The sequence below is a fragment of the Gemmatimonas sp. genome, assembly GCF_036405635.1.
Lineage (GTDB): Bacteria > Gemmatimonadota > Gemmatimonadetes > Gemmatimonadales > Gemmatimonadaceae > Gemmatimonas.
The window spans coordinates 1-57,671 of record NZ_DASWXE010000038.1 but is presented as its reverse complement, the minus strand read 5'-3'; the positions used below and the strand labels follow the sequence as shown (position 1 = coordinate 57,671).

At 65.3% G+C, this 57,671-nt stretch carries 43 protein-coding genes and 1 tRNA gene; 18 read left to right on the top strand and 26 right to left on the bottom strand.

The genetic code is table 11. The features are described from left to right. Nucleotides 1–2 precede the first annotated feature (2 nt). Nucleotides 3–842, top strand: a complete 840-nt coding sequence (locus VGE27_RS02730; RefSeq protein ID WP_331048094.1) for an AraC family transcriptional regulator — start codon at nucleotides 3–5, stop codon at nucleotides 840–842. 47 nt (nucleotides 843–889) lie between these two features. Here the strand turns inward: VGE27_RS02730 and VGE27_RS02725 are convergent, their stop codons facing one another. Further along, nucleotides 890–1,624, bottom strand: a complete 735-nt coding sequence (locus VGE27_RS02725) for a class I SAM-dependent methyltransferase (protein WP_331048093.1) — start codon at nucleotides 1,622–1,624, stop codon at nucleotides 890–892. A gap of 263 nt (nucleotides 1,625–1,887) precedes the next feature. Here VGE27_RS02725 and VGE27_RS02720 point away from each other — a divergent pair, with 263 nt between their 5' ends. The 3 genes from VGE27_RS02720 (at nucleotide 1,888) to VGE27_RS02710 (ending at nucleotide 3,529) form a co-directional block, all read left to right on the top strand. Next, entirely contained in the window at nucleotides 1,888–2,493 is a 606-nt protein-coding gene (locus tag VGE27_RS02720) for a hypothetical protein (protein WP_331048092.1), read from the top strand. A 163-nt stretch (nucleotides 2,494–2,656) separates the two neighbouring features. Beyond that, nucleotides 2,657–3,379 carry a hypothetical protein gene (locus VGE27_RS02715; protein WP_331048091.1) on the top strand — a complete coding sequence of 241 codons (723 nt, stop codon included), beginning with the start codon at nucleotides 2,657–2,659 and terminating at the stop codon, nucleotides 3,377–3,379. 77 nt (nucleotides 3,380–3,456) lie between these two features. After that, nucleotides 3,457–3,529, top strand: a tRNA-Phe gene (locus VGE27_RS02710). A gap of 69 nt (nucleotides 3,530–3,598) precedes the next feature. On the opposite strand, the gene VGE27_RS02705 is transcribed toward VGE27_RS02710, so the two are convergent. The 6 genes from VGE27_RS02705 to VGE27_RS02680 all read right to left on the bottom strand — a co-directional run bounded on the left by VGE27_RS02705 (nucleotide 3,599) and on the right by VGE27_RS02680 (nucleotide 11,233). After that, a complete protein-coding gene (locus VGE27_RS02705; RefSeq protein WP_331048090.1) occupies nucleotides 3,599–6,706 on the bottom strand; it encodes a CusA/CzcA family heavy metal efflux RND transporter in 3,108 nt (1,035 codons plus the stop codon). Nucleotides 6,707–6,714: 8 nt separating this feature from the next. Further along, nucleotides 6,715–7,896, bottom strand: coding sequence for an efflux RND transporter periplasmic adaptor subunit (locus tag VGE27_RS02700; protein ID WP_331048089.1), 1,182 nt, complete (start codon nucleotides 7,894–7,896; stop codon nucleotides 6,715–6,717). Then, nucleotides 7,893–9,290, bottom strand: coding sequence for a TolC family protein (locus tag VGE27_RS02695; protein ID WP_331048088.1), 1,398 nt, complete (start codon nucleotides 9,288–9,290; stop codon nucleotides 7,893–7,895). The genes VGE27_RS02700 and VGE27_RS02695 overlap by 4 nt, the downstream gene beginning before the upstream one ends. A gap of 219 nt (nucleotides 9,291–9,509) precedes the next feature. Continuing rightward, the gene (locus tag VGE27_RS02690; protein WP_331048087.1) at nucleotides 9,510–9,848 is read right to left on the bottom strand and encodes a hypothetical protein; all 339 of its coding nucleotides are present in this window, start codon (nucleotides 9,846–9,848) and stop codon (nucleotides 9,510–9,512) included. 136 nt (nucleotides 9,849–9,984) lie between these two features. Then, a complete protein-coding gene (locus VGE27_RS02685) occupies nucleotides 9,985–10,848 on the bottom strand; it encodes an arsenite methyltransferase (RefSeq protein WP_331048086.1) in 864 nt (287 codons plus the stop codon). 61 nt (nucleotides 10,849–10,909) lie between these two features. Then, a complete protein-coding gene (locus VGE27_RS02680; protein ID WP_331048085.1) occupies nucleotides 10,910–11,233 on the bottom strand; it encodes a metalloregulator ArsR/SmtB family transcription factor in 324 nt (107 codons plus the stop codon). A 202-nt stretch (nucleotides 11,234–11,435) separates the two neighbouring features. Between VGE27_RS02680 and VGE27_RS02675 the strand changes: the two genes are divergently transcribed. The 6 genes from VGE27_RS02675 (at nucleotide 11,436) to VGE27_RS02650 (ending at nucleotide 19,004) form a co-directional block, all read left to right on the top strand. Continuing rightward, nucleotides 11,436–11,723, top strand: a complete 288-nt coding sequence (locus VGE27_RS02675) for a mersacidin/lichenicidin family type 2 lantibiotic (protein WP_331048084.1) — start codon at nucleotides 11,436–11,438, stop codon at nucleotides 11,721–11,723. A gap of 89 nt (nucleotides 11,724–11,812) precedes the next feature. Next, nucleotides 11,813–15,184: a type 2 lanthipeptide synthetase LanM family protein gene (locus VGE27_RS02670; protein ID WP_331048083.1), complete on the top strand. Its 3,372-nt coding sequence runs from the start codon at nucleotides 11,813–11,815 to the stop codon at nucleotides 15,182–15,184. Next, nucleotides 15,181–17,376, top strand: a complete 2,196-nt coding sequence (locus VGE27_RS02665) for a peptidase domain-containing ABC transporter (RefSeq protein WP_331048082.1) — start codon at nucleotides 15,181–15,183, stop codon at nucleotides 17,374–17,376. Before VGE27_RS02670 ends, VGE27_RS02665 begins: the two co-directional genes overlap by 4 nt. A 95-nt stretch (nucleotides 17,377–17,471) precedes the next feature. Next, nucleotides 17,472–17,753, top strand: a complete 282-nt coding sequence (locus VGE27_RS02660; RefSeq protein ID WP_331048081.1) for a mersacidin/lichenicidin family type 2 lantibiotic — start codon at nucleotides 17,472–17,474, stop codon at nucleotides 17,751–17,753. 184 nt (nucleotides 17,754–17,937) lie between these two features. Next, nucleotides 17,938–18,513 (top strand): hypothetical protein, encoded by a 576-nt coding sequence (locus tag VGE27_RS02655; protein ID WP_331048080.1) that lies wholly within the window; start codon nucleotides 17,938–17,940, stop codon nucleotides 18,511–18,513. Nucleotides 18,514–18,578: 65 nt separating this feature from the next. Beyond that, nucleotides 18,579–19,004 (top strand): hypothetical protein, encoded by a 426-nt coding sequence (locus VGE27_RS02650; RefSeq protein ID WP_331048079.1) that lies wholly within the window; start codon nucleotides 18,579–18,581, stop codon nucleotides 19,002–19,004. 11 nt (nucleotides 19,005–19,015) lie between these two features. Here the strand turns inward: VGE27_RS02650 and VGE27_RS02645 are convergent, their stop codons facing one another. Both VGE27_RS02645 and VGE27_RS02640 read right to left on the bottom strand, forming a co-directional pair. Next, nucleotides 19,016–19,945, bottom strand: coding sequence for a hypothetical protein (locus VGE27_RS02645; protein WP_331048078.1), 930 nt, complete (start codon nucleotides 19,943–19,945; stop codon nucleotides 19,016–19,018). Then, nucleotides 19,942–21,765, bottom strand: coding sequence for a hypothetical protein (locus VGE27_RS02640; protein WP_331048077.1), 1,824 nt, complete (start codon nucleotides 21,763–21,765; stop codon nucleotides 19,942–19,944). The genes VGE27_RS02645 and VGE27_RS02640 overlap by 4 nt, the downstream gene beginning before the upstream one ends. A gap of 92 nt (nucleotides 21,766–21,857) precedes the next feature. On the opposite strand from VGE27_RS02640, the gene queD reads away from it, so the two are divergent. Beyond that, nucleotides 21,858–22,229, top strand: coding sequence for a 6-carboxytetrahydropterin synthase QueD (gene queD / locus VGE27_RS02635; RefSeq protein ID WP_345787972.1), 372 nt, complete (start codon nucleotides 21,858–21,860; stop codon nucleotides 22,227–22,229). Between the two features lie 83 nt (nucleotides 22,230–22,312). Here the strand turns inward: queD and VGE27_RS02630 are convergent, their stop codons facing one another. The 12 genes from VGE27_RS02630 to tssB all read right to left on the bottom strand — a co-directional run bounded on the left by VGE27_RS02630 (nucleotide 22,313) and on the right by tssB (nucleotide 37,172). Then, nucleotides 22,313–22,612, bottom strand: coding sequence for a PAAR domain-containing protein (locus tag VGE27_RS02630; RefSeq protein ID WP_331048075.1), 300 nt, complete (start codon nucleotides 22,610–22,612; stop codon nucleotides 22,313–22,315). A 3-nt stretch (nucleotides 22,613–22,615) separates the two neighbouring features. Then, nucleotides 22,616–23,308, bottom strand: coding sequence for a DUF6931 family protein (locus VGE27_RS02625; RefSeq protein ID WP_331048074.1), 693 nt, complete (start codon nucleotides 23,306–23,308; stop codon nucleotides 22,616–22,618). 7 nt (nucleotides 23,309–23,315) lie between these two features. Then, nucleotides 23,316–25,544, bottom strand: coding sequence for a type VI secretion system Vgr family protein (locus tag VGE27_RS02620; RefSeq protein ID WP_331048073.1), 2,229 nt, complete (start codon nucleotides 25,542–25,544; stop codon nucleotides 23,316–23,318). A gap of 55 nt (nucleotides 25,545–25,599) precedes the next feature. Continuing rightward, complete coding sequence (gene tssH / locus VGE27_RS02615; RefSeq protein WP_331048072.1) at nucleotides 25,600–28,275, bottom strand: type VI secretion system ATPase TssH; 2,676 nt, start codon at nucleotides 28,273–28,275, stop codon at nucleotides 25,600–25,602. Nucleotides 28,276–28,383: 108 nt separating this feature from the next. Beyond that, entirely contained in the window at nucleotides 28,384–29,514 is a 1,131-nt protein-coding gene (gene tssG / locus VGE27_RS02610; protein ID WP_331048071.1) for a type VI secretion system baseplate subunit TssG, read from the bottom strand. Further along, nucleotides 29,511–31,364, bottom strand: a complete 1,854-nt coding sequence (gene tssF, locus VGE27_RS02605; protein WP_331048105.1) for a type VI secretion system baseplate subunit TssF — start codon at nucleotides 31,362–31,364, stop codon at nucleotides 29,511–29,513. Before tssF ends, tssG begins: the two co-directional genes overlap by 4 nt. 74 nt (nucleotides 31,365–31,438) lie before the next feature. Then, nucleotides 31,439–31,930, bottom strand: coding sequence for a type VI secretion system baseplate subunit TssE (gene tssE, locus VGE27_RS02600; RefSeq protein WP_331048070.1), 492 nt, complete (start codon nucleotides 31,928–31,930; stop codon nucleotides 31,439–31,441). A gap of 26 nt (nucleotides 31,931–31,956) precedes the next feature. Continuing rightward, the gene (gene tssA, locus VGE27_RS02595; RefSeq protein ID WP_331048069.1) at nucleotides 31,957–33,837 is read right to left on the bottom strand and encodes a type VI secretion system protein TssA; all 1,881 of its coding nucleotides are present in this window, start codon (nucleotides 33,835–33,837) and stop codon (nucleotides 31,957–31,959) included. A gap of 76 nt (nucleotides 33,838–33,913) precedes the next feature. Next, on the bottom strand, nucleotides 33,914–34,615 hold the full coding sequence (locus tag VGE27_RS02590; protein ID WP_331048068.1) for a type VI secretion system accessory protein TagJ: 702 nt from the start codon (nucleotides 34,613–34,615) through the stop codon (nucleotides 33,914–33,916). A gap of 14 nt (nucleotides 34,616–34,629) precedes the next feature. Then, nucleotides 34,630–35,121 carry a type VI secretion system tube protein Hcp gene (locus VGE27_RS02585; protein ID WP_331048067.1) on the bottom strand — a complete coding sequence of 164 codons (492 nt, stop codon included), beginning with the start codon at nucleotides 35,119–35,121 and terminating at the stop codon, nucleotides 34,630–34,632. A gap of 63 nt (nucleotides 35,122–35,184) precedes the next feature. After that, nucleotides 35,185–36,663, bottom strand: coding sequence for a type VI secretion system contractile sheath large subunit (gene tssC, locus VGE27_RS02580; protein WP_331048066.1), 1,479 nt, complete (start codon nucleotides 36,661–36,663; stop codon nucleotides 35,185–35,187). Nucleotides 36,664–36,665: 2 nt separating this feature from the next. Further along, a complete protein-coding gene (gene tssB / locus VGE27_RS02575) occupies nucleotides 36,666–37,172 on the bottom strand; it encodes a type VI secretion system contractile sheath small subunit (protein ID WP_331048065.1) in 507 nt (168 codons plus the stop codon). Nucleotides 37,173–37,475: 303 nt separating this feature from the next. Here tssB and tssK (VGE27_RS02570) point away from each other — a divergent pair, with 303 nt between their 5' ends. After that, a complete protein-coding gene (gene tssK, locus VGE27_RS02570) occupies nucleotides 37,476–38,822 on the top strand; it encodes a type VI secretion system baseplate subunit TssK (RefSeq protein WP_331048064.1) in 1,347 nt (448 codons plus the stop codon). A 105-nt stretch (nucleotides 38,823–38,927) separates the two neighbouring features. On the opposite strand, the gene VGE27_RS02565 is transcribed toward tssK (VGE27_RS02570), so the two are convergent. After that, complete coding sequence (locus VGE27_RS02565) at nucleotides 38,928–40,802, bottom strand: hypothetical protein (protein WP_331048063.1); 1,875 nt, start codon at nucleotides 40,800–40,802, stop codon at nucleotides 38,928–38,930. A 203-nt stretch (nucleotides 40,803–41,005) separates the two neighbouring features. Between VGE27_RS02565 and tssK (VGE27_RS02560) the strand changes: the two genes are divergently transcribed. From tssK (VGE27_RS02560) to VGE27_RS02550, 3 genes are all read left to right on the top strand, one after another. Continuing rightward, a complete protein-coding gene (tssK, locus tag VGE27_RS02560) occupies nucleotides 41,006–42,385 on the top strand; it encodes a type VI secretion system baseplate subunit TssK (RefSeq protein WP_331048062.1) in 1,380 nt (459 codons plus the stop codon). A gap of 76 nt (nucleotides 42,386–42,461) precedes the next feature. Beyond that, on the top strand, nucleotides 42,462–43,190 hold the full coding sequence (locus VGE27_RS02555; protein ID WP_331048061.1) for a DotU family type IV/VI secretion system protein: 729 nt from the start codon (nucleotides 42,462–42,464) through the stop codon (nucleotides 43,188–43,190). A 34-nt stretch (nucleotides 43,191–43,224) separates the two neighbouring features. After that, on the top strand, nucleotides 43,225–46,755 hold the full coding sequence (locus tag VGE27_RS02550; protein WP_331048060.1) for an ImcF-related family protein: 3,531 nt from the start codon (nucleotides 43,225–43,227) through the stop codon (nucleotides 46,753–46,755). 143 nt (nucleotides 46,756–46,898) lie between these two features. Here VGE27_RS02550 and VGE27_RS02545 read toward each other — a convergent pair whose 3' ends face one another. Next, nucleotides 46,899–48,734 carry a serine/threonine-protein kinase gene (locus tag VGE27_RS02545; RefSeq protein WP_331048059.1) on the bottom strand — a complete coding sequence of 612 codons (1,836 nt, stop codon included), beginning with the start codon at nucleotides 48,732–48,734 and terminating at the stop codon, nucleotides 46,899–46,901. A gap of 161 nt (nucleotides 48,735–48,895) precedes the next feature. Between VGE27_RS02545 and VGE27_RS02540 the strand changes: the two genes are divergently transcribed. After that, nucleotides 48,896–49,639, top strand: coding sequence for a CsgG/HfaB family protein (locus VGE27_RS02540; protein ID WP_331048058.1), 744 nt, complete (start codon nucleotides 48,896–48,898; stop codon nucleotides 49,637–49,639). An 81-nt stretch (nucleotides 49,640–49,720) separates the two neighbouring features. On the opposite strand, the gene VGE27_RS02535 is transcribed toward VGE27_RS02540, so the two are convergent. Genes VGE27_RS02535 through VGE27_RS02525 form a run of 3 tightly spaced genes read right to left on the bottom strand, consistent with a single transcriptional unit; the run spans nucleotide 49,721 to nucleotide 54,672 of the window. Then, nucleotides 49,721–52,408, bottom strand: coding sequence for an InlB B-repeat-containing protein (locus VGE27_RS02535; RefSeq protein ID WP_331048057.1), 2,688 nt, complete (start codon nucleotides 52,406–52,408; stop codon nucleotides 49,721–49,723). 6 nt (nucleotides 52,409–52,414) lie between these two features. Then, nucleotides 52,415–53,695, bottom strand: coding sequence for a hypothetical protein (locus VGE27_RS02530; RefSeq protein ID WP_331048056.1), 1,281 nt, complete (start codon nucleotides 53,693–53,695; stop codon nucleotides 52,415–52,417). Beyond that, the gene (locus VGE27_RS02525) at nucleotides 53,692–54,672 is read right to left on the bottom strand and encodes a CsgG/HfaB family protein (protein ID WP_331048055.1); all 981 of its coding nucleotides are present in this window, start codon (nucleotides 54,670–54,672) and stop codon (nucleotides 53,692–53,694) included. The genes VGE27_RS02530 and VGE27_RS02525 overlap by 4 nt, the downstream gene beginning before the upstream one ends. Before the next feature lie 209 nt (nucleotides 54,673–54,881). Here VGE27_RS02525 and VGE27_RS02520 point away from each other — a divergent pair, with 209 nt between their 5' ends. Together VGE27_RS02520 and VGE27_RS02515 are read left to right on the top strand one after the other, a co-directional pair. After that, on the top strand, nucleotides 54,882–56,327 hold the full coding sequence (locus VGE27_RS02520) for a M48 family metalloprotease (protein ID WP_331048054.1): 1,446 nt from the start codon (nucleotides 54,882–54,884) through the stop codon (nucleotides 56,325–56,327). Between the two features lie 36 nt (nucleotides 56,328–56,363). Then, on the top strand, nucleotides 56,364–57,671 hold a 1,308-nt coding region (locus VGE27_RS02515; protein WP_331048053.1), incomplete at its 3' end, for a phospholipase D-like domain-containing protein.

Sequence of the window (57,671 nt, the reverse complement as noted above, 5' to 3'; positions counted from 1 at the left end):
CAATGAACGACGCCGCGCGCGGGTTGCGATATGTCGAGACACCACCGGGTGCCGACGCGCAGCCCGTGGCGGCGGCATACTGGGGGTTCGATGTGTTCGAGCTCCCCACCAATCCGTTTGTGCACCGCGTGTGGCCGCATGGCTGCGTGACGCTGGTGTTCGTGTGCCAGGGCACCACGCTGATCACGGCGCGTGTGCATGCCGGCATGCTCGAGCCGTACGAAGTGCCGCTGCGGGAAGGCGTGCGCTCGCGTGGCGTACGGTTCCGTCCCGAGTGCGGCGCGGCGTTTCTGGATGTGGCCCCATCACTGCTGTGCGATCGCAATCTCGACGCACGGGATGTGCTGGGCGACGACGCGTACGCGCTGGGTGCGCAGGTGGCTGCGTGTGCCGATGAAGACGCGGTGCACCGTTGCTACGATGCATGGATCGCCGCGCGTCTCGCCGAACGGGCCACGCGCGCGCAGGACGTGTTGCGCTCGGCCATGGCGCAGGCGGTGCGTCAGGCAGTCGATTTGTTGGTGACGAGCAATGGGCAGCAGCGCATGTCGGAGGTGGCGGCGGCGGTGGGTGTGCATCCGCGCACGCTGCAGCGGCATTTCGTGACGCTGGTGGGAATCACGCCCAAACAGTTCGCGCAGGTGCGACGCGGACGTGGTATGCTGCGCCGCGTGGTCGAAGAGCAGCTCACCGAGCGCATGGGCTGGTCAGGCGTGGCCGCCGAATCGGGGTACAGTGACCAGGCCCACCTGTCACGCGAAGTGACACGACTGACGAAGTTCTCGCCCAAGCGCCTCAAGGATCGCCTGGACACCATCGAACACGGCGGGCTGGTCGACTGACGCGTGGTGCGACGAAACAGGTCGCACCACACGGCCCGCGATGGCGTTCAGTGCTTGATCACGAAGTAGCGGAAGTTGTTCTGCCGCCCTGAAGGACCGAACGATTTTGTGTCCACCAGTCGCGCACTGTTCGCCGCAATCGTGCGCTCCACTACGCAGCGTGGGATGTAGTGCATTTCGTAGGGCGGCTTGCCACGCACGATTTTCCACGCGCGCCGAAAATACTGACGGCGCAGTTTGTAGAACGTCTCCTGCCATGAGCCATCGCGTATCTCGCGGCCATTGGGCACCTGAAACACCGCCACGCCACCGGGACGCAGGATACGCAGGAACTCCTCGACATACCGCACGTTGGACGGCGGTGGCACATGCTGCAGCGTGATGCTGCTGTACACGAAGTCGAATGAGCGATCGTCGAGGAACCGCAGGTTGTCCACCGCGTTCGCGAAGTACTCCACCCGCCCACCATGCTGGTTCAACTCGCGCGCCTTGGCGGCCATTGATTCGGCGATGTCCACACCCGTCACGCGGTCAAAGCGCGTGGCCAGCGCCTGGGTGAGCCGACCCACGCCACAGCCAAAATCGAGCGCCCGGCCGCGCGGCACCACGAGCTCCGTCTGCCGGATGTACTCGAACACCTCGGCCACTTCCCGCTCTCCCGTCGCAAAAAACTCGGGCACATCCCAGCGATTGTGGCGGAAGCGCTCATCCGTCAGGACGGCATAGAACGGGTCTTCGCGACCCAGCTTCTCGTAGGTCTTTTGCGTGTGCTCGAGACTCAAAAATTGATCCGATCGTGGTCACTGAAGACCGATTGAGGCGCACTGTGCGAGCGGCGGGTCGCTCGACGCCGCTAAGTGGCCATGGATTCCGTATTTCGGCAAGAGCGAAAGGACCGCTTTCTGTCGCCGTCGGTGACCTGGACCGCCATTGTCGGATTTCTACAAGACGGAATTCGCGTCTCGAGCGAAGATGAGGCGTTGGCCGGCGCGCCTGGGTGTCATGACGCCGCTTGCCGTTCCCCTACCTCTGTCCTGGTCATTCCGTGCGCCTCTTTCAGTCCATTCTTCCGCGTTCGCGCCGAACCCTGATGCTGGCCGGCGGGCTGCTGGTGGCCGGTCTCGGGCTCTTTTCGTCCTCGTCAGCGGCCCAGACACCGGAGCAGCGGGCGGCTACCCTCCGCACAGCGCAGGAGGCCATGGCCCGGTTCGCGTGGCTCGAGGGCGAGTGGGAAGGGCCCGCCACCGCCATCAATGGTGGCCGCAGCTTCACGCTCACCCAGCGCGAAACCGTGCAGCGGGCGGCGATGAACACCGCGCTGATGATTCAGGGTCGCGGCTCCATGAAGACCGCCTCCGACCAGCCCGAGCGGCTGGTGTTCAATGCCGCCGGCATGTTCGCCTACGATGGCATCACCGGTCGCTACACATTCTTCTCGGCGTCCGGCTCTGGGCAGGCACAGTCGTTCACTGCCGAACTGGTAGGTGCGGACGGGTTCATCTGGGGGTATGCCGGAGCCGACGGACACCGCACCCGCTACACCATCACCAAGACACCGGCCGACGAGTGGCATGAGATCGGACACACGTCCACCGATGACGGCAAGACATGGACGCGGATGTTCGAGATGACCCTCAAGCGGAAGCCGTAGTCTGGCCAGCTCCATCCGGTAGCGTGGACTGGACAGGACCACCTGAAAATCGTCAGTTGAAGGGCGCGGTGTGCTCGGCCAGATCCGGGTGCCCAGCGCCCTTTGTGGTTATGCAGCCTGGCTTTCCAGGTTCTTCGCCGAGGAACGCGTCATGGAGTTTCGGATGAAAGGCATGCAGCCCGTGTTCGTCGCCGGGGTGCTGTCCGTCATGTGTGCCGTTTCGCTGGCCGCGCAGCAGGGTGCGCAATCGGGCACGCAGAAGTCTCAGCCGCAGCACCTCACGGGTGGTAACGAAGGGAAACGGCCCATCGGCTGGCAGGTGCGATATGACGGCGGCGCGGCGCACGCCGGCCATGGCGCCGGCGGAGCGGCGGGCGCCGACACGGTGGCCTTCGCGCAGATGACGCCGGGCTTTCACGTGACCACCGGTGGCGCGGCGGCGCTGCTCTGGCACCCCGACAGCAGTGCCCGCGGCAACTTCGTGGTGGAGAGCTCGATCTTTCTGTTTCCCACCAAGGGGCGCGACCACGAGGGGTACGGACTGGTCATGGGTGGCAGCGATCTGGGCGGGGCTGCGCAGCGCTACACGTATTTCCTGCTCCGCAACGACGGCCGGTTTCTGGTGAAGCAGCGACAGGGCGACAAGCTCACCACGCTCACCGACTGGACGGCCTCGCCGGCGATCAAACTGCAGGCCGGCGGCGACGCCATGAAGAACGATCTGCGTGTGGAAGTGCGAGGCGAGACCGTGCGGTTCCTCGTGAACGGCACGGCGGTGACGTCGCTGCCGCGCGCCCGCGTGAACCCGGACGGCGTGTTCGGGCTGCGCATCAACCACGGCGTGAATGCACACGTGGTGAGTGTGGGTCGGCCCAAGGCGGGTTGAGTGTGGGGGCGGTTCCCTTTGCGGCGCGCCCTGATATATTCGAAGGCTCCCGGTACATGGCGACCATGTACCGGTTTGGCTAGGTAGCTCAGTTGGTAGAGCAGCGGACTGAAAATCCGCGTGTCGGGGGTTCGATTCCCTCCCTAGCCACTACACAAACAGAACGGCCCGACGTGATCACTCACGCCGGGCCGTTTGTTTTGGCCACCTGCTTGTCCGTCAGGCGTCGTGTTGGTCGGCATGTCCTGCCGAAGACGGCCATCGGCCCTCAACCAGCAGGTACATCATCGGCAGCACCAGCAATGTGAGCATGGTGCTGGTGACCAGCCCGCCGATGACCACCGTGGCGAGCGGTCGCTGCACTTCGGCGCCGGCGCCGCTGGAGATGGCCATGGGAATGAATCCGAGGCTGGCCACCAGTGCGGTCATGAGCACGGGCCGCAGTCGCATCATGCCGCCTTCGCGAACCGCCACCGCAAGTGCCCGACCCTCCGTGCGCAGATCGTTCATGCACGACACCATCACCACGCCATTCAGCACGGCGATGCCGAACAGCGCGATGAAGCCCACGCCGGCGGAGATGCTGAACGGCATGCCGCGCAGGAACAGCGCAAGCACACCACCCACGGTGGCGAGCGGGATGCCCGTGAACACCAGCGCGGCCTGCCGCACCGACTGAAACGTGGCGAACAGCAGCACGAAGATCAGCAGCAACGAAAGTGGTACCACCAGCGCCAGGCGCGCCGACGCGCGCTCCAGATTCTCGAACTGCCCGCCGAACTCGGGGCGGTAGCCCGGTGGGAGGCGAATCGTGCCGTCATCAAAGAGCGCACGCACATCCGCCACAAATCCACCGATGTCACGTCCGCGCACATTGCCTTCGATGATCACCAGACGCGATCCGTTCTCGTGACTCACTTCGGCAGGTCCGTTCACGACTTCCACGCGGGCCAGTGTGGCGACCGGCACTCGCTCACCACCCGGCGCACTCACCAGCAGTGCCCCCACCGACGCAGGACTCACACGCGCAGACGCCGGAAAGCGTACCACCAGGTCGAATCGTCGCTGGCCCTCCAGCACCTGTGACACCGGCACACCACCGATCGCTTCCACGGACTGCATCACGTCCGCGGCGTTGATGCCATGTCGTGCGAGCTGTTCGGGAATGACCGCGATCTGCAGCTGCGGCAATCCGTCCAGTTGCTGGGCCTTGAAACCGGCGGCACCCGGAAGCTTCGAGACTGATGCGACGACACGATCGGCAATCTGACCCAGCTGCTGCAGATCGTCTCCGTAGATCTTGATGGCCAGGTCGGAGCGCACCCCGGCAATGAGCTCGTTCACCCGCAGTTCGATAGGCTGACTGAAGCTGAACACCAGACCGGGAATCTCGGACAGCGCAGCGCTCATCTTCGATTCCAGCTCTGCTTTGTTCTTCGCCGCCTTCCAGCGTTCCTCCGGGTGCAGCATCACGAAGATGTCGGAGATGTTCACGCCCATCGGATCGGTGGCGATCTCCGGACGGCCCGTCTTGGCCACGATGTCCTGCACCTCATCGGGGAACTGCTTGAGCAACACCTGTTCGAGTTGCGTGGTCTGTCGCACGGACTCCTCCAGCGACACACTGGGCAATCGCAACACCTGCAGCGCAAACGCACCTTCATCGAGACGCGGAATGAACTCGGCACCAAGGAACGGCGTGGCCGCCAGTGCCAGCAGCACGGCCACACCGGAACCCGCCAACACGCGCCGCTGTCGTGCGAGCGCCCACTCCAGCGCGGGTTCGTAAATCGCTTTCGCGCGGCGAATGAACCACACGTCTTTCTCTTCCACCTTGCCGCGCAACAGCGTCGACACCAGCACCGGTGTCACGAGAAAGGTGATGAGCAGAGAGCCGAGCAGCGCAAACACCACCGTCAGTGCCATCGGGCGGAACATCTTCCCCTCCACACCCTCCAGCGTGAGGATGGGCAAGTACACCACGATGATGATGCCGACGCCGAACAACACCGGGCGTCCCACTTCCACGCAGGCGTCGAGCACGGTGCGTGCAAAAGACTCACCCTCCTTGCGATGCCCGAGTCTTCGCATGGAGTTCTCCACCATCACCACCGACCCATCCACCACCAGGCCAAAGTCGATCGCGCCCAGGCTCATGAGACTGCCCGCGATGCCCATCTTCACCATGAGACTCACGGCAAAGAGCATCGAAAGCGGAATGGCCAGTGCGACAATGATGGCGGCCCGCAGATTCCCCAGCAGCAGGAACAACACCGCCACGACAAGCACGGCGCCTTCCACCAGGTTACGCTCCACCGTGCCGATGGTGCGCTCGATCAGCGCGGTGCGATCGTAGAACGGAATCAGTTCCACGCCACTCGGCAGGCTGCGGGCTGCTGCAGCGAAGCGCTCTTTCACATCTGCCACCACGGTGCGTGCGTTGGCGCCCATCCGCATCATGACGATGCCCGTCACCACTTCGCCGCCACCGTTCTTGGTCACCGCGCCCTGGCGGATGGCAGAGCCGATCTCCACGTCGGCGATGTCACCAATGCGGACAGGTGTACCATCGCGACTGGTGACCACGATGCCACGAATCTGGTCGAGACTCTGCACCTGTCCCACGCCGCGGATGACCAGCTGCTCGGCGCCCTGCGTGAGGTAGCCACCACCAGCGTTCTGGTTGTTGGCCGACACCGCATCGAGCACCTGCCGCAGTGTGAGTCCGTACTGCAGCAACGCTTCGGGGCGCACCAGCACCTCGTACTGTTTGGTGTAGCCACCGAAGCTGTTCACTTCCGCCACGCCGGGAACGCTGCGTAGCTGCGTGGCCACCACCCAGTCCTGTAAGGTGCGTAGCTCGATCGCGTCATGTTGCACACGGTCAGAGGCGACGATGGCGTACTGAAATACCTCGCCCAGCCCGCTGGAGATCGGACCCATCTCGGGTTGCCCGATCGTGGACGGAATGTCTTCGCGCGCCTGCTGCAGGCGTTCCTGCACCTGCTGGCGCGCAAAGTAGATGTCTGTGCCTTCCTGAAAGACGACCGTCACCTGCGAGAGGCCGAACTTGGAGATGGACCGGATCTCTTCGAGTGCCGGCAAGCCAAACATCGACAGCTCCACGGGCAGGGTGATCTGCCGCTCGACTTCGAGCGGAGACAGCGCCGCGGCGTTCGTGTTGATTTGCACCTGCACGTTGGTCACATCGGGCACCGCGTCGATCGGCAATCGCAGTGTGGACCACACCCCAACACCAACGAGCAACACGACGAGGAATGCCACCAGGAGCCGTTGCTTGAGCACGGCTGAAAGGAGTGTGCGCATGGAATCTCCTAGTGTCCGTGCTCGCCGATCTCGCCCTTGGCGAGTTCGGAGCGCAACACGAAGGCACCGCGCACCACTACGGGCGCCCCAGCAGCAAGACCACTGCGGATGATCACCCGGCCACCGTCCACGGTGTCGCCCACCTCGACCGGCTGCGGAACGAACTGACCGGCGCGCGCACCTGGCACGAACACCACCTTGCGGCCGTCCATGTCCTGCACCGCATCGACCGGCACCACCACCACCGGTGTGCCACCGGTGCCCACGAGGATATTGGCATCGGCAAACATGCCGGGCTTGAGTGCCCCATCGCGGTTGGGCAACTCGATGCGTGCCCGCACTGTGCGCCGCGTGACATCGAGTATGGGACCGACGTACACAATGCGCCCTTCGAACGTGCGATCGGGATATGCCGTGGTGCGCACGATGACACGTTGCGATTCGCGCACCCGGGCGAGGTCACGCTCGAAGATGTCGAGTTCGATCCACACGCGTCCAAGGTCGGCGATGGTGAATAGCGTGTCCTGCGGTGTGGCCATCTCGCCGAGGCTGGCATCGCGTGACACCACGACCCCGTCGAACGGCGCGGTCACCGCAAACTGTCCATCGCTGCCATGACCGGCGCCGAGCACGGTGAGCCGCGATTCCGCACTGCGCAGCCGCGCCTGCTGGCGACGCAGCTCGGCTTCAGCGTCGAGCAGTTCCTTGCGACTGGAGATGCCTTGCGCGGCGAGCCGCTGTTCACGCGCGAAGTTTTCGCCGGCGATCTTCACCAGCTCCTGCGCTTCAGTCTCCTCGGAACGGATCTGCCCCACTTCGGGGCTTTCAAGAATCGCCAATGCCTGGCCGCGACTCACGCGCGCGCCGAGGTCCACGCGCAACGTGACAACGCGGCCGCCGGTGCGTGAACCGACATGACTGACACGATTGGCGTCGTATCCGATCGCACCGGTGACGGGCAGCGAGCTCGCGGTGATCGACGGCGCTGGCTCCACCGCGATGCCGCCAAGGCGCACCTGTGTGGAGTCGAGTTGGACGCTCTCCGGTGCGGAGGCCTCTTCGGCCTCGGCGGTGGTGGAGTCAGTCGCAGAACTGTTTGAGCCACCGCACGACACGAGCAGTGCAAGCATCAATGCACTCGCGATGAGGGGCACGCCGAGTCGACGACGTGGCGAGGTGTATGACATCATCGACGTGGGTCCTGAGACGTAGTGGAAAGAGGCTGCACATCGGCGTCGTCGACCGGACGACCACCGAGTGCGGATTCGAGGTCGATGCGTGCGCGTTGACGCGTGAGCCACGCGTCCCAGTAACCCAGCTCGGCGTCGAGCAGTTGGTTGCGCAGCAACAGGAGCGTGGGCAGCGGCAGTTTGCCGGCGCGATAGGCGGTCTCGAGCAGCGCACTGTTGGTGCGGGCCGGCTGCAACACGGTGCGCGCGTACACGGCCACTTCGCTGGCCGCGCCGGCGTAGTTGTTGGCTGCCGCCACGATCTCAGCACGGGCACGCAGCACAGCAGCGCGTCGTTCCTGCTCCACCTGACGACGGCGTGCGGTGAGCATGTCGGTGGTGCCCTGGTTGCGATTCCAGAGCGGAATGCCAAACCCGATGGACGGACCGTAGCGCAGCCCGGCTTCACCGGGCATCTGCTCCACGTACAAGCCCAGTCGCAGATTGGGTAGCGCTTCGCGCCTGGCGAACTGGGCGCGTAGAACGGTCTCCCCAACCAATGCATCGAGCGCGCGGATATCAGCGCGCTGTACGATGGCTGCGCTCACCAGCGAATCGGGCAATGACGGTGCGATGGAATCGGCATCGGTTGTCGATGGCTCGATCATCACCACCGCATCGGGTGAAAGCCCGAGGGCGCGCTTGAGCTCCACCTGACGCGCGACGAGCAGTCGTTGCTCGCTGATGACGCGAGCCTGCGCACGACCCGCTTCGATTTCGGCGAGATTGGCTTCGAGCGCACTGATCTCCCCTTCACGCAGCTGCAGATGCACAGCCTCCAGCAACCGTCGCCCCAACTCGGCGCTGGCCCGCATGACATCGAGTCGGCGCGCCGAGGCTTCAGCGGCAAAAAAGCCGCCGGAGGCCTCGGCGAAACGCTCGCGGGCGGAATTGCCCACGGAGGCGCGTGCGCCGGTGAGTGCCGCGTTGGCGGCGCGACGCCGCAGGCCACGTTGGCCGGCCCATTCGATTTCCTGGCTGAGCGTGACTTCGAGAGGATTGCGGGGTGCTGTGGGCCCCGTGCCCGGTGCGGCGAGTGAGAGGTCGGGATTGAAGGGCAGGATGGACGCCTGCCTGAGGGCGCCACGGGCGATCGCGGTTTCCTCGCGCGCGGCGAGGTATCCTGGATCGCTGGTGAGCACGAGTTGGCGGACACGATCAAGCGTGAGCCGCACGGTGTCTGGCGCGGCAACGGCAAGGCCGGGTTGCGCCGAGGCGCGGGTGGCGCCCAGCAGCAGCAACAGGAGTGTGGCAACGGTGATGCGTACGGCGGGCAGCATGGCCGTGCACGGGATGACCGTGCGGGGCATGGCTGCGCGCCGTCGCATCGCCACGGAATGGCGAACGAACGACATGTGAGAACGGCAGGCCGGTCCCGTCGCTGGCGTGCGCCAGCGTACATGGCGGTGCGCGTGAGGCCATGCACGAAATCGTGCACGCGCACGCAGCACGCCAATGCATCAGGCGGGCTTCGACGAGTACCAGGTTGTGATGGAGTGCGCGGTGATCAGCACCGCGCGCGAGCAAGGCCCTGTGCGCTGCGGAGGCTCACGCAACGGACGGTTCGTCCAACGTCAGCCGACGATCGGCGGACGGAGCTGTGGCTCGAGACGGGTGCTCGCGGGAATCCGCGTCAGGCGGACGATGGGGGCGGTGGGGACGACCGCACCGGGTTCGATGTCTCCCAGCGGGAGAATGTCGGCGGCCCCATGGGCATGCTGACAGTGGCAGGCATGCTGTTCGTGCACCGGATCGTTCACCGGCACGGGCGCCGTGCTCCCCAGGGCGGACATCACCGCCACGCCGGCCGGCCGCGCATCGCCATCATGGGCGTCCGCAATGAGTCCCTCGCCGGAATACACGGCGAGGCAGCACATGACGAGAAACGCGATGAGACGGCGCCAGCGATTCAACTGAGTGTCGTTGAAGGGGATACTGGACCGTAGTGGTTACCGGAAGGTGTGGCAAGTGGAACCGCTCCTCCATGACGCAGGAAGATCGCGAAATCCTCGGGGAGCCCTGCGTTTCGGATCGTCTGCATGTCGGAGATCAGTGCATGGCGCATGCGATGTGCATCGGCTTGGACGCCCGCACGAAGGCGGCCATGATCTTGTCTTCCATCGCCGCGAGATTCGAGGTATCGAGTCCGGCCTCCACGAGAAACTGCTTCGCATCTTCGGTGCGATAGATGCGTGTGGGTTCGATATCGGTCTTCACGAAGCCCGCCGATTGCAGCAGTTGGTGGAATTCCGATTCCTCGAGCGCGCCCGCCACACAGCCCACCCACAGTTCCATGTTGCGCCGCACATCGTCGGGGACGGTGCCGCGCACCACCACATCACTCACCGCGAACCGTCCGCCGGGCTTGAGCACACGGAACGCTTCGGCGATCACGCGCTGTTTGTCGCCCGACAGGTTGATCACGCAGTTGGAGATGATGACATCCACCGAGGCATCGGGGAGTGGGATGGCTTCGATCTGCCCCTTCAGAAACTCGACATTCTGCACACCCGCTTCGGCGGCATTGCGTCGTGCGAGTTCGAGCATGTCGTCGGTCATGTCGAGTCCGTAGGCTTTACCGGTGGGCCCGACGCGCCGCGCTGACAGGATCACATCGATCCCGCCGCCGGAGCCGAGGTCGAGCACGGTCTGTCCGGCTTCGAGTGCAGCGAGGGCGGTGGGATTGCCGCAGCCGAGTGAGGCGAGAACGGCAGCGGAGGGGAGTTCGGCGGTTTCGCCGTTTACGTACAGGTTGGACGTGATGGGATCGACGCTGCCGTTGAAGGCAGCGGCTCCGCAGCATGAGCTGGTGGGGCCGCAGCTGGCGGCGTCCTCGGCGTTCAAGACGCGACGTGCGGCCTCGCCGTACTTCGCACGCACGATGCTGGTGAGGTTTTCAGCCGGAGCGGTCATAGGAACTCCATCAAAAAATGTTGATGTATAGAATGCGACGATACAGGACAGATGCGGCGGACTATCCGCAGCAGTTGGCGGACGGGAGTCGGCGGCCGAACGAGGGGCGCAGTGCGGTCACCGCATCGTGCAGTTCGGTGAGGGCGTCCGGCAGGATGCTGTAGTACGACCAGCGGCCTTCCTTGCGATCGGCGACCAGTCCGGCCTCGCGCAGCACGCGCAGATGGAACGAGAGGCGCGACTGGGCGGCGTCGAGTTCATCCTGGAGTTCGCACACACAGCGTTCCCCGTCTCGCAGCATCTCGAGGATGGCGAGCCGAGTGGGATCGGAGAGGGCGTGGAAGAGGGTGACCGCACGCGTGGCAGTAGGGGCCGTGAGGGGCATGTTCAATTATATCAACAAATGTTGATATGTAAAGACGACTGCGGCGGCGATGGGATGCTGGTGGTACTGCGCAAATGTGCGCCCTCGAATGACGGTCCAATGACACCGCGGCGACACCATGACGGCGCACCTCACCCGCCGCCGCGCCGCACCACATGGCCGCGAACGCCCGTGCACCTACCACACTCAATGGGAGCGCCCCATGACCGATATGCTCATTCGTGCCTGGAAAGATCAGCACTTCCGCGACAGCCTGCCCCACGATACCCTCGCCGCACTCCCAGCCAACCCGGCCGGTCACATCGAGAACGTCGACCCACAGGTCGGCGCAGCCGTCGGTGGCGAAGCACGCACCGAATACCTGCTCAGTCTCGGTTGCTGCCATGGATTCACCAATGCCTGTGGCGGGTTCACCGAGAGCGCGCCCATCTGCACCTCCGTGTGCATGAGCGTCTGGATGACCACCGACATGGTGTGCGCTCTGAAATAGTCGCGGACATCGATCCGAAGGTGCGGCCCGCGGCACCACCACCCCGGGCCCACCTCCGGAGATCCGTTCCTCTTCGACCAGGTCTCACGATGCTCACCGACAACGCCTTCCGGCGCGCCCTGACACTGCGCGAACGCGCGGCCGTCATGCATGGCCACCTGCGGCCCATGACCGATCACCCCGGTCTGATCTCCTCAACACCCGATGCGAAAGCGCTGACGTCCGAAACAAGCGCGGAGCCCACGCATGCCCAACGCCGCGCATCCCGCTGGCAACAACAGTGTGGCGCCGGCAATGCCGAACGCTTCGCCCAACGCCTGGCCGCCGAACAGCTCTCCCTCGACGACCTGCCGCTGCTGCTCGATCCGGACGCGCTACCATCGGACCAGACCGCAGCATCCACCACGCCGTCATGGTGGCGCGGCACATCCACGTCCGCGCTGCCTCCCCTGCCCGATCGCACCGCGCCGCCGCACCGCTCCCAACAGCAACGGGCGTTCTTCGGGTTTCTCGCAATCGCTGCGCCCCAACTGCGGCGCGCCCACGCCCAGCTCCTGCGCGCCCTCCGCGTGCTACCGGGACTACGCCCACTCTGCGCGTCCCCCGAGCATCTCACCGATCTCGCCACCTCGGCGCTCGCCTCCGACATCGCAGAATGCGTCGCCAAGGTCCTCGTCCTCGAGCTCAACGTTATGCGGCTGCGAGGAGGTCTCGTCGGCAACACCGGCGACGAACGTTTCCAGCACTTCTTGCGCACCCTCGACGACGATGCCACTCGGCAGGCGCTCTTCAACGAATACCCGGTCTTGCTGCGCACCATCGAGCTTCGTGTGCAACACTGGTATCGGCACACCATCGAGCTGCTTCAGAGACTCACCAACGATCGCCACGCCATCGAGACACGACTGCTCGATGGCGTCACACTCGGCAAGCTCACCGACATCGCCTACGGCGCCGGCGACAAGCACCGCGGTGGCCGCTGTGTCACCATCCTCACATTCGATAACGGTCAGCGCATCGTCTACAAACCACGATCACTTGCCGTCGATTTGGCGTTCCAGCAGCTCGTGGCCTGGTCCGCAACGGGCACCGGCGACAACACGCTCAGGCAGCCCGCGCACCTCCCTTGCGGCGCCTACGGCTGGAGCGCCTTCGTCGAACACCTCCCAGGCGCCGACACCGAAGCCATAAAGACGTTCTATCGACGGATGGGTGCACAGCTCGCGCTGCTCTTCATTCTGGATGCGACGGACATGCATCTCGAAAACGTCATCGCACACGGTGACACGCCGGTGCTCGTCGATCTCGAGGCTCTCTTCCACCCGCGACTCGACTCTGTCGTTCGCTCTGCAGACGCCCGCACCGCTGCTCCAGATGAAGGCTGGAGCGCGTACAACGAATCCGTCATGCGCGTCGGGCTCCTGCCAAGCTGGAGCTATCACAACGCCGACGGCGAAGGCATCGAGCTCAGCGGAATCGGAGGCGCTGCCGATCAGCTCCTCCCCGACGAACAGCAGATCTTCTCCGCCATCGGACAGGACACGATGTGCATCGTGCGCCAGCGTGTCCGACTGCCGAACGGCAAGAACCAGCCACATCTCGACAATCAACGCATCGATCCGGCGGCCTACGCCAATGCCATCGTCGACGGATTTCGCGCCACCTATCTGCATCTCGTCGAACATCGGGACTACCTGCTGAGCAACAGCGGGCCGCTGACGGCATTTCGAAACGCCGATGTGCGCGCGGTCTTTCGCCACACCAAGGCCTACGCCACACTGCTCCGCGATGCGCACCATCCTGACCTCCTGCGCGATGCCATCGATCGTGACATCCACTTCGATGCCCTCTGGCGCGCTGTGGAGACAAGGCCGTGGTTCGCGCAACTTGTTCCCCACGAACTGGAAGACCTGCAGGTTGGCGACGTGCCCCATTTCACGACCCGCCCAGCCAGTACTTCGGTCTGGACGGCCAATGGCACAGAATTGCCCAACTTCTTCTCGGAAGACGCATTCAGTCGTGTTCAGCATCGCATACAGGCCCTCGATCCGACTGACTGCGAACGCCAATGCTGGTTCATCCAGGCCGCACTTGCCGTACTGGCGACCGATACACACATCACTCCAACACCGGCCACCGACTCGGCACCGGCAACAGCGGACCAGGACACCCCGCGCAATATCGAACCCCGCGACATCGAAGTCCGCGCTCGCGACATGGCTCGGCAAGTTGCCGATCGCCTCGTCCATCTGGCCCTGCAGCGCAACGAAGCGGTCAACTGGCTTGGTGTGTCCCTCGTCAATGACAAACACTGGTCACTCCAGCCACTTGGCGATGATCTCTACAACGGCCGACTTGGCGTCGCACTGTTTCTATTGGAATGCGACCGCGTGCTTGGGCACCCGGAAGCCCGCGCCCTTGCCCGCAGGACACTGGACTCCTGCGTTGGGCGCCTCGCTTCGTTGGTCGATGGCAAGCCCGCCTCGGCCGAACACCGCTCGACCATGTTCCGCGGCAGCGCCTTCCACGGAAACGCGGGGGAAGCCTTCGTGCTCGCCCACGCAGCACGCACCTGGAACCTGCCACACTACGCGACCCTCGCGTGGTCGCTGCTCGAGCGTTCCGCTGAAGGCATCGCCTACGACGATCAACTCGATGTGATTGGTGGCGTGGCAGGCTGCGCCCTCGTTGCCGGCACCCTGATCGAGTTTGCGCCGCCACCAAAGAATGCGGCGAGTATCGCTGCACTGATCGAACAAGCCGGCCTACGCCTCCTCGCAAAAGCGGAACAGCATGGAGACGGGTTGGCCTGGACGACGCGCATCGATGCCGCACTGCCGCTCACGGGACTCTCGCATGGTGCATCCGGTATCGCGCTCGCCCTCCACAGAGCTGGGCGAGTGCTCGGACGCTCCGACTTTCTCGAGACCGCACGCCAGGCCGTCCTCTATGAACGCCACGCGCATGCCACTGCCGAAGGACGCTGGCCCGACTATCGGCGCATTGCGGTGCGGCCGCCAGAAGGGGGCTGGTCATCGATGAACGCCTGGTGCCATGGGGCTTCGGGCATCGGCCTCGTGCGTCTCGAAATGCTTGCCAGCCAGTCGAGCACGCATGCCATATCCGGATTGCAACGCGACCTCGAGTTCGCCGTCCGCGATACGCTGCTGCATGGATTCTCGGGCAATCATTCCCTCTGTCATGGCATGCTGGGCAACTACGCGCTGTTGCACGACGCTGCCCGCATCACCGACAGCACCGCCGCACGCCAGCAAAGCGATACCATCGCTCGAGGCATTCTCGACTCCATCGATCGGGTCGGCGTACAGTGTGGCATCCCCCGCGGCATCGAGACGCCAGGTCTCATGACTGGCCTGGCCGGCGTCGGCCTGGGGCTGCTCAAGATGGGCGGCGCCAATGTGGCCGATGTGCTCACGATGAAGCTGCCGAGCGTGGGATGAGCGACAGTCGACGCCTTGCGGTGATCAGGCAGCTTTCGGATACCGAGTGTGGTCCGGCGTGCCTTGCCATGCTGCTCACCTGGTTCGGTCGCAGCACATCGCTGCAACAGTTGCGGGATTACCTGCAAGCCGGCCGCGACGGACTCTCGATCGCCACCCTCGTGGAGTGCGCTCAGCAGGAAGGGTTGCTGACGAACGGACGGCGAGTCGCCGCGGACGACCTGGCCACTCTGAAAACACCCGCTCTGTTGCACTGGCGCGAACGCCATTTTGTACTGCTCGAGTCGGTCACGCCGACGCACGCGATCATCGTCGATCCCGCGCGCGGGCGCCAGCGTGTGGCGCTGAACACGATCAATGAAAATCTGTCGGGTCCTGCGGTGGAGTTCAGAGCCGGTCCGGACTTCCAGCAGAGAACGCCTGTCGATGCGCGCCCGGTGATACGCTATGTGCAATGGCTGTTCGAGCCCACCGTTGCAAGGCAGTACCTCGTTGTGGCGATCATCGTCTCGCTCGCGCTACAGCTCTTCGCGCTCCTGGTACCCGCTGCCACGGCCGTCCTGGTGGATTCCACGATACCATGGGCTAGCTATGGCGCCGGGCCGCTTGTGGCGGCGATCGCGTGCATGGTGATCGCCCGTGTCGGCGTTTCCTTGCTGCGTGGACAGGTCATCGCGCGGTTGCAGCGTGCGATAGACGGCCATGTCTCGGTGCAGTTCTTCGATCATCTGCTGCGATTGCCTCATCAATTCTTCCTGCAACGCACCACCGGCGACCTGCTGCAGCGCGTGAACGGCAATGCCGCCATTCGCGACCTCTTCACCACGCAGCTCATCGGCGCCAGTCTTGACGCACCCATGGCGGTGGGATTCCTCGCGATCCTGTTCGCCGTGTCACCGCTACTGGCCATCATCGCATTGGTGTCAGCTGCCGCACAGGTGGGGATTCTCCTGCTGGCCATGCAACGCCAGCGTGATCTGGCGGTACGCGTGCTCGCGGCACGGGCGGAAGAACAGGGACGTACTATCGAGACATTGGCCGGTATTGCCTTCGTGAAGGCCGTCGCCGCGGAATCACGCATGCACGCCAGGTGGCAGCAGGCGTTTCAGCGTCATCAGGCAACGCTTTTCGAAACCACTGTGCTGGCCACTGGCATCGAGGCGATGCTCGGGGGACTACGGCTGGCGACACCCTTGATCGGGCTCGTCGTGGGCATGATGGCGGTCAACAACGGCTCGCTCAGCCTCGGGCAGATGCTCGCCGGCACTACACTGGTCGCCTCGTTCATCCAGCCTGTCCTCGCGCTCATACAGGCCGCACAACAGCTGCAGACAGCCGGTGCCTACATCGAGCGTGTGGTCGATGTCCTCGACACCACACCGGAAACATCACCCCACGAGAGAAACGAGACGCATCCCGAACTGGCGTTCGCCACGACCACTGCGATGAGCCGACCAGGCAGGCGACTCACCTGCCACGCGCTGGAGTTTCGTTTCGGCAGTGGATCACCACCGACGTTCAGCGATGTGTCCATCGATATCGCTCCCGGACAGGCACTCGGCATCATCGGTCCGACTGGGTCCGGCAAGAGCACTCTGGCAAAGGTGCTGATGGGGTTGTGGCCCCCGACCGCAGGGCAGCTGCTGCACGACGGTGAGCACTTCGGCATGCACCGCCAACGTCTTCGGTCCCGGACTGGCGCCGTGCTTCAGGAGTTCGAGGTGTTCAGTGGAACCGTGATGGAAAACATCGCGCTGGGGATGCCCGATGCCAGCCTCGAGATGGTACGGCGCGCCGCAACGATGGCCTGCCTCGACGGTGACATCACAGGGATGCCAATGGGCTATCACACCCAAATCGGTGACCGCGGCATCGCCTTGTCTGGCGGGCAACGTCAACGGTTGGCGCTCGCACGCGCGCTGCTTCACACGCCGGACCTGCTGGTGCTCGACGAAGCCACCAGCCAGCTCGATGAACAGACGGAGCATGTCATCAACAACCGCGTAGCAACACTTGGCGCCACCCGCATCATCGTTTCTCACCGGCTGAGTGCCGTGCGGGACGTGAACTGGCTTCTGGTCTTGCAGGCCGGTCGCGTGGTGGCGGCTGGTGCGCCAGAAGATGTGTTGCGTGAGCTGAGGTCTCCAATGACAAGCGCATCGTTGGCGCACGTGCAACGCAAAGCGGGTTGAAAGGACCTGCAGCGCTGGGCGGGGGGAGCCGACACCCCGTTCTTCAACACGCCGCAGTCGGCAGATGTGTCGCGGCGTCAATCAATGGAGGTACGATGTCACCTGACTTTGCAGTGCGGGCCTGGAAGGATCCGCACTTTCGTGAAGGACTTTCGGACGATGCACGTGCAGAACTGCCTGATCATCCCGCCGGCTCAACGGAGAACGCCGACGCCGCACTGCGCGACCTCTCGGGTCGCGGTGGCGAAGCCTCGATCACCGGAGGGGCCTGTTGGGATCAGGTGACCAAGATGCTGAGCTGTGTCGGATGTGATCACACGCTCTGGCATGGCTCGTGTTGGGCGTCCACGCTGGGGTGCTGCCCCAACGCCACCTGAACGTCGTTGACTCTCGCGCCTGTCCCCCTCCATCAGGGACAGGCGCAGGAGTCTGCACCCAACCTGCGGATCAGGCGGAGGCCGCATGCAAGTCAGCGAACAGGCGGTGAGTGAACCAATCCATGTCACTGAGCGCCCACGCGTCACGGTCGCGCGAAGTGTGAGCGCAGTGATGGACATACTGGTGAGCCCGCGATCCGCGTTTGCGGAACTGACGATTGGCATTCATGTCTGGGTGCCGTTGCTGCTGATTTCGATCTACCGGGTGAGTTGGTTGGCGATTCAGTACCCAGCGGGTCGTCGTATGGATCGCGTGGTGCTCAACCTTGGTGTGCAGTCTTTCATGGTCGGCGCCGAGTATGCGCTGCTCCTGCTACCGCTGCTGCTACTGTTCTGGCTTCAAGGAGCACGATTCGCTGTGTGGTCATTGTTTGCATTGGTGTTGATGGCCGCATCTGTGTCGGAGCTCGGGTCCCTGCTGGCCGCACTCGTTGGCTGGGTGTTCTTCGACTTCAACACTGATCCCTCTACGCAGCTGCTCACCAATCTCGGGTGGATGGTGTCAGTCGATCGGCAACGCGCGCTGCATCATCTGCTCTCACATCTCGATGCGTTTGAACTGTACGCCACCATGCTGGTGGCGTGGGGTGCTGACGTCGTGGTGCAGGGGCTATCCCCCCAGCAGATCTGGCGAACGGTCGCCGTTGTGTGGGTCGGACTCGTGTTTGTCACCACGCTGCTCAAATGGTACGTCAGCTGAGCCAGTGAACGACGCGCGTTCGTGGTTGGTCATTGATGGACCATTCAACCTTCCGGGAGATCGTCATGCACAAGGAACGCCGGTATGTGCGCAGGACCGCCATTGCCACAGTGCTTTTCGGGCTCGGGCTCATGGTGTCCGCGTTGCATTCAATGGGAATCGGATACGTCGTGCCGGATGGCAACCTGACCCCACGCATTGTGTTCGTCGTGGCCATGCTGGCCATTGGCCGCTGGGCCCAGTTGCAATGGAGGCACGTGGCGCAGCGCGAGCTGTTCTTCCGGACGCCGTCGCAGGCGACGCGCCAGAAGTGCTTGATCGGAGGATTCTGGATCCTGCTCTTTGCTGGCAATCTCATCGCCGAACACATGCCTGGCGGCATCTCCGCCGCCGCCCTGATGGCGCTTGGCGTCTACACGATCTGGGTTGGTGCAGCAGAGGCCCTGCAAGACGGTGACCTACAGCAGGAGGCCACCGCCAACACCACCTGAACCACCGTGGTCTATCGCGTCGGTTGATGCTTCCACACCACGCGCGCACCCGTCGCCGGGTCCAGCCCCGGCGTCAGCTTGCTCGTGGCCGTTGTGGTGATCACCGTGACATCGCGCCCCAGCTCCGTGTAGTAGCGCGCCGATGCCAGGTCGGTCACCGCCGCCACACCGGGTTCCGCACTCGTAATGGTCACCGCCCCACGCGCCGGCAGCGCCACCTGCATCCACGTCTTCGTGCGGTCCATGGTCTGCTGTACGCCCGTGCCGCCAGCCGCCGCCACATAGGCGGCATCACCACCGATCACCATGCTGCCCGCCCGCGTGGCGCGCGGAATCACCCACGCCTCGTGTGCGCCGCTCGCCACCGTCACCGGCACCACCGTGAACGGACGCTTGAGCTTCGCCCACACAGGCGCGACCAGCTTGTTTGCATCACGCGCCAGCTTGGCACGCGACAGAATGGCTGCGGTATCGAGCAGGCCCGTGTACTTGGGGCGATCACCGTCCAATCGCACCGCCGACAGCTGACGGGCGGTCTTGAACGCGCTGTCCACATCGAACACCCCACCAATCGGCACACCCTCCGCGTCGCGCTCGCAGAAGATCACTCGCGGGGCACGCGCCGCCGCGCCGAATCGGGCCGACGAACGCAATCGCGCCACCGTGGGCACACACTGCTGGTAGAACGCGATCGCCCGCGCGCGCAGGTCAGCCGCCGCAAACGCTTCGGAGAACGCCGGTGTCATGCCGTCGTTCGAAACCGGCGTCTCGGGCTCGGGCGGTGCCATCTGCACCGGCGAAGACGGGACCTCAGCGGGTGGCTTGGGCGCCGATGCGCACGCCGACATCACCACCGCAGCACCCAACAGCAGCGGAAACACCAACGCCCGCCGTGTGCACGTGCGGGCGTGGGAGGCGTTCGGGGAAGTGCGGAAGATCACGGCTCTTTGCATAGCGTTTTCGCGGCGTTGTCGATGGCGGCCTTCATGGCCTCGTACGCCGATCCGATCTCGGTGGCGTTGGTGCCCTCGCCGAGCCCGCGGGTGATCGCGTCGGCGCTGAGCTTGAGCGTCTCCTCGGATGATCGCACACCGGCGCACTCACGGGAACGGCTGGCCGTCACCAATTGCGTGCGCGAGGCCTGCAGTGACGCCGCCGCCACGTAGGCGCGGGAGTCTTCCCGCGAGTCGATGCTGTCGGCCAGCACCAGCATGCGCACCGCGACCTGCTGTGTGGCCGGTGCGGTGTCGCCCGCCGTGCGCAGCAATGTCACACCACGGGCGATCACGTAGGTGCGCAGCATCTCGGCCTGCTCGCCACGCCGCGGTGCACGCAGCAGCGTGAACAGGGCGCTGTCGGCGCGTTGCTCGTCGAAGTAGCCATCGGCGAGTTGCAGGTATTGCGGGGTGAGTGATGAATCCTTGCGGATGGCCTCGCGCGTGGCGCGCATGGCTGCGCCGCGGTTGCCGGTGCGCCGCGCCGCGTTGGCAGCGAGCACGTTCAGTGTGGAGACATCTGGGAACCGTTCGAGCCCACGCTGCAACGCCACGGTGTTTTCGCTGCCCAGCAATTGCAGGTACTGCAGGTACAGGCGTGAATCGCCGGGAAAACGCCGCACATTGCGCACCGCCGTCTCCAGAGCGGCCAGCGAGTCACCCGAGAGACGCAGCGCCTCCACATGGCGGGTGGCGTAGTTGGAGTCGGCGCGGAAGATGCTGTCGGAGAGGGCGAGTGAGTCGCCAAGCAGCGCTGCCGCTTTCCACTGTGCCATGGCCAACTGCGAACGGAACGACAGGCGTTGCAGTTCGGCGTTGCTGCCAAAGTGCGCGATCAGGGCCTGGGCGTTGAACAGCGCGCTGTCGGGCTGCTGCAGCCGCAGGCGGGCTTCCACCACGATCGCCCCCAGCTCGAGCGAGTCGGTGTGTGCGGCGTAGACGCGCCCCCACTGCACGAGGGCATCGTTGCGGCGGTTCAGGGTTTCGAGCGCATTGGCGCGTGCCACACCGGCAAAGGTGTTGGTGCTGTCGATGCGCAGGGCGTCATTGGCCACGGTGAGCACGGAGTCGGCGCTGGTGTGTCCATCGAACAGCGCCGAGAGCAGGCAATCGCGCGCGATCACCGCCGTGGGATAGGCCTGAATGGCGCGTGTGGCCTCGCGAGCGGCAGTGGCTTTGTCGCGTGCCACCAGCGCGTTCTCGCAGCGCCTGAGTCCCGGCAACTGTGCGCGGGCCTTGGCCACCTCTTCTGCCAGGCGCTCGGCCAACTGCCCCACGTTGGGCGCGCGCACCACGGGCAGCGGCTGTTGCATGTCCCAGTTGCGCAGGCGGGCCACGCGACCCGCCACCACGTAGTTGGCCCCTTGGCGGGAGACGCGTCCGAACACGACTTCATCGGCGCGGATCTTCTTGGCCATCAGCCGCAGTTCGATGTCGCCGAGGATGGCGTTGCGGTCATAGCCCGACTCGAGGAGGACATTCTTGAGGCGGAATGTCTCGAGGAGCTGGGTTTCGCGTTTGTCGATGTGCCGGTCCAGCCGTCCGTTCAGGGCATCGGCCAGTTCACGCGACGCATTGGCGAGGGCGGGCGTGTTGGTGTCCGGGCGGAAGGGCGCCACCAGCAGCGCCTGCCGCACGAACTCGGGGCCGGCGGGGGCCACGCGCACCCCCGTGGGTGGCGCGGTCTGCGCAGTCGCGGAGGAGGCCAGGCCAGCCAGCAACAGGAGGCTAGCCGGGACTACACGAAGCAGCGTGGGGGCGAACACGGGCACGGACGGGTGGAGCGGGCAGTCGCGCCTGCGCGCGAGGATACCGGATGATACATGAAATCGGCTAGCTTTGACGGATGACGAACGTGGTGGAGATCCACAAACAGTTCACGGTCGAGGCCGCCCACCGGTTGCCGCATGTGCCGGAAGGGCACAAGTGCGCCCGTCTGCACGGGCATTCGTTCGGGATCGAACTGCGTGTGCGGGGGCCGCTCGACCCCACGCTGGGGTGGGTGATGGACTTTGCGGACATCAAGGCCGCATTCAAGCCGATCTACGACCGGTTGGATCATCACTACCTCAATGACATTCCGGGGCTCGAGAATCCCACCAGCGAGCGGTTGGCGGTGTGGATCTGGGAGCAGCTGACCCCGTCATTGCCCGCGCTGTCGGCGGTGATTGTGCGCGAGACGTGCACGTCGGGGTGCGAGTACCGCGGACCGGCGGCCGCAGGGGGCTGAAACGCCAGATGCCCGGTCCGATTGGGCCGGGCATCTACGAATGCTGTGCAGGTGCTGTTCGGGTTGTGGCGCTGACCTGCTGACTAGCCACCGATCATCACGGTGGGCGCTCCCATCGTGATGGTCCCACCGTGCGCGGTGTTGTCGCCGATGCGAGCCGCAGGCAAGCCGCTGAGCAGTACCGTGACTGAGCCCTTGATCACGGTCGATGGCGGTCCGACGCAGAAGCACATGCTGGTGACCGTGGCCGCCGGCATCATGAGGATCATGACCGTGGGCGCGCCCGGCACGAGGATGGGGCCACCCACGTGGGGAATGGGCGGCACGCCGGGTGTCATCATCGGACAGACGTGCAGGTCCATGATGCGTGAGGCAGGAGGCATGGTCTACCTCGCCGGCGGAGCGGGCGCTGTGGCACGGGTGTATTCGTGCTGCAGACGCTGGTGGGTGTCATAGGCGAGCTGCGCGGCGGGGTCCCATCCGCCGAGTCGCTTGACGATCTCGAGACCCTGCGCCGCGAAGGCGGACATGGTCGGCATGATCTGCTCGGCCTTCTGGTTGGACGCAGCGGACAACATGATGGCGCCGGCCACGAGCGGCATGGCCGCACCCGGTGGCGGCGGTACCGGTGGGACATGGGGGGGAGCCACCGAGTTGCCGCTGAGGAACACGGCCGCAGCGATCATGCCCACCGGCGTGTCCATGCCGGCCGCCGTACCGGCGTCCCACGCTGCGCGGCGCGCTTCGTCATCGGGGCGCACGATCCACTGCTCGATGCTGGTCAGCGTTTTGTGGACCTCGGCGCTGGCTGGCTTGCCGCCCGCCACCTGCGTGGCGTGCCGTGCGGACACCCAGGCCCACCACACGCTTTCGCGCGCGGGCAACACCGCGGCAATGAGCCGAAGTGCCGCAGGAAAAAGTTCTTTTGCGATCCAGGCGTTGTACAGCGCCTCGATCGGTTGACGCGCATCGAGCAAGGCGAGTGCGTCGTCATCAGGCGCACTGCGTTCCAGCAGCCAGCGCGCCGGAGGCGCGTAGGCGGCGAACGGGTCGGGGGCGATCACGGGAGGTGTCGTCATCGCATGCTCAATTGATCATGGTGATGCCGCCCTTCATCATGAGCATGCCATCGCCGTTGACCTGCGTCATCGGGGCCTTCACCTGCGCCATGGCCGTGCCTTCGACCTTCACCATGATGCCCTTGATGGTGACGCCCGCTGGACTGATCTGGATGGAATTGGGACCGACCTTGAGCTCGATCATCTGCAATGCTTCGAGCGTGATCTTTCCCAGCGACGCCTTGGTTTCGATGTTCCCGACGTCCGCCTTGGTGGCGATGTTGCCGAGATCGGCCTTCGTGCTGATGTTGCCGAGCTTCACCTGCAGCGACTGATCGCCCTGCTCGATGGTGATGGATTCGTTGCCGGTGATGCTGATGGTCTGCTTGCCAGTGACCGTCACTTCATCGTTGCCCGAGATGGCGTGTGACTGATTGCCCTTCACGGTGCCATCCCGATTGCCATCCACCGTGAAGGCCTCATTGCCCTTCACCTTGATGGTGTGGTCCTTGCCGACTTCGAGCGAGCGATTGTTGTCCTTGACGACGATGGTCTGTGTGCCTTTCTCGATGGTGGTGAGCTCGTTGCCCTCCGTCACCGACTTCGTTTCGTCGTTCTTGATCGTCGTGGTGCGGTCGTGATTCACTGTGCGCCGCTCGTCGTTCTTGACGAGCGTATGCAGATCCTTCTCTGCCTGCACGTTGATCAGTTCCGAGCCCTTCTTGTCTTCGAACTGCAACTCGTTGTAGTTGTCCGAGCCGCCATTGAGGGTGCTGTGGGTGCGCACACCGCTCTGGGTCTTGTTGTCGGGCAATTTCCACGGCGGCAGATTCGCGCTGTTGTAGAGACTGCCCACAATCACCGGATTGTCGGGATTGCCGTCGAGAAAATCGACGATCACTTCGTGTCCGATGCGTGGCAGGAACACCGCGCCGAAGCCCTGACCGGCAAAGGGCTGCGACACACGCACCCAGCATGAGCGCTCGAGCTTGGTGCTGTTGCCGACATCCCACTTGAACACCACCTGTACGCGCCCATGCTTGTCGGTGAAGATCTCTTCACCGGCCGGGCCCACCACTGTGCCGACATGCGATCCGGCGACGCGCGGCCACGGCGTGGTGCGCGGTGGACGGTAGTGGATGTTGTAGGGAATTGCCTCGAATGCGTTCTCGTAGGTTCCGGTCGGGCCGTCAGTTTCGTAGGACCCGTTGGAGCCACTGTGCTGCACCTTCGTGATGAACACGAACTGGTTGAGCACGTAGTTGTCCACCGACCCGGCAATCTTGGTCTTGGCGCCCGACTCCAGACCTACATACCGCGAGCGTCCGATCACGAGCTGCGCGCCGGCCTCCGAGCGCTCCTGACCCAAGCGCGAATACTGCTTGATGTCGGGCTGAAACTTGCTGACGTCCGCCGCCGTTTCGGCGCCACCGTGTCCAAAGCCTGAATGGTGCGAGGCGACCTGTTGGTCATACTCGTACCATTCCATCTCGGCTGGTGGGGTGGACACGCTCAACGCGCTGCCCGTTTCGCCGAGCAGGTTGTTGGAAGGCAGGAACTCCGTCGCGGTACGCACCAGCGTCTTGGCGAGGTGCGGAACGGTTTCGGTGTTGAGATCAAAAAGGCGGGGTGTCTGGAATGAGAGCCCCGACGCGTTGGGATCGTACAACATCTCCTTGACGCCCCAGGCTTCCGGGGCCGAGGTGGAGTTGTCACCCAGCACGAGTTTGGCTTCGCCGCCCTTGTGGTCGAAGCGGTACCACACGCCTTCCTGCTCGAGCAGGCGCGACATGCACGCCCAACGGCTCTCGCGATAGCGGAAGCAGTAGGGACGCGGGTCGAGCGTGCGCACCATCTTCCACTCATGCGGCACGCCCGTGAGCAGGCTGTCGCACACTTCGCGAGCCGTCTTGTTCTGATAAATGTCGAAACTGCTGTCCTGCGTGAGCACCCAGTGTGGTGGTGTGATCTCGAGGAGGTAGCTCGTGTACCCCGTTGTCGAGGTACCGCCGCGGGCAAACCGCCGCACCACCCCATGGATGGTGCGGTAGCTGCCCGGGTCGATCTCCAACTCCAATGTCACGGCCTTCAGCAGCAGGTCGACGGGCTTGATATCGCTCCGCGGGCTCGCCACCACCACCTTGAAGTGGAAGAGTGAGGACACCGACTCCTCACCCTCCCATGACACCAGGAGCAGGACATCCTCACCCAGTGGGCTCTTGATACGGAACGGCCGGTTGGCCTGTGACCATGCCATTCAGCATGTCCTCGGTGAAGGTCCGTGCTGGTGATCGTGCATCACGACGTGAGGATCACGCCGTGGCAGCGACCACCGCTTCATACGTGAAGTCACCGTCTTCGCCAACGCCCACCTTGAGCGCGCTCGGACGCTGGCCTTCGGCCATCGACGCGAGCAGCATGCGCGAAATTTCCGGCAACAGCGTGTTGCTGAGGATGTTGTCCACGTTGCGTGCGCCGCTCTCCACTTCCGTGCAGCGCGCTGCCACCTGGCTGATGAGTGTCTCGTCGTGCTGCAGCGCGAGCTTGTGCACTTCGCGCAGGCGGCGGGCGATCTTGCCGATCTTGAGACGCACGATCTGCTTGAGGTTTTCGTCACGCACCGGGTAATACGGCACGATGACCATGCGGCCGAGGAAGGCCGGCTTGAACACCGCGTCGAGTTCCGGCTTGAGCGCCTTGGCCATCGCATCCGGGAACGGCAGTGTTTCCGGGTCGGCCGTCAGCTTCATGATCGTGTCGGTGCCGGCGTTCGTCGTGAGGATGATGATCGTGTTCTTGAAATCGATCTGACGGCCTTCGCCGTCTTCCATCACGCCCTTGTCGAACACCTGGAAGAACAGTTCGAGCACGTCCGGGTGTGCCTTCTCGACTTCGTCGAGCAGCACCACACTGTACGGACGACGACGCACGGCTTCTGTCAGCACACCACCTTCGCCGTAACCCACGTAGCCCGGGGGCGAACCCTTGAGCGTGGACACGGTGTGTGCTTCCTGGAACTCCGACATGTTGATGGTGATGATGTTGCGCTCACCACCGAAGAGCATGTCGGACAGCGCCAGCGCCGTTTCCGTCTTGCCCACACCGGACGGGCCGACGAGCATGAACACGCCCTTCGGCTTGTTCGGATCTTCGATGCCGGCCTTGCTCGTGCGCACGCGGCGCGAGATGTCCACCAGCGCATGGTCCTGACCGATGACGCGCGCACCGAGGTGCTTCTCGAGCTCGAGCATGGTGCCGAGTTCGTCGCTCATCATCTTGCCGACCGGAATGCCGGTCCAGCCGGAGATCACTTCACCAACGATCGACGCGTCGACGAACGGACGCACCAGCGGATCTTCACCCTGCAGCGTCTCGAGATCGCCCATCGCCTGCGTGTATTCACCACGCAGCGCATCGGCGGCCGTCTGATCGGCGTTGCCGCCTTCGGCCACCAGCTTGGCGCGCACGTCGAGGATCTTCGCGACGATGTCCTTTTCCTTGAGCCAGCGTCCCTCGAGATCGGCCAGCTGCGCTTCCACCTGCGTGCGTCGCTCGGCGATACCGGCCAGACGCTCACGGTGATCGGCACCGGCGGTCTGTTCGCGATTGAGCACGCGATCCTGCAGCGCGAGGTCATCGAGAATGCGCTTGCAATCTTCGACCGGGCCCGGCGTGGCGCTCTGACCCAGTGCGAGACGGGCGCACGCGGTATCGAGCACGCTGACGGCCTTGTCGGGCAGCTGACGATCGGCGAGGTAGCGATGCGAGAGACGCACCGCCGCTTCCATGCCGCTGTCGAGGATATGCACGGTGTGGTGCTTCTCGAGCGACGGCACGACGGCGCGCATCATGATGCAGCACACGTCTTCCGTGGGCTCTTCCACCTTCACGAGCTGGAAGCGACGCGACAGCGCCGGGTCCTTTTCGAAGAACTTCTTGTATTCGCTCCACGTGGTGGCGGCGATGGTGCGCAGCTCGCCGCGCGCGAGGGCCGGCTTGAGCAGATTGGCCGCGTCGTTCTGGCCTGCGGCGCCGCCGGCTCCGATCATCGTGTGTGCTTCGTCGATGAACAGAATGATCGGCGTCGGCGAGTTCTTCACTTCCTCGATGAGACCCTTGAGGCGGTTCTCGAACTCACCCTTCACGCCTGCGCCGGCCTGCAGCATGGCCAGGTCGAGCGAGAGCAGGCGCACGTTGCGCAGCGGGGGCGGCACGTCTCCGTCCACGATGCGGCGCGCAAAGCCTTCCACGACGGCCGTCTTACCCACGCCCGCTTCACCAACCAGGATGGGGTTGTTCTGGCGACGACGCGTGAGGATGTCGACCACCTGACGCACTTCGAAGTCGCGGCCGAGCACCTGATCGATCTTGCCGCTCTTGGCGTTCGCCGTGAGATCGACCGTGTAGGAATCGAGATTCGGCGTGCGGCCGCCGGCCTTGGGAGCGCCACCGGCGCTACCCGACGCGCTCGCGCCCGCTGCCACCGAGTCGATGCTGCCGATTTCCGCCGTGGCTTCCGCCGACGAAGCGGTGATCGTCACGAAATCCTTCTTGAGTACATCCGCCGGAATCTTCTCGAATTCCTTCGTGAAGTCGGCCGTCATGCGCTGCAGCTCCACCACCGAGAGCAGGGCGAGCATGACATGACCCGAACGCACGCGGGGCGCGCCGTATTCCACCGAGCCCAACACCCACGCCTCGCGCAGCACGTTTACCACGGACGGGCTGATGGACGGCGTGCGGGCGTTGCCGGTCTTGAGCTTGTCGAGCGCGCGCGCGAGATCATCGGCCAGGCGCGAGCGGTTGACGCCGAAGTGCTTGAGGATGGCCGCCAGGTCACTGTCGGTGGCATCGAGCAGCTTCACGAGCAGGTGCTCGATTTCGACGTCGTAATTGGTGCGCGAGAGGCACAGTCCCGCGGCCGCTTCGACGGCACTGCGGGTAGGCGCGTTGAGCTTGGCAATCAGGCCACGAAGATTCACCGACATGACGACTCCATCAGCAGAAGGTCGGGGAGAGGGTGCAACCGGGGGAGGAGGAGCAACAGGAAAATCAATTCATGCGATGTGATGGACGGCACGTCGGCCAGACCACCATCAACACAGGCGCAGCACTACATCGTCAGGGTCGCGCACGGGAGCGCGGGAACGCAGCCAGGTACCAAACCCGAGACGCGGAGAGGACGCCGTGCCCAGTGCGGCAGCGGGCACCTCGTCGCGGGCCAGCACCAACTGCACATCCACGCCCACTTCATCGTCGGCATAGAACTTCGCCAGGGACTTCAGCACCTTGTGATTGTGGCCCTGCGGAAGAAACGTGTCGAACTGTGTGCGTGAGAGCGGACCGAGGCGCAGCATGACACGGGAATGCGGATCGTACACGGCGCCGCCGATGACCGCCTGTCCAAGCATGCCATCGGCGTCATCGTCACCCAGGCACACCTGACCGCCATCCGGTAACGCACGCCATTCGCCGACAAACTGCTCGACCGTGGCCGCCACGTCGAAATAGTCCGAGACCAGCTGCGCGAGCCCGAGCGCCGGGCGCGAGCGGATTGAGAGCAGACCGGCATAGAACGCCAGAGTATCGGGCGGCAGGACACTCCGTTGCTGACCGAGCGGATTGCCGGCGCCCACCAGGTCGAGCAGGTGCGCATGAATCCGGTCCTCGTCGCCACGCTCTCTGGCCACCGCCGTGTGATGGCGTTCCCAGGCACGGTAGAAAAGCGACAGGGCCCGGTGGTGGAACAGATCGAGGAAGTCCCGCAGGCCCGTGTCGCGCACACGCGTCCGCGCGGCAGCGTATTCGGTATAGCCGTGTGGCAGGACACCCTGTGGTCCGGTGAGACCGAAGAACCGCACGCCGATGCGCGCCGGGTCATTCGCGTTGCGCTTGCGCCGCGGCCCGGACTCGGTGATTTCGACGCTGGAAATCTCGCTGGGCGGAAAGGCGAGCGTCGGCACCACATGCATGCGCGCCACTTCGCTGCGGGGATCCGTCCACCCACCCACGGGATCGCGATCCGGGTGCATGCGCTGCAACATCCGCATGATCTGCACGAACTCGAAGCCGGTGCCCTCGCGCTCGAGAACCGCTTCCAGTCGACGGCGTGCCTGTTCGCGCGCCGGTGTTTCGAGAAAGGTCGTCGTGAATCCCGACGACCTTCCCGACTCATCCGACAGAGTGGCCGGTCCCTCGGCCAGCGGCATCTCTGGCGACTCGGTCACAGCAAAGCTCGCCAGCCAGCACGTGGAGGCCACTCCACCACTTGGCGCCGCCGCTGCTTGGATCGCACCGCGACGCGCGTGAAGCTGTTCATTGAGGCATACAGCGCAAAGAACCGTTCCAGCACGCTGGCGAGCAGATACATGCCACCGCCCGGAAACAGATCTTCGTCGAAGTCGAGTTCGATGCGGCGACCGCGGGCGAACGTCATCCCATGCGCCGCTGTGACGCGCGCAAAGGACGGCTCCGTCCGCACCCCGATGATGCCATCGATCTGTCGTTCGAAACTCAGGCTGTTGGTGACATTGTGCAGGCGCAACAGCTCCCGCAGCGAGTCTCCGCCTTCATCGGCGAGCGAGAGATGATTGAGCGACAGGGAGGAGATGAGGCGCCACAGCAGCGACTTGCCCAGTTTGGGCTGAATGGCGCGGGTCGGGTTCACGATGGCCGAAATCCGCTGGATCGGTCCACCGCTCACCAGTTCGAAGTCGCCGCGCTCATCCGTGCCAAAGGGCAGGCGACTGGGCATGTCGCCATTCGAGCAGGTGACATGCACGGAGGCCACGTCCTGATCGGGCATCCGCAGTTGCCCGGACAGATCTGAAAAGCTCAGATGCACATCGGTGCCGCGATCGGTGCGCCATCCCGATGTGCGCCGTATGCTCTGCCAGAAGAGCTCACCGCCTTCGGCGCTGTCCGGTCCGAGGCCGTGGCGATGCGAATAGAGCGGGGCCACCTGCCGGGTCTGGCGGGCCGTGTGCTCGATGATCTGCACGCTGTCCACCGACCAGACTTCCACCTCGAGACGCCGCCGCGCATCGGGGACCACCAGATGCTCGTAGCTGCGCTCACTCAGCAGAATCGGCTCGGCCGATTGTGAGAACAGGTTCACGACCGGGGTGCAGCCCAAGCGGAACGTGCGCGCCGAGACGCCGAGTTCGAGTGCCTGACGCCGTTCGGTACGTTCGAAGCTGCCGATCAGCAGTCCGATTTCGGCGCGTTCCGTGGCGCCCAGTCTGCGCAGCGCATCACCCACTCCCACAATGTCGAGGAAGTGAAATTTCTCGGGAAACGTGAACAGCTCCTGCAGCAACGAGTAGCCGGCAAAGCTGCGATTGGCCTGTGGCAGCATGGCCTCGTCGGGTCCAAATCCCACGGGCTGAATCGACCGCGAACCCAGCACAATCGGAGGTGCGCTGGGGCGGTCCGGATTGCGAACCACGACCTGCACGCAGTTGTTGGCCAGCAGTTCGTACAGCGTGTCTGCGACACTGCTGTCGGCGGAGATGTGCACGCGCAGGGCGTCCATCTTCAGCGATTCGAGCGTGACGCCGTTGAAGGCCTGCAGGTTCAGGCGGACGGCGGCGACGGCCTCGCGGCCATGCGCCCCGGCGCCGGCGCGATCGGGTGTCGTCCATTCCGCGCCCGCGATGCGGAGTGGGTAGAGCGTCGTGTCGTAGTTCGTGCGGAAGACGCACGGCACGCCGTTGACCGGCTTCGTGTGCAACACACTGCCGCGTGGGACCTGAAACCCTTCGGGTGCGCGACCCTGCGCCGGATCGAGGGCGATCTCGACGATGGCCATCGACGGCAACGGCCGCACGAGTTGCGGGTGCAGCATCTCGAGCAGGCTTTCGCTGATTTCAGGGAAATCGTCGTCGAGCCGCCGGTGGATACGGGCTGCGAGGAAGGCGAAGCCCTCGAGCAAACGCTCGACATGGGGATCTTCGCACCGGTTGGCCTCGAGTTGCAGGCGCGAGGCCACCTTGGGGTACTGCTGTGCGAATTCCGCTCCGAGTTTGCGGAGATACGTGAGTTCGCGCTCGTAGTACAACAGCAGGTCGTCCTGCATCACCGTCCGTCCTTCACAGGACCCTCACCACAGACATGATCGATGCGCGCGATGGGCAAGCCAGGGCGCGGCACCTACGGCTTGTCCTGCACGTCGATCGCACCGGTCGACATGTCGAGCACGGTGTCGAACACGATCTGCTCGGGCGTCGGGTCCATGCGCAATGTTGCAGACACGACGAAGCGCACCTGCGGGGTCTTGATGCGATCACTCTCGCCGAGTTTCACGACCACATTGGCGAGTCGGGGTTCGAAGCGCAGGATGGTGTCCCGGACGTCATCAGTGAGTCGCTGCCGTCCCTCAGGCGTGCCCGGAGAAATGCCCGTGGTATCCGGCAGTCCGAATTCGTGCACGGAGTGACGCACTTCCCTGAACATGCTGTCGACCGGAACGATCGAACGCCGGGTGTTCAGCAGCAGCTCCACATCGCGTTGTACGGAGATGCGGAAGAGTCGGGCCGATTCTTCGTGGGTTTTTGGCGCGTCGGCACCATCGAGCGGCGACTCGTCGATGAGACGGTCGAGCAGCGAGGGCTGTACGTTGCGATCGAGTTCTGTGCGGGCCATGGCGTACGGCGGGCGTGCGGCGCCCGTCAGGGCGCCTGGAGCGACATGGCCTGCAGCGGATCGAGACGGCAGATGCGCAGGTACAGCTGATACCGTTCGCCGCCGTCACCGTCGGTGTGAACGAGCACACGATAGAGCAGGGCCATCGGCTGCGCCACGAGAGGACCGGACTCCCACTGCTCCAGGGAACGCTCGTCGATGATCTCCACCAGCTTCTGGAGGAGGGGCTGCGCGACGGCATACAGCCCCGCTTCGACCATCACATAGGCGATCTGGGTCTGCCGGACGAAGCGGCCACGCGGCGACGGATCCCGCGCCAGTTCGGCGGTCAGGAGCTCGATGGCGCGATTGGGACGCCCGGCGGCGAGCTCGCTGCGCGCGACGTCGAACGGATCGCGCGCACGGACGGGTCGTGCCCGGCGCACCTGACGGGCAAAGCCCCCTTGATGCGACGTGCTCTGATCATCCTCGATGGCGTCCTGCGTGACGTCTGCCCCGTCGGTCAGCTCGGTGTCGGCGCCTTCCTCGACTTCCGTGGAGACGTCTTCCTCGCTCGCTGTCGGTTCCTCGGCCAACGCGTCGCCCTCGAGCCATTCGCGGGTTTCGTCGTTGGCGGTCGGCGTGTCGTCCATGAGCGTCATCCGGGGAAGCGTCGGTACCGCCTTGAGGAGCGTGCGCAGTTCACTGCGGATCGTCGCCGCGACCGCATCGTGACTGGTCCCGAGATTGGCGCACGCCGTGAGCACGTAGCGCTGCAGGTCGAGCCATCCGCGACCGGAGGGCGTGGCCATGAGCGCTTCCGAGGCTTCCAGCAGTTCGGGCCACTTGGCGTCGAGCAGGAGCGTCTTGAGCCGGGACCGGATCGCGGTTGCCGGGGCTTCCAGCAGTTTCGGATCGATATCCGGTGCCGTAGCCCGCAGTTCTCCCCACCGGAAGCCACGGACCAGCGCATACGGGGCCGGATTAGTGGGGTCCTGCTGGCGGAACCAGCGCGCCACCACGGCGATGCGCTGTGAGGCATCCTGCCGATTGACGGGTTCAGGCGTCTGGGGCCCATCGGCATCCACTGCGGCACTCGCTTCCCCTTCCTCGGCCATGACATCGACCGGATCGGGATCGGCTTCGAGCTTGCGGGCGAGCGTGGTGGCCACCAGGCGACGCACTTCCTCGACGATGTTGCGCAGGCCGTTGAAGGACGGCGCGTCGCGTCCGAACCGTTCGTCGGCCAGCTTGTCGAGGGCGTTGATCGAGGCCAGTGTTGCATCGATGTCGGCGAGCAGCGGCTTGTAGAACACCTTGGTGGTGTTCTCGAAGGCCGTGTCCACTTCTTCCGGCATCCGCTTGCCGAACGACTCCGCTTCGGAGCGCGTGTTGCGCATGCCCGGCTGATCGTCGTACGGCGCTTCGTTGATCGCGCTTTCGAGCGGGATGATGCGCGACTGGGTGTAGTCGAGGAACGACACGCCGCCCGATGCCACCACCACCTGCTGGACGCCGTAGGTCAGCTTGCTGCCGACCCATTCCAACGGGCCGACGCGCAGCTCGAGGTCGTCGTCCTCAATTTCCGGGTACAGCGTGTCCCAGTACTGCTCCAGCAAGCCCCGCAGTGTTTCGATACCGGTATTCAGCCCGGAGAAACCGTTGCGGCGCAGCAGCGCCTCGGTCATCCAGGCGCCGAGCTGCAGGTCCTTGGTCTGCTTGCCCAGCAAGTCCGTGCCCAGCGCGACCACGCGATTCCAGTCGGCGGTCTTGCGATCGCCGTCGTCACTGCCCGGAATGACCACGTCTTCACGACGCTCTTCCTTGAACGCGTCATACGCCGGGTCATAGCGCAGGTCGCGACCCGAGGGATTGTCTCCCTCGATGGGTGTGAGCAGCGTAGCTAGCAGTTCGGAATTGACAGGCATGCCGGAGAGAAATGAGGCGAGACCGCGCGACAGCACTCGCCACCCACCCTGCGATCAGGGCGGACGGCGAGCGGGGTCACGAGTTGATCAGGAGTTCCCGAATGTCGACGAGCGGAATGAGGCGCTCGTCCACACGGAGCATCTTCTGACCGATGGGCGCGAAATCGCCTGACGGCAGCTCTTCCCAGTCCGCAGCACGACCGAGTCGCAGCTCATCGTCATCGAGACGTCCGGCACCGGGCGAGAGCGCCGGCAGCAGGACTTCTCCGAGTTCGAGATCGCGAACGGAGGGACCGGTGCGCAGATGGGCAGAAGGCCAGTGCAGATCACGCAGGCGCGTCGGCGCCTGCATCCCGATGCTGGCGATGTGCGCGAAGGGGATCCAGAGGTAGCGGCCCCCGGCGATCACTTCCAGTCGTGCTCCGACCCGGGGATCGGCATCCTCGATCGAGGAGAACGCTTCGCCGTTGAGCGTGCCGCTCACCGGGGAAGGCGCCGCATCCGTGGGGAAGTCACCACTTTCGAACATGTGTTCACGGACTCGCTCAGCCTCGATGGCCGAGCGGTAGAGCATCGTGCCCGCTTCGGCCATGTGGCCGTTCTTGGCGAGCACGTCGAGCTGCTTCTCGGCCCGGACCCAGTCGCCGGTGAACGTGAGCAGTTCAAAAAGGAACGTACGCCGCTGGGCGTCGGCCGGATTGCTCCGGAGTTCGACGCCCAGCGTTTCGATTGCCGCGCCAAGCTGGCCGGCCGCGTAAAGGGTTTGCGCAGTAGCCATGGCGCGGCCCGTACTCAGCTCGCGACCTTCGTGAGATCCCAGGACGCCTGGCCGGCGACCTTCATGCCGCCCTTATCGTCCTGCGTCTTGTATTCGACTTCGACCTTCGCGAAGGCGATCGAGACCGATTCCGTCGGCGTGTCGTCGCCGCCTGACGAGCCGGACCACTGCACGCTTTCGATCATCACATCCGTGAACGTGTACTTCAGGAAATCCTGCTGGCCACCCTTGCCGGTCGCCTTGCGCATGGTGACGACCGCGTTCGCGAAGTGCGAGCCGTTGCAGCACGCCTGGAACAGCTTGGTCGACGAGGCCTCGGTCTTCTTCATGATGTTGAACGACGAGATCGAGACCTTACCGGCCGAGAGGCCGTCCTTGCCCGAGCTCACGGTCGTCGGGTTCGACGCACCCCAGCTGAACGAGAAGATTTCAATGGCCTTCTCCATGCCCGTTGCAGTTGATTCGCCATCGACCGTCGCGATCTTGATAAAAGTATCAAACGCCATCTGTGCGGTTCTCCAGTGAGAAATTGTGTGATTGACGAAACTACGGGACTGCGAGGCGAGACTTTACTTGGCCGGCTGCGGAAGTTCCGCCACGAGGCGCATGGACACGGCGAGTTCGTCGAGCTGGTAGTGCGGCTTCATGAACGCCACCGCACGATAGGCTCCCGGCTTGCCGGGGATTTCCACGACGTCGACGCGGGCTTCGGACAGCGGCTTCTTCGCCTTGATCGAGGCTCCGGCATCTTCGAGCGCGATGTAGTTCTGGATCCAGCGATTCAGGAACGTCGAGATCTCGTCGCGCGACGTGTAACCACCGATCTTGTCGCGCATCATCACCTTGAGGTAATGCGCGAACCGCGAGGTGGCGAAGATGTACGGCAACTGAGCCGAGAGACGCGCGGCTGCCGACGCCTTCGGGTCGTCGTACGTCTTGGGCTTCTGCGCCGACTGCACTGAGAAGAAGGCGGCATTGGCCGTGCCCTTCTGGTGGACCAGCGGGGCGAAGCCGAGATCGGCGAGTTCCTTTTCGCGACGATCGGTAATCTGTACTTCAGTCGGACACTTCATGGCGATTTCACCCGACTCGGTGCGGAAGTTGTGCACCGGCAGGCCTTCCACGAGTCCACCGCTCTCGACGCCACGGATGGATGCGCACCAGCCGTACATGGCGAAGGCCTTGTTGATGTTCGCCGCCATGGCGAACGCCGCATTGCCCCAGCAGTAGTGGCCGTGGTTCGTGCCATCGACGCGCTCTTCGTAGTTGAACGCCTCGACCGGCACCGTGGAGGCACCGTAGGGCTCACGCACGAGGATGCGCGGCGCGGTCAGCGCCACGTAACGGGCGTCTTCACTGTTGCGGAAGGTCTTCCAGCGGGCGTACTCGGTGCTGTCGAACACCTTCGCCAGATCGCGCGGCGTGTCGAGGTCGGCCCAACTTTCGAGGTTGAACATGTCGTTCGACGCGGCGCTGATGAACGGCGCATGCGCGGCGGCGGCCACGTTCGAGACCTTCTCGAGCAATTCGATGTCCTGACCGCTCTTGTCGAAGTAGTAGTCACCGACCAGCGCGCCAAAGGGCGTGCCACCGAAGACACCATACTCTTCCTCGTAGACCTTCTTGAACAAGGCGCTCTGGTCGAACTCAGGCGCACGCTGCAGATCGCGCAGCAGGTCCTTCTTGGAGACGTTGAGCACCTTCACCTTCAACATCGTGCCCGTCTCGGAGTTCTTGATGAGATACTGCAGCCCGCGCCACGACGCCTCGAGGCGCTGGAACTCGGGGTGGTGCAGGATCTCGTTGAGCTGCAGCGACAGGAGATGATCGATCTGCGCGATACGCGCATTGATCATCGTTTCGGTGTCGCGATTGATGGTGATGGAACCTTCGAGCACTTCGCTGACGAAGCGCTTGACGAGGTCCTTGCCCTTGCTCTTGGCGTCGGCGTCCTTGCCGAGACGACCCTGCTCGACGATCTGGTCGAGGAGCGAGAGTTCCGCATCGGTGGTGACGGATTGCGCGGCGGCTTGTGTCGGATCGGCCATGATCAGCTCTCCAGACCGAGTTCGGACTTCAGCTTGGCCATCTTGTCGGCGTCGCCCAAGGTGTTCTGCAGGACTTCGTCGAGCTTCTCGTTGGTCTGCAGATTCGCGCGGAGATTGGAGAGTTCCGTGCGCAGCTCGAGCAGCTCACGGAGCGGCTTCACCTGCTTTGCCACGTTCTCCGGGTTGAAGTCGTCCATGCTGCGGAAGTTCAGCTCGACGCCGAGCTTCGGCGCATTCTCGTCGTCGGAGAGCTTGTTCTCGACGGCGATCTGCAGACGCGGCTTCATGCTGGCAAGCGTGTCGTCGAAATTGTCGGGATTGATTTCGACAAACTTGCGGTCCTTGAGTCGCGGCAGCGGCTCGGAAGGGTTGCCGCTGAAATCGCCCATGACGCCCATGAGGAACGGGAGCTCCTTCATTTCAATGGCGCCACCCGTTTCAACCTCGTACGAGATCTGAATCCGGGGGGGACGAACGCGCTCCAGTTTCTTCTGGGTACTGTCGGCCATGCGATACTCCGGCGCGATGAGCCAATGGTGGAACTACAGGGAGGAATAAGGGGCTGCCAAGTGTTCTCCGCGCGCGACACAATGTCAAGCGGAAGCAACGTGCCAGTGACGCCACAGTCGTCTGCTGTTACAGCATCGTCGGTGGGGGCAACGGCAGGAGTGTGCTTCAGGCACGCGGATGAGGTCGTTCACGCGTGCAATGCCGTCCAGGGGCAGGCCATCGTCGGCGCATGAGCAATCTATCCTCGTAGACAGAAGCTGCACTGCCCTGACGACCAACTCGCCGCGCGGATACGTTAGGGCATGCGCCACTTGCCACCAGTTCTCTGGACGAAGGGTGTCCTGCTCACGCCGCAGCATCTGCAGGCGCAGGATCGTCACCATGAAGAAGCGCTCGCGTTCCAGGTGAGTGCTCTGTCGTTCTGCCCATGGGGTGTCTCGCAGGTTGCGTTCGACCAAGCAGCCCTCGCCGGCGGCACGCTGGTCGTGAATGCGGTCTCCGGGCGTTTCCCGGATGGGCTGCTGTTCGACGCACCACTCACGGGCCCCACGCCACCTCCCAAAGTGGTTTCCTCGGCCTTCGGCCCTGATCAGCGCTCACTGCTGGTCTATCTCGCGGTGCCGGAATACCGGCCTGGTGCCCGCAACGTGGCGCGGCTGGGCGATGCGGTGCTCACCCGCTGGCACTCCGACGAGCAACTCACCCGCGATGAGACCACGGGGCTCACCGAGCGCCCGATCCAGGTAGCGCCGCCCACCCTGCGCCTGCTGCTGGAGGGCGAAAGTCTCGAGGGCTACACGGCGTTGCCGATCGCCCGCCTGTTGCAGGGGCAGGCTGGAGACATCGGATTCGATCATGCGTTCGTGCCGCCGCTGCTGGATGTGGCAGCCAGCGACACGATCACGGCCATGATGCGGCGCCTCGTGGAGCGGCTGTCGGCCCGCAGTGCGTCGCTCGCCGGCAGCCGTCGGCAGCGCAACACCGACCTCGCGGACTTCTCGGTGGCCGACGTCGGCAGTTTCTGGTTGCTGTATACCGTGAACACGCACCTGCCCGCCCTGCGCCATCTGCAGGAAGTGCGTCGAGGGCATCCTTCGACACTCTGGGAGAGCATGCTGGCGCTGGTGGGCGCGTTGTCCGCGTTCGCCACCACGGCCGATGCGCGCACGTTGCCGGCGTATGATCACCTGCGACTTGGTGAGTGCTTCGCGGAGCTGGAACGTCGGCTCTTCGAACTGCTGGATGGAGCGGTGGTGGACTCCGCCGTATCGCTGCCGCTCAAGGCGGTGCGTCCGACGCTGCACGCCGTGGCGGTGGAGCAGGCGGCCTGGCTCGATGCGCCGCAATGGTTCCTGGCGGTGAGCGCGCCGCTGCGTCAGCAGGACCTCATCACGAAGGTCATGCAGGGGTGCAAGGTGGGTTCGGCGGACGTGGTCGACACGCTGATCCGTCAGGCGCTGCCCGGTATCGAGCTGGCGCACGTGTCGGCGCCGCCACCGGCGGTGCCGGTGAAGCTCGACTTCCAGTACTTCGCGATCCGAAAGGCGGGTGGCGCGTGGGACGCGATATCCCGTGCCCGGAATCTGGCGGTGTATGTGCCGGCCGAGCTGGTGGACGCGCGCTTCGAGCTGGTGATCGTACTCAAATAGAGAGGCGGTCAGGATCGGGATGTCCGCACAACACAAACGCCCGCCGCATTGCTGCGTCGGGCGTTTGTTGTGTTTGGTGACGCCGGGATCGGCGACCCGGTCTGTTCAGCGTACGGCGGGTGGCGTCACGGTTGGTGCGGTGACGGCGGGCGCGGTCACCTTGGGTGCGGTGACGGTTGGTACGGTGGGGCGGCGCATGACGACAAAGCCGATCAGTCCGAGCGCGATGAGGATGACCACGTTGATCACCACGATGAGTCCCGTCGGGATGGACTTCTTCTTGGCGGCGGCCGGTGTCGCGGCCGGGGCGGGAGTTGCCGGTGCGGGAGGCGCGGCCACGACGGGCGCCGGCGCCTTGCTGATCATGCGGGTGAAATCGCTCGGGCCCGATGAAGCACCGGCGTGGGGGGACTGTGCGCCGCCCAACGGCGAGAGCGGGGTGCTGCCACCGGCTGCAAAGATGGGCGGCGGCAGGATGCCGGGCGCGCCACCCAATGGAGCGCCACCGCCGAGTGGGGATGGGGCGGCCGCGGGTGTCGGAGCGCCCGCCGTGGGGAACGGCGGCGCGATGGGGGCTGGCGGCACAAAGGGTGATGCGGGCGAGGACTGGGCCTGCGGCTGGGCGCCAAACGCGGATGGTGCGCTACCGAACAATGGGGTTGAGCCCATCGATGGGGGTGGCGCGGATGGGGTCGCGGCGACGGGCGGCCAGGCTGGCGGGGGCGCTGCCGGTGCCACCGGAGAAGCCGGAGTGACCTGGGGGAGTGGAGCGGCGGTGGCCGGCGCCGAGAACATCCGCGTGAAATCGCCAGGGCCCTGCTTGGCAGGAGCAGGAGAAACTGGATGTTGTGACCCGAAAATGCTCTGATTCTGGTTTTGTTGTGGCGCAGAAGCAGGTGCCGCTTGTGGGGGTGGTGTCGGCGGCACGCTGGGCGCGCTGAACATCTGCGTGAACGCGCCAGGCGCCTTGGGTGGCTCGGCGATCGGGGCCGGCTGGGCAGCTGGTGCGGACGGCGCGGCGACCTCCAGTGGCGTCATCATCGGCGGTTCCAGCACCGGTGGCATGGCGGCGGGTGCGCTGATGACCGGAGGGGGCGCCTGGGGCTGCGGTGGTCCCGCGGGCGGGGCGACCGGCGCTGCGACAACAGGCGCCGCGGCCTGGGGTGCCACCGGAACACTGGGGGCACTGAACATCTGTGTGAACGCGCCCGGCGTCTTGGCCGGTTCGGGCGGCGGCGTGACGGGGGCCGGGACTGGAGCCGCCGCTACAGGCGTCGCCACCACAGGCGCTGATGGCGCCGGTGCGGCGACTGGAGTGGCTGCTGGTGCCGCCACAGGCGGTGCGGCCGGCATGCTGGGCGCTCCAAACATCTGCGTGAACGCGCCTGGTGCCTTGGCCGGTTCGGGCGGCGCCACCGGCGCAGGAACAGGTTCCGGAGCAACCGGAGGAGGCGCGACGGGTGCCGGGGGGGGAGCCATCGTCTCGGCAGTGGCCGGCGACACGATCGGCTCGGCCGGCGGCGCCATCGATGCCACGAAGGCGTCGGTTGACATCACCTGCGTCAGCGGCGCTTCCGGCTCCGAGGGGAGTGCCGCGTGCGTGGGTCCACCAGATGCCGCGTCACCGACCAACGTGGCAATGGTGTCTCCGGTGGGAGCTGTCGGAGCGGCTGCCGGTGCGCTGGCCGCGGCACGCTGGGCGAGCCACACCGGGAACGAACCCAGGCCGGTCAGGAATTCGGAGACAATCGCAAAACCCGACGGCAGTGTGGCCGTCTCGAGAATGCGATTCTTGTCGCCGCCGACGAGACGGCCGATCAGGCCGCGCAGGCGATCGACCTCTTCAGGTCCCGCCGCATCGGCGAGGTGCACCATGACCACGCGCCCGGTGGCCAGTTCCTGCGCGTTGTGGGTGCGGATGCCGTCGTCCACCGCCACGCACTTGAGCAGGCGGTAGCGGGAGTTGAAGTCGTCGCTCATGTCACGAAGTGCCAGATGTGGTGCGCACGGTACTGCCGCAGCTCGCCACAGGACGACGCGACATCCGGAACGCCGGTGTATTCTTCAATTGTTCACGCGCTGCCGTTCATCCGCAATCGCGCCGCTCCTACCTGCGCAGCCTCGACTCCGTTTCGATCTCGCATGCGATTCACCCGCCTTTCCAGTCTGCAGAGGTCGCACCCGTGCACCTGACGTCGCCGCCGTCACGCCGCGTGGTGTGGGAAGACGGCATGCACCTGACACCGCAACACTTCCAGGCGCAGCGCCGCTATCACGAAGAACAGACGGCCCGCACGCTCGGCTTCATGATGCCGTTTGCGTTCGGCCTGTCCGCCATCACGGTGGACGAGGACGGTCTGCGCAATGGCACGTTTGCCCTGGTGCAGGCGCGTGGTGTGCTGCCTGATGGTACGGTGTTTCACCTGCCCGATGCGGACGAGGCACCGGATCCGATCGCTGTGGCGGAGCGGTTCTCGCCCACCCGCGACGCCCACGTCGTGTATCTCGCGTTGGCACCGTGGCGACCGGACGCGGCCAACGTACAGACCTCGCCACTCGATGCGCCAGCGCGATTTCGCGCGCGCGAAGAAGTGGTCAGCGACGAATCCACCGGGTCGGACCCGTTGGCCATCCAGTTTGCGGCGCGCAACCTGCGCTTGCTGTTTGACGAGGAGATCAGCGACGATCTCGTGGCGATGCCGGTCGCGCGCATCCGCCGCGATGGGCGCGGACAGTTCCAGATCGACCAGGACTTCGTCCCGCCGTGCGTGCAGTTGGCAGCCAGTGAACGGCTGCTGACCCTTACGCGCGAAATCGTGGGGTTGCTCGAAGCCAAGGGCAGCGCGCTCGTCGCCACGCTGTCGCAGGCGCCGGGTGCGGCAGCCGGTGGCAGCGCGGCGTACATGGGTAACGAGCTCGCCACTCGTTGGCTGCTGCATGCGGTGCGCTCGGCCGATGCGCCGCTGCGCCACCTGCTGCTGACGCGACGCGCGCACCCGGAACGACTGTATGGTGAGCTGGCTCGTCTTGCCGGTGCGTTGTGCACGTTCTCGATGACCAGCCATCCGCGGGATGTGCCGCTCTATGATCATCTCGCGCCAACGGATACTTTCGACGCGCTCGAGCGTCTGTTGCGGGCACATCTCGACGTGGTGATCTCGGCCCGGGCACTGGTCATTGCCCTGCAACAGAGCAATGAGCTGCTGCATGTGGGCGTGATCAGTGATCCGCGGTGCTTCGAGCCGGGCGTGCGCTGGTTCCTCGGCGTGCGGGCCGACCTCGGACAGGCCGATCTCATCGATCGCATGCAGCGATTGACGAAGACCTGCGCGAGCAGGTTTGTCCTCGAGCTGGTGCGGCGTGCGTTCAATGGATTGGCCACGGAGCACATTCCGTCGCCGCCATCGGGCTTGGCGCCGAAGCCCGATCTTACGTATTTCGAACTGACGATGGCCGGACCGTGTGCGGTGTCGTTGCAGGAGGGCCGCGAAATCGGGGTGTATGTGCCCGAAGCGTTGCCCGGTGCGTACATCGAACTCGCGGTGTTGTTGCCTCCTTCCTGATGTTTGTGCGGTGGCCGATGTCGGCAGGCCGGGTCTTCTGCCGAAGGGGTCACCGAATTCCTTCCGAGGATCTGCTGTGACCGTATCGACGACCACCGCGCCGGGGCGGCTGGCGACTTCCCTGCAGGAAGCACTCACCGCGGTGGTGCGCCTGCGTGCCGACCGGCAACCGGTGCCTGATGCCGCGGCCTTTCGTGCCCAGATCGTGCAAATGCTGGCGCGCGCCGAGCAGGAAGCGCTGCAGATGGGATACAGCACGCAGGATGCACGACTCGCGATCTTCGCGATCGTGGCGTTCCTCGACGAGTCGGTGCTGAACACGCGCGTACCGGCGCTGGCCGAGTGGGCGCGGCGTCCGTTGCAGGATGAACTGTTCGGCGGCCACATGGGCGGCGAATGGTTCTTCCAGCACATCGATCAGCTGCTGGCCCGTCCCGACAGTGTGGAGCTCGCTGAATTGCTCGAAGTGTACCAGTTGTGTCTGTTGCTGGGCTTCCGCGGCAAGTTCGGTGCGGGTGACAACGGCCAGCTGCATGCGACGACCACGAAGGTGGCCGAGCGTTTGAGCCGCCTGCGTCGTGTGGGCGGTGATCTCGCCCCGCACTGGCAGCCGCCAGCGGACAAGGTTGATGCGCGCGACCCGTGGCTGCGTCCCCTGGCCATTGGGGCGATCGGTACGGTGATCCTGCTGTTCGTGTTGTGGGGCACGTATGCGTTCACGCTGCGCGGCGATACCGACGCTGTGCGCGCGCTGGCCCCTGCCTCTTCCTCGACGACGGCTGCGACGACTTCGGTCGCCCGCTGAGTCCCGCTCTCACCGTCACCCCTCCGCGCGTCCCATGGCGTCTCGCAAGCCTATCATCCGGTGGCTGATCGCTGCTGCGGTCCTGCTGCTGTTCATCGTCATTCTCGTCGTGCTCGAACGCACGATGACCCTCGACACCGTGGCCCTCTGGGTGCTGCGGGTAGGCCTGGTGCTGCTTGGCCTTATCGCGGCCGGCGCCATTCTCTGGTTCCTGCGGCCACAGGATCAGGAGCCGGTGCTCGATACGGGTGACGACGTGCTGCTGGCCATCGGTGCCGCCCGCGGGCGCCTGCCCCGTGGCAGTTTTGCTTCGCGGGCACTCGTGTTGCTGCTTGGCCCCGAGGGCAGCGCCAAGACCACGCTGGTCTCACGCTCCGGTGGTGATCCGCAGTTGCTGGCGGGTGACGCTCCGTCGGGTGCGAACGATGTGCCACCGTCCACGAAGACGGCCAATGTGTGGGCGATGCAGAACGCGGTGGTGGCCGAACTCGCCAGCGGACTGCTCACCGATGCACCGCGCTTTGCGAAGGTGGTGCGTGCGCTGCGGGCGCCGCGTGTTGCGGCAGCCATGGGGCAGGGGGAAGCGGCGCCGCGTGCGGCGGTGATCTGCGTGCCGTCGGATCTGTTTTATGCCGGTGGCAACGGCGAGCAGCTGCAGCAGCTTGCCCAGTCGATGCGCCAGCGTCTGGCCGAAGCGGCCCGTGAGCTTGGGCTCGCGCTGCCGGTGTACGTGATGTTCACGAAGATGGACCGCGTGCCGCATTTCGAGCCGTGGGTGAGCGTTTTCACGAAGGATGAACTGCGCGCGCCTCTCGGTGCCACGCTGGCCTTCGATGCGGCGTCCAACACGGGCAACTACGCGGAGCGTCTGGCGCCGCGTCTCGATGCGGCATTCGCCGAGATCGCGCAGTCGGTGGGTTCGCGTCGCGTGGACCTGCTGGGCCGCGAGACGCAGCTCGATCGTCGGTATGCCTCGTACGAACTGCCGCGTGAATTGCGCAAGCTGCAGGCGTCCGCCACGCAGTTCCTCGTGGAGCTGTGCCGCCCCACACAGTTGGGGTCGAGCCCGCAGCTGCGCGGCTTCTACTTCACGGGCGCGCGTCCAGTGGTGGTGACCGATGTGGGGGCCGCCGTAGCCGCATCGACACCGGAGCATGCCGCTGGTGCAACCGGTGTGTTCCGTCGGCCGGAGATGCCAACGGCGGCGGCTGCGGCCGTGCCGGTGACGCGCAAGGTGCCGGAGTGGGTGTTCCTCGATCGCTTCCTGCGTGAAGTGGTTGTTGCCGATACCGGCGCCGCGTCGGTGGCGCGTGGTGGTGTGAGCGTGCAGCGCACGCGACGCGTGCTGTTGGGCACGGCGATCGCCGCCACCATGTTGGTGCTGCTTGGCGTGACCGCGTCGTGGCTGGGCAATCGCTCGCTGCAGGGACGGGTGGCCAGCGCCGCGAGTGCGGTGGCTGCACTGCCCGTGGTGCAGGCGTCGCCGGGTACGATCGCATTCCCGAGTGCCGAGGCGCTCACGCGTCTCGATGCGCTGCGCGCGCAGCTGGATACGCTGCAGCAGTACGAACAGGACGGTCCGCCGCTGCGCATGCGTTTTGGACTGTGGCGCGGCACGGCACTGCTCGAAGCGGCGCGGCCGGTGTGGTTCGATGGGTTCCGCAAGCAGTTGTTCGCCGATGCCTGGGGTGCGCTCAATGATTCGCTCAAGACGCTGCCCGACATCCCGACGGTGTCGAACGACTACGGTGTCACGTATGGCTGGCTCAAGGGCTACCTGATCACGACGACCACGCCGGACAGCAGCACGTCGGAGTTCCTGACGCCGGTGCTGCTCACCAGCTGGCAGCGTGGCATGCAGACCGATGCCGACATCACGGCGCTCGCCCGTCGGCAGTTCGAGTACTACGCGACGGTGCTGCCGAAGACGAATCCTTATCCGCGCGCGGCGGATGCGGCGGTCGTGAGCCATGCCCGCGATTTCCTGTCGCGCTTCACGGGTGCCGAGCAGATCTATCTCAACATGATCGGCGCGGCCAACAAGCAGGCACCGCCGGTGGCCATCCCGCAGGCGCCGGGCATTCTCACGGCCACGCAGGAAGTGCAGGGCGCCTTCAGTACGAAGGGCGCCTCGTTCATGAGCGACGCGTTCCGCAATGCCGACCGCTACTTCCAGGGCGAGACGTGGGTGGTGGGTGATGCCACCGCATCCAAGTCGGTGAATCGCGATTCGGTGGTGACGGCACTGCGTGGCCGCTATGCCGATGACTATGTGCGCACGTGGCGTCAGGTGGTGCAGAGTGCCACGGTGGTGCGCCCGTCCACGGTGAAGGACGCAGCGGACAAGCTCGACAAGCTGGCCGGTGTGCAGTCGCCACTGCTGCAGGTGCTGCGCACGGTGGCGGTGAACACCGCCGTCGACTCGGCGATGCGCATGGCGTTCCAGCCGGTGCACGCGGTGACGCCGCCGGAGATCACCGACAAGTTTGTCTCCGAAAAGAATCAGCCGTACATGGATGGTCTGCTTGGTCTGCAGGGTGCGTTGTTGCAGGTGTCGAACATGCCACCCGCGGTGGATACGCCGAGCACACAAGCGCTGGTGATGGCGGCGCAGATGGCGGCCGGTGATGTGACGAAGGCGCGTGTGTCGGCCAAGCGGGTGTCGCAGGGTTTCGATGTGAGCAACGTGGGTGGTGCGCTGGCCTCGCCGGTGGAGCAGTTGCTGTTGGCGCCGATCACCGGTGCGGAAGCGGTGCTCAAGACGGCCGCGTCACAGCGTCCGCCGGCCCGTCGTGTGGTGGCTGCGGCACCAGCAGCGCCTGCCGCACCAGCCGGCGGTGGTGGTGGTGCGCCGAGCAACGCGCCGGAAATCGCGGCGCTCAACGAGCGTGGTCGTGCGCTGTGCACGCGCATCGATCAACTCACGTCACGCTTCCCGTTCAATCCCGATGCCACGGCCGATGCGAGCGTGGCCGACGTGAAGGCGATTCTCGCGCCGAACACGGGCGAGTTGTGGGTGTTCCAGCAGGAACGTCTCGCTGCGTATCTCGAGAAGAGCGGCAACACCTGGGCGATCAAGCCGGGCGGCAAGATCGAGTTGTCGAAGAGCTTTGTGGACTTCTTCAATCGTGCGGCCGAAGTATCAGGCGCGCTCTTTGCTGAAGATCCCACCACGCCGATGGTGCGTTGGCTCGCCAGTGGTGTGATCACGCCCAACGTGCCGCTGCTGACGCTCAAGAACAACGGCAAGGAAGCGCGCTTCGATCAGCGCTCGTTCAAGAACGAAGTGATCTGGCCGGCCACGAACGGTCGCGAAGCCGAGCTGCTGGCGCAGTTCAAGAAGAACAAGCCGCTCACGGTGCGAAAGGCAAACGGTGACTGGGCGATCTTCCGCCTGGTGGCGACGGCCGATGCGTTCGAAGGTCAGAACGTGACGTGGAACGCGACGGGCAAGGACGCCGAGCCGGTGATGGTGAAGTTCGAAGCGCTGCGCCGTGAAGCCTCGTCGGTGCTGACGCGCGGCTGGCTGGGTCGCATGAGCTGCGTGGCACAGGTGACGAAGTAGCGGTTGCGGGTCGCGAGGGCGCGGGTTTCGGGGTGAACCGCCGGGTTACGAGAAACGGGTCATGAGCTGCGAGTTACTCGCCACTCATGACCCGTTTCTCTGTTGTTCACGCCAAACCCGCGCCCTCGCGACCGGCAACCGCCTTACTGTCCACAGCCCAACTGGCCCGTGTAGCGATTGATGACTTCGGCCTGTGCCATGGAGCGCGCCACGGTTCGCGCAGAGCGCAGCGCAGTGCATGCCGGCTTCACTTCGTCCATGAGCAGGTGTGCTTCCGCGATGCGGATGTAGGCCCAGGTGCTGTCAGTGCCTGTTGGCAGTCGTGCAATGATCGATTGCAGCATCGGCACAGCGGCGCGTGCCGCGGCTTCGTCGGCGGACGACGGATCGAGCGCCTTGGTGATGCTGTCGAGCGTGTTGAGCGCGTGCGTGGCCATCGGTGAGCGTGCACCAGGCTCCGCGCTCGGCGCTGCCGGTGCTGGGCGCGTACCTGTCGTCGCACCAGCGCCGGCGGGAGGCGTGGTGGTGGATGGCGTGTTGGCTGACGGCAGGTTGCTCGTGGCGTTCTGCGCCGCATTGGCGGCACTCTGTGCAGCCCCTTGAGCGCCATCAACCAGGCGACCGGCCGTGTTGGTGGCCGAGTTCACCAATCGATCAATATCCCGGACATTCGGCGCGCGCTGCTTGGTGTACCACCACCAGCCGCCAGCGAGCACGATGATGAGCGAGAGGCTGGGCAACGGCAGACGGAAACGCGGTACGCGACGCGTGGCGGTCTGCCGATCGATGGTGGCGTTCGACTGCGATGGGGTCGGCGCTGGTGCCTGCGCGCGCTGCGGCGGTGGCGTGGGAATGCGCGGCTTGGCGCCCGACTTGCTGAGCTCCCGCTTGAGCGCCTCCTTGTCCACCGTCGTGATGACGCGGGCGGCACCTGGTGTATCCACCTGCGTGGCAGCGGGTGCTGCGGCCGGCGGACCACTGGGCGCCGGCGCGACCGGTGCCGGTGCAGGAACCGGGCGTGGCGCGGGTGCCTTGAGTGCGGCCTCGAACGCCTTCGCAAATGCGCCAGCCGAAGCCGTACGCTTGGTGGGGTCGCGATCGAGTGCCTGATCGAACACTGATTGCAGCGCAGCGGGCCACTGCATGTCGGCGCGCACCACGCTGAGCTTGCGCGGTTCGGCAACCAGACGCGCGGTCATGCCGCGGTCGGGCGTGTTGCCGTCAAACGGCAGGTCGAGCGTGAGACACTGGTACGCGACCAACGCGAGGGCGTACACGTCGCTGCGATGATCGATCACGGCGCCCAGCAACTGCTCGGGACTCATGAACTCCGGCGTGCCGACCACGAAGCCGGTGCGGGTCAGGCCCGATTCCTTTTCGTTGCTGCCGATCGCTTTGGCGATGCCGAAGTCCACGACCTTGCACTTGTCACCACCCTCGTCGTCTTTCTGCACGAGGATGTTGTCGGGCTTGAGGTCGCGGTGCACGATACCCATGCGATGCGCGGCGTCGAGACCGTCGGCGACCTGACGCACGATGACCGACGTGCGCTGTGCGTTGAGCGGTCCTTCCTGCGCCAACAGGCTCTTGAGCGTGGGCCCGTTGACGTACTCCATCGCGAGATACACGAGTCCGTCGGCTGTCTCGCCGAAGTCGAAGACACGTGCGACACGCTCGTGTTCAATGCTGCTGGCGTTGGCCGCTTCGCGATTGAAGCGTGCGACCGATGCCGGATCGCGCAGCAATTCGGGACGCAGCACCTTGATGGCGGCCTGCAGTGGCAGGCGCACGTGCCGGGCGAGATACACCTTGCCCATGCCGCCCTCACCCAGCAGGTCCGTCACCAGGTAACGGTCTGCGACTACCGAGCCGATCAGGTCACCGTCAGCATCGGCTGCCCGCAGCGTGGAGCCGTCCGCGGGGCAGAAGATGTTCGTGTCAGCGTAATTGGTGCCGCAGACGGGACAGACTTTGGGCATCAGCTCAGAACAGGGAACCGGGGGCGGTGCGGGAGTGCCCGATTGGGGATGTCCCCCTCTGGGCGCAGCAAGCGAGACGGGTGGTGCCAACCACGACACTGAACGAATACGCCATTTGGCGGTATGTTCTCCCCGAAACTTACACTTGGGAGAATACCCGCATGTCTGCCGCTTCGCTCGTTCGACGTTCCCGCCGTGCCCTCGCCGTCACACTGGCCGGCGCGGCCGCCCTGACCGGCATGGGGACCACTGCCGGTGCTCAGGGGGCCGCCTCCAAGCCGACCGTGGCGGTCATGTACTTCACCAATGGCGCCATCGGCAACAACGCCGAATACGCCCCCTTGAGCAAAGGGTTGGCCGAAATGCTGATCACCGAGATGGCCGGCAACGAGAACATCCGGGTCGTAGAACGCGACCGGCTCCAGAGCCTGCTCGATGAACAGAACCTCGGCGCCAGCGGCCGGGTGGAGAAGGAAACGGCCGCCAAGATCGGCAAGACCCTCGGCGCCCTGCACATGCTGATGGGGAGCTTCGTGATTGATCCGAAGGGCACCATGCGCATGGATGTCCGGGCCATCAACACGGAGACGTCGGAGCTCGAATACGCCACCTCGGTCACCGGGAAGGCGGACCGGATGCTGGAGTTGCTCGGCCAGATCGGTACCAAGCTGAATGCGGGACTCAAGCTGCCCAGCGTCCAGCGCGGGTTCGAAGAGGGCAAGACGGTCGGCGCCAAGGGCCCCAACCAGCTCAAGTCGATGATGCTCCTGAGCCGGGCGCTCGAGCAGCAGGATCGGAAGAACAACACCCAGGCGGTGGCGCTCTACAAGGAATCGATCCAGGCCAACCCCGACAATCAGCGCGCCAAGACGTTGCTGGCCTCCCTGGAGACGGGGACGAAGTAAGGTTTCGCGGTTCTCGGGGAGAAAAACCAAAGGGGGCGCGATCCACTGGATCGCGCCCCCTTTGTCGTACCGGTCGTCAGATCACTTCTTCCGTGAAGCGGAGTAGGGGAAGAAGTAGGCGCTGACACTGCTATTGCTCGAGATACCCATGGGCACAGAGCAGACGCTGCTGGCGTCCTCGCACAGCTCACCGGAGCTGCTGGTCCAGGTGCCGACACCGCTCATGGAGATGGAGAACGGCTGGCCGATCGGAATGAGCCACGAGCAGGTGGTGGGCGCGTTGCTGCCCGCCGACTGGCTGCAGTTGCGGTTCCAGCTGCTGCCGGATGCCGTGAGGCCGCCGGCGCCGGTTCCGCTGAGGGTGACCGACAAGGTGACCGACGGCGCCGGCACGAACAGCGCGGTCACGTCGATGTTGCCAACGGGGCTCGTGATCACGCAGGTCGGCGACGTACCGGCCGAAGCGCAGGCACCACCCCAGCCGCCGAACGTGGACGTGCCGTCTGACGTGGCATAGAGCGTCAGCGAGCCGTTCAGATCGCTGATCTTGGCCGTGGTCCGGCAGTACGCCGGGTTCGGCGAGGAGGCGCCAACCAGCTCGCAATCGAGGTCCGTATTCATGGCCTGCACCATGCCGGCACCCAGTGCACCGCTGGGCGCGGTGACGTTGATCGTCACGGTGGGCTCGCCAAACGAGGCGCTCACCGAGGCCGGGCTGTTGGCGAGGAACGTGCACGTGTTGGAGCTGGAGAGGCAGGCTCCGCCGAAGGCGCCGAAGCTCTGCTCGAGACCCGGCGACGCGGTCAGCGTCACGTTGCGGTTCAGGTCGACGAAGGTCTGGCACTCCTTCTGGCTCTCACCTTCTGCGAGCGTGCAGGTGTATCCGTCGTTCACGCGCACCGAGCCGAAGCCCGGGCCCGTCAGCGTCAGCGTCAGCGAGACCTGGCGACGATTGAAGATTGCACCGACCGACTTCGGCTGGTCCATGGTGATGAGGCAGGCGCCGTTGCCGGTGCAGGCGCCGGTCCAGCCCACGAAGGTGCTGAAGCCGTCAGGGAGCGCCGTCAACGTGATCTGCGAACCGTTGGCCAGCGTGTTGATGCAGCGGCCGGTGTTCTGGCCGTTGATGCGCGAGCAGGCGATCGCCGTGCCACCGAACACCTGACCGTCACCCGTGCCACTCGGCACCACCGACAGCGTGGCCGGCGGGTCGAACTGGACGGTGATCGTCTTGCTCGGGCCGTTCACCACGAACGTGCAGGTGTTGCCTGTGGTTGTGGTGCATCCCGTGAAGCCGCGGAAGCTGCTCTGGCTGGCCGCGATGGCGGTCAGCGTGACGGTCGTGCCTTCGGCGAAGAGTCCCGAGCAGGCACCCAGTCCGGCCGCGCCCTGGAGCGTGCAGGAGATGCCGATCGGGATGGAAGACACCGTACCGTTGCCATTGCCGTTGCCCGTGATGGTCACCGGAACGGGGGCATCGAAGCGGGCGTTCACCGTGCGGGCCGCGTTCATCGTGACCTGACAGGTCGGCTGGGTCACGCCGGCGCAGTCACCGGTCCAGCCACCGAACGTGCTGTTGCCGCCCGGAATAGCCTGCAGGGTGACAACCGTGCCTTCGAAGAACGTATTGGCGCAGGTACCGGACACCGTGCCGAGCGAGGCGAAGCAGGAAATGCCGCCGAGGTCGGAGTTGACTGTGCCGATGCCCGTGCCGGATGCCGTGATGTTGAGCGAGCGGAGCGCGCGGAACACGACACCCACGTTGCGCGCCTGGTTCATGTTGACCGTGCAGGCCGCGCCCTGGGTGCCGCTGCAGTCACCTGCCCAGCCAATCAATTCGGAGCCGACGGCGGGCTGCGCGGTGATGACCACCTGGGCATCACCCGGCAGGGTGGTGGTGCAGGTGCCCGTGGCAGCCGTACCGTTGATCGCGCAGCTGATGCCTTCCGGCACCGACGTGACCGTGCCCGTGCCACTCAGACCCGCTGACTGGATGCGCAGGAGGGCCGGCGGCGGTACGACGCGCACATCGGCGACGGCCTGGCGGCCACCCACATCGGCGGTGATGCGCGTGGTGCCGACCGCCACCCCGGTGACCACACCGGCAGCGTTCACCGTGGCGACACTCGGGTTGCTGGTGGACCACACCGGTGTGCGTCCCGTGACGGGACGCTGCTGCCGGTCGAGGACCGACGCCGTGAGGGCCATGGTGCGGGCCGTCTCGAGACGCAGCGGCTGCCCGACGCCGACGACATTCTCAGTGGGCGCGGTGAGGCGCACATCGGCGATGTCGTTGAGCTGCAGCGTGTTGGGGATGGTGGTCGTCAGGCCGGGACGCAGTGACAGCGGTCCCACCTGATGGCGGTCGACGGGCAGCCCATCGAGGATGAGCTGGACGTCGATCTGGACGACGCACTCGTCAGCGCCCGGGGATGTTCCGTTGAGGCCGGCCCGCTGCGCGTCCCGCAGACAGTTGGAGAGATCGATACCGACCGGCACCGTCTGCGAGGAGCCGGTGAGGTTGATCGACTGTGAAGTCAGAGGCGTGGTGCCCCCGCCGACCATCAGGTAGCTGGTGGCGATGCGGATCTCTTCGGTCGCTGCGGCAGTCTGCTGCAGCGAAGCCGAGAGCATCAGGCGCGCCTGCTGGCCAGCACCGGCGCCAGGGCCAGTGCTGCCGTCGTCCGCGCACGCTCCGAGCAGCGCCGTGGCGAACAGCGCGGTCGCGATCGTGGTGACGCGTGTGAACTTGATAGGCATGATCGACATGGGCGATTAGAAGCGCGTCACGATAACGAGACCCGCCGAGGCGCTGAAGAAGCCCGTGCGGGGAGCAGTGCCGACAATGCGCGGGCGAAGCTGGCCACCATGGCCGCGCAGATAGGGCTGGAACGTCAGGGCGCCGGCGCGGCGCACGAGGCCGATGGTGCCGCCACCGCTGACCACACCGGAGGTGGCCAGACCCTGATTGATGGCGAGACCACTGTGCACTCGGCCTTCGCCGGTGAGCAGCAAGTCGGTTGTGGCCGACATGGGGATGCTGGTGCGCAGGCCGCCGTCGAGATAGTTGCCGCTGGTGCCGGCCACTTCGATGCCGTCCTTCTCATAACGGGTGCGGTAGCGGTTCACGCCCCACAGCACGAATTCGCGCACACGCGGTACGGCGAACTGGATCTGCGCGTCGGTGGTGATGATCGGACCGAGCTTGATCGTGGAGAGCGCCGGCGCCGTTTCCGGCAGGCCTGCGTTGCGGAGGACGTCGTCCGAATAGATGTCGACGGCGCCCGTCACGCTGAAACGATGTCCGCCGATGAGGCGATCGAGACCAAGCGAGCCGCGGACGACGTTGCCGGGCTGGAAGTCCGTGGAAGGTGCGCCGGCCGTGATCGCCGCGATGGGCTGGTACTTGCCGCGCATTTCATACGAACCACCAACCGCGACGGCCCAGCCGAGCACCTGCTTGGCCAGCACGAGGCCGGCAGTGCCGCTCGGACCGGCACCCACTGGCGGCGCGCCGAGGCCCAGCGCCGGTGCTGCAATGCCGCGCAGCACCATGAGGTCACTGGCACCGAGTTCGGTCTGACCCGTCGGGGCGTTGGCACCGAGCGTGAGGACTACGGCATCACCCAGCAGACGGCCGGTGGCACGCACGCGGACGTCGGTCGGACCGTACAGCGTGGCTGTCTGTTCGGTGGTCGACGACAGCTCCTTGGGCGAGTACGTGAGACGGGAATACGTGAAGGCCGACTGCAGGTCGACGGTCCAGGCGGCGCCGATAGGCAGCGCGAGCGAAACCGGCACCGAGAACTGGTCGATGCGCTTGAGTCGGATGGAGTCGCGGCCCATGGCACCGGGCTGCTGATAGCCGACTCCACCGAAGCTGACCATGTCGGCCGTGCCGCCAACCGCGAGCACGCCGGTGCCGATCAGACGGTCCTGGGCGGAGGCGAGCGACGGGACCGCGAGGCCTGCAGCGAGCAGAGTGGAAGCCCGGAGGGCCGAGGCCGCGCGCCGGAAGGGCCGCACCGAGGCGGCGAGGGAAGGCGTCGAGGTCATGGACGGGTGATCGTGATGATGACGGTCGCCTGCGACGCCGGGAACGTCGGGTCGAGCGCAGTGCTCGCGGTGCGGGACACGTTGGTGACGAGGTCGAGCGGGCGGTTCAGGCGGTCGACCGCACTGGAGATCGCGCCGTCGAGCGGCCGCACGCCGGGGATGGCGATCGGGTTTGCGGTGCCCATGGCGCCGTAGGAGCGCACTTCCTGCTCCATGCGACGGGCTTCGCGGAAGTTCGGGTCGAGGCGGGCTGCGCGGCTGAATTCCGCCGCGGCGCCACGGTAATCGCCCTCGTAGTAGCGCTGCACACCGCGGCCGTAGGCCAGCAGCGCGCCGATGTTCTTGGTGGGCTGCGCCTCGAGGGAGGCCCGTTCGGCCGGCGTCAGGGTGATTCCCAGCGACGTGAACAGGCGGAACACCAACTCCTTCTCGGCGGCCAGGATCTCAGCCAGCGGAGCGCGAGCGTCCACCGCATTGGTGACCGTGGCCCGTTCGACGTCGCCGATGCGGGCCCCGAGACGCAGCGTGGTGCCGTTCACCGGCTCGACCGAACCAAACACGAGGCGCTGGGCGCTCACGAGGCGGCCAACGCGTGGTGCGGTGGCGGAGTCGACGCGGCCCGTTTGTGCCAGGTCGAGTTCGCGCAGCACTTCACCCAAGCGGGCCCGCTCGACCACGCGCACCTTGCCGCTGCGCGACAGGTCGGTGGAAACGAGCTCGGCCAGTGCGTAGGCGAGTGGCGTCAGCGTCGTGTCGTTGCCGCGGGCGGCAAACGGGGGTACACCAACGGTACCTTGGGCACCGGGTCCACGGGCCTGTTCGCTGGCCAGGGCACGGCTGTCAGCCGTAGCAGGGCGGGGAGCGGGGGTGGGGCCGGCGCCACAGGCGGCGAGCACCCACACGGACAGCGTCGAGGCAACGGGTATGCACACCGAGCGCCAGGCGCTGGGGTGCATGCGCAGCGGGCGCATGAACATTGAGGACACGGTGAGAGACGGAACTGGCCCATGACCGAGCGCACCCGGTGGGATGCGTCACAGTCGAGGCAAACAACGATGTGAGCCTGCTACTTGCGTAGGTGGCGAATGTGCGGCCTGCGTAGAGTAGAATCAAGCGATACGTGCTTATAACACGATGGAGTGTGGGTCACGAATCCGTGAACCGCACCTGACCAATAGGAGGACTTATGACACAGCGCACCAGACACGTGATGGGCGTCACCACGACGTGGTCGTTGGTGTTGTCGGTGATGATCGGTATGAGTGGCTGCGCGACGAACCCGGTGACCGGGCGGCGCGAACTGTCTCTCATCTCGGAATCGCAGGAAATCCAGATGGGACGTGAAGCCTCTGCGGGGGATCTCAAGCGTGTCGGTGAGGTGCCGCAGCCAGAGGTGCAGGCGATGGTGCGGCGCATTGGCACGGCGATGGCGGCCAAGTCGGAGCGGCCGAATCTGCCGTGGGAATTTCATGTGCTCGACGACGCGGCGGTGAATGCGTTCGCCTATCCAGGTGGATTCATCTTCGTCACCCGCGGTCTGCTCACCAACCTGAACAGCGAAGCCGAACTGGCCGAGGTGATCGGGCACGAGATCGGACACGTGACGGCCAAGCATTCGGTGGTGCAGATGAGCCAGCAGCAGGTCGCGCAGATCGGTCTGGTGGGCGCCAGCATCTTCTCGTCGACGGTGGCCAAGTACGGCGATGTGCTGGGCGGCGGTGCGTCGCTGCTGTTCCTCAAGTTCGGTCGCGACGATGAGCTGCAGTCGGACGCGCTGGGCTTCCAGTACTCATTGGCGCAGCAGTACGACGTGCGTGAGGCGCCCAAGGTGTTTCAGACACTGGGCCGTCTCTCCGGTGGCGGCGGGCGTGTGCCCGAGTGGCAGAGCACGCACCCCGATCCCGGCAATCGTGCGCAGCGCGCGGAGCAGCGTGCCGCGACGGTGCCGGCGGCCACACTTGCGACGCTCAAGGTGAACCGCGATGGCTACCTGCGCCTGCTCAATGGCATGGTGTTTGGCGAGAACCCGCGACAGGGATACTTCGAGGGCACGCGATTCCTGCATCCGGACCTGCGATTCCAGTTCGATTTTCCGAGTGGCTGGAAGTTTGCGAATCAGCCCGAAGCCGTGGTGGGCGTAAGTGCCGACAACGGCGCACAGTTGCAGCTGTTGCCCGCCACCGGCACGCCGGCGCAGGCGCTGCAATCATTCCTCGCACAGCAGGGCATCACCACCCGGCAGTCGTCCAACACCACCGTGAACGGGCTCACAGCGGCGGCGGCTACGTTCGACGCCACCACGCAGCAGGGAGCCTTGCAGGGGCGGGCACTCAGCGTGGCGCACAATGGACAGACCTATCTGTTGCTCGGGCTGATGGTGCCTGACGCCGCCGCGACACGCGGCGCCGAAGTGGAAGCCACACTGCGCTCGTTCCGCGCACTCACCGATGCGAACGCGCTCAACAAGCAGCCGGCCAAGGTGGAGCTGGTGACACTCGATCAGGCGATGACCGGCGCACAGTTCGTGCAGCGCTATCCGAGCACGGTGTCGACGGACGAAGTGTACATCGCCAATGGCATCGAAGCGGGCACGTCGCTTGCCCGAGGCACCATTCTCAAGCGCATTCGCTGATGGGTTCCGCGGTGATGAGCGACGTTGACAGCCACCATGACTGACGCGCTCATCCCGCGGGAGCTGCGTGCCTGGCGCGCGTGGGGCGTGGCCCGACGTCTCGAACATGGCGCACGCGCGCCGGAGTTTCGCGAGCTGGTGCGGCGCATCGACGGGGGACCGGTGCACGTCTGCCCACCAGTCACGCTGCTCCCCGATGGTGAGCAGGCCTTTGCGCGCATGCGGGAAGCCATCGATGGCGCGCGCGGTGAGGTGTTGCTCGAGACGTACATCCTCCGCGACGACCAGCTTGGCGAATCCGTGCGTCAGGCGCTGCTGACCGCCGCGGCGCGCGGCATTCGTGTGTGTGTGCTGGCCGATGCGGTGGGATCGATGTCCACCGCCGACGACTTCTGGCATTCGCTGGAAGCGGGCGGTGTGCAGGTGCGCCTCTTTCATCGCGTGTGGCATCGTCCGCTCGAGGCGCTGCGCCGGGATCATCGCAAGCTGCTGGTGGTGGATCGGACGCTGGCGTTCACCGGCGGCATGAACATCGGTGAGGAGTATGGGTCGAGTGTGGCGCGTCGTCGTCCCGTTCGGCGCACCGGATGGAAGGATGCGTGGCGCGATACGTTCATCGCTCTCGGTGGCACGGTGGCGGAGGAGCTCGCAGCGGTGTTTGCCGAGGGGTGGGATCGCGCGGGTGGCCCCGACTTGCCTGGTCTCGAGTACGTGAGCTGGGCCGATGGCATCGTGCATCCGCCGGCCGGATGGCGTGGGCGCATGATGCCGCGCGCTCTGCAGTCACGCTGGAAGTTGCAGCGTGGCCATCACCGCGACCGCGTGCGTGGGCGAAAGGTGCGCCGTGCGGCGCCTCTTGCAGAAGGCAATGCCCCTGCGGTGATCGTGATGGATCCGCGACCCGGTCGCGGGCAGCGCGAGATGCTCACGGTGCTGTCGGCGCTCACGGGCGCGGCGCGTGAGCGGCTCTGGATCACGACGCCGTACTTCGCACCGCCGTCGCGTGCGCTGCACCTGCTGGCCACAGCGGCCGAGCGCGGCGTGGACGTGCGCCTGTTGTTGCCAAGTGCACGTACTGACGTGCCGATCATCCGACATGCAGCCCATGGCGCGTATCACATGCTGCTCTCACGCGGCGTGCGCATCTTCGAGTATCATCGCGCGACCTTGCATGCCAAGACGCTGGTGGTGGACAGTCATGTTGGTCTCGTGGGATCGTCCAACCTCGACTTCCGTTCTTTCTGGCTCAATGCGGAATGCAACGTGTTGATCTTCGACGACGCTTTTGGCAAAGCGCTCGATCAGAGCTTCGAAGAAGATCTGTCGGGGAGCACCGAGATCACA

Bases quoted from the DNA above. Each gene is read 5' to 3' on its own strand.
- tssK (WP_331048064.1), top strand. From the start codon at position 37,476: ATGCGCCACTTGCCACCAGTTCTCTGGACGAAGGGTGTCCTGCTCACG.
- tssE (WP_331048070.1), bottom strand. From the start codon at position 31,930: ATGGCCCGCACAGAACTCGATCGCAACGTACAGCCCTCGCTGCTCGAC.
- tssB (WP_331048065.1), bottom strand. From the start codon at position 37,172: ATGGCCGACAGTACCCAGAAGAAACTGGAGCGCGTTCGTCCCCCCCGG.
- VGE27_RS02715 (WP_331048091.1), top strand. From the start codon at position 2,657: ATGAAAGGCATGCAGCCCGTGTTCGTCGCCGGGGTGCTGTCCGTCATG.
- VGE27_RS02540 (WP_331048058.1), top strand. From the start codon at position 48,896: ATGTCTGCCGCTTCGCTCGTTCGACGTTCCCGCCGTGCCCTCGCCGTC.
- VGE27_RS02665 (WP_331048082.1), top strand. From the start codon at position 15,181: ATGAGCGACAGTCGACGCCTTGCGGTGATCAGGCAGCTTTCGGATACC.
- VGE27_RS02525 (WP_331048055.1), bottom strand. From the start codon at position 54,672: ATGTTCATGCGCCCGCTGCGCATGCACCCCAGCGCCTGGCGCTCGGTG.
- tssA (WP_331048069.1), bottom strand. From the start codon at position 33,837: ATGCCTGTCAATTCCGAACTGCTAGCTACGCTGCTCACACCCATCGAG.
- VGE27_RS02585 (WP_331048067.1), bottom strand. From the start codon at position 35,121: ATGGCGTTTGATACTTTTATCAAGATCGCGACGGTCGATGGCGAATCA.
- VGE27_RS02730 (WP_331048094.1), top strand. From the start codon at position 3: ATGAACGACGCCGCGCGCGGGTTGCGATATGTCGAGACACCACCGGGT.
- VGE27_RS02650 (WP_331048079.1), top strand. From the start codon at position 18,579: ATGCACAAGGAACGCCGGTATGTGCGCAGGACCGCCATTGCCACAGTG.
- VGE27_RS02630 (WP_331048075.1), bottom strand. From the start codon at position 22,612: ATGCCTCCTGCCTCACGCATCATGGACCTGCACGTCTGTCCGATGATG.
- VGE27_RS02565 (WP_331048063.1), bottom strand. From the start codon at position 40,802: ATGAGCGACGACTTCAACTCCCGCTACCGCCTGCTCAAGTGCGTGGCG.
- VGE27_RS02550 (WP_331048060.1), top strand. From the start codon at position 43,225: ATGGCGTCTCGCAAGCCTATCATCCGGTGGCTGATCGCTGCTGCGGTC.
- tssF (WP_331048105.1), bottom strand. From the start codon at position 31,364: ATGCAGGACGACCTGCTGTTGTACTACGAGCGCGAACTCACGTATCTC.
- VGE27_RS02660 (WP_331048081.1), top strand. From the start codon at position 17,472: ATGTCACCTGACTTTGCAGTGCGGGCCTGGAAGGATCCGCACTTTCGT.
- VGE27_RS02700 (WP_331048089.1), bottom strand. From the start codon at position 7,896: ATGATGTCATACACCTCGCCACGTCGTCGACTCGGCGTGCCCCTCATC.
- VGE27_RS02620 (WP_331048073.1), bottom strand. From the start codon at position 25,544: ATGGCATGGTCACAGGCCAACCGGCCGTTCCGTATCAAGAGCCCACTG.
- VGE27_RS02625 (WP_331048074.1), bottom strand. From the start codon at position 23,308: ATGACGACACCTCCCGTGATCGCCCCCGACCCGTTCGCCGCCTACGCG.
- VGE27_RS02680 (WP_331048085.1), bottom strand. From the start codon at position 11,233: ATGCCCCTCACGGCCCCTACTGCCACGCGTGCGGTCACCCTCTTCCAC.
- tssH (WP_331048072.1), bottom strand. From the start codon at position 28,275: ATGTCGGTGAATCTTCGTGGCCTGATTGCCAAGCTCAACGCGCCTACC.
- VGE27_RS02695 (WP_331048088.1), bottom strand. From the start codon at position 9,290: ATGTCGTTCGTTCGCCATTCCGTGGCGATGCGACGGCGCGCAGCCATG.
- VGE27_RS02590 (WP_331048068.1), bottom strand. From the start codon at position 34,615: ATGGCTACTGCGCAAACCCTTTACGCGGCCGGCCAGCTTGGCGCGGCA.
- tssC (WP_331048066.1), bottom strand. From the start codon at position 36,663: ATGGCCGATCCGACACAAGCCGCCGCGCAATCCGTCACCACCGATGCG.
- VGE27_RS02670 (WP_331048083.1), top strand. From the start codon at position 11,813: ATGCTCACCGACAACGCCTTCCGGCGCGCCCTGACACTGCGCGAACGC.
- VGE27_RS02675 (WP_331048084.1), top strand. From the start codon at position 11,436: ATGACCGATATGCTCATTCGTGCCTGGAAAGATCAGCACTTCCGCGAC.
- VGE27_RS02535 (WP_331048057.1), bottom strand. From the start codon at position 52,408: ATGTCGATCATGCCTATCAAGTTCACACGCGTCACCACGATCGCGACC.
- VGE27_RS02520 (WP_331048054.1), top strand. From the start codon at position 54,882: ATGACACAGCGCACCAGACACGTGATGGGCGTCACCACGACGTGGTCG.
- VGE27_RS02685 (WP_331048086.1), bottom strand. From the start codon at position 10,848: ATGACCGCTCCGGCTGAAAACCTCACCAGCATCGTGCGTGCGAAGTAC.
- VGE27_RS02705 (WP_331048090.1), bottom strand. From the start codon at position 6,706: ATGCGCACACTCCTTTCAGCCGTGCTCAAGCAACGGCTCCTGGTGGCA.
- VGE27_RS02545 (WP_331048059.1), bottom strand. From the start codon at position 48,734: ATGCCCAAAGTCTGTCCCGTCTGCGGCACCAATTACGCTGACACGAAC.
- VGE27_RS02530 (WP_331048056.1), bottom strand. From the start codon at position 53,695: ATGACCTCGACGCCTTCCCTCGCCGCCTCGGTGCGGCCCTTCCGGCGC.